The sequence below is a fragment of the Nonlabens spongiae genome (assembly GCF_002117125.1).
GTDB classification, from domain to species: Bacteria; Bacteroidota; Bacteroidia; order Flavobacteriales; family Flavobacteriaceae; genus Nonlabens; species Nonlabens spongiae.
On sequence record NZ_CP019344.1, the window covers coordinates 865,072 to 922,742 of the forward strand.

55 protein-coding genes (2 of these 55 only partly in view) are annotated in these 57,671 nt (G+C 39.9%); 34 read left to right on the plus strand and 21 right to left on the minus strand.

The window, feature by feature from the left end:
• The 3 genes in view from BST97_RS03945 to BST97_RS03955 are tightly spaced (at most 58 nt apart) and all read left to right on the plus strand, a layout consistent with a single transcriptional unit that may run on beyond the window.
• Positions 1 to 251, plus strand: the 3' portion of a protein-coding gene (locus BST97_RS03945; RefSeq protein WP_085766012.1) for a hypothetical protein. The gene continues 175 nt to the left of window position 1, outside the view; 251 of the gene's 426 nt are visible here — the last part of the coding sequence; its start codon lies off the left edge, out of view; the stop codon is at positions 249 to 251.
• 16 nt (positions 252 to 267) lie between these two features.
• Positions 268 to 501: a hypothetical protein gene (locus tag BST97_RS03950; protein WP_085768150.1), complete on the plus strand. Its 234-nt coding sequence runs from the start codon at positions 268 to 270 to the stop codon at positions 499 to 501.
• A 58-nt stretch (positions 502 to 559) separates the two neighbouring features.
• Positions 560 to 949 (plus strand): hypothetical protein, encoded by a 390-nt coding sequence (locus tag BST97_RS03955; RefSeq protein WP_085766013.1) that lies wholly within the window; start codon positions 560 to 562, stop codon positions 947 to 949.
• A 671-nt stretch (positions 950 to 1,620) separates the two neighbouring features.
• Here the strand turns inward: BST97_RS03955 and katG are convergent.
• Together katG and BST97_RS03965 are read right to left on the minus strand one after the other, a co-directional pair.
• A complete protein-coding gene (katG, locus tag BST97_RS03960) occupies positions 1,621 to 3,864 on the minus strand; it encodes a catalase/peroxidase HPI (protein WP_407668580.1) in 2,244 nt (747 codons plus the stop codon).
• A gap of 93 nt (positions 3,865 to 3,957) precedes the next feature.
• A complete protein-coding gene (locus BST97_RS03965; protein ID WP_085766014.1) occupies positions 3,958 to 4,686 on the minus strand; it encodes a peptidylprolyl isomerase in 729 nt (242 codons plus the stop codon).
• Between BST97_RS03965 and BST97_RS03970 the strand changes: the two genes are divergently transcribed.
• Both BST97_RS03970 and BST97_RS03975 read left to right on the plus strand, forming a co-directional pair.
• Positions 4,677 to 5,321 carry an NUDIX hydrolase gene (locus tag BST97_RS03970; protein ID WP_245833656.1) on the plus strand — a complete coding sequence of 215 codons (645 nt, stop codon included), beginning with the start codon at positions 4,677 to 4,679 and terminating at the stop codon, positions 5,319 to 5,321. The genes BST97_RS03965 and BST97_RS03970 overlap by 10 nt on opposite strands.
• Before the next feature lie 63 nt (positions 5,322 to 5,384).
• Positions 5,385 to 6,188, plus strand: a complete 804-nt coding sequence (locus BST97_RS03975) for a lysophospholipid acyltransferase family protein (protein WP_085766015.1) — start codon at positions 5,385 to 5,387, stop codon at positions 6,186 to 6,188.
• Between the two features lie 119 nt (positions 6,189 to 6,307).
• Here the strand turns inward: BST97_RS03975 and BST97_RS03980 are convergent, their stop codons facing one another.
• Positions 6,308 to 6,955 (minus strand): alpha/beta hydrolase, encoded by a 648-nt coding sequence (locus BST97_RS03980; protein WP_245833657.1) that lies wholly within the window; start codon positions 6,953 to 6,955, stop codon positions 6,308 to 6,310.
• A gap of 165 nt (positions 6,956 to 7,120) precedes the next feature.
• Between BST97_RS03980 and BST97_RS03985 the strand changes: the two genes are divergently transcribed.
• Complete coding sequence (locus BST97_RS03985) at positions 7,121 to 7,432, plus strand: GNAT family N-acetyltransferase (RefSeq protein WP_085766016.1); 312 nt, start codon at positions 7,121 to 7,123, stop codon at positions 7,430 to 7,432.
• Here BST97_RS03985 and kdsB read toward each other — a convergent pair.
• Positions 7,429 to 8,169, minus strand: a complete 741-nt coding sequence (gene kdsB / locus BST97_RS03990) for a 3-deoxy-manno-octulosonate cytidylyltransferase (RefSeq protein ID WP_085766017.1) — start codon at positions 8,167 to 8,169, stop codon at positions 7,429 to 7,431. The two genes, BST97_RS03985 and kdsB, sit on opposite strands and share 4 nt — an antisense overlap.
• 191 nt (positions 8,170 to 8,360) lie before the next feature.
• Between kdsB and BST97_RS03995 the strand changes: the two genes are divergently transcribed.
• Positions 8,361 to 9,194 (plus strand): alpha/beta fold hydrolase, encoded by an 834-nt coding sequence (locus BST97_RS03995; protein ID WP_085766018.1) that lies wholly within the window; start codon positions 8,361 to 8,363, stop codon positions 9,192 to 9,194.
• Between the two features lie 86 nt (positions 9,195 to 9,280).
• Here BST97_RS03995 and BST97_RS04000 read toward each other — a convergent pair whose 3' ends face one another.
• Both BST97_RS04000 and BST97_RS04005 read right to left on the minus strand, forming a co-directional pair.
• Entirely contained in the window at positions 9,281 to 10,312 is a 1,032-nt protein-coding gene (locus tag BST97_RS04000) for a serine hydrolase domain-containing protein (protein ID WP_085766019.1), read from the minus strand.
• A 24-nt stretch (positions 10,313 to 10,336) separates the two neighbouring features.
• Entirely contained in the window at positions 10,337 to 12,193 is a 1,857-nt protein-coding gene (locus tag BST97_RS04005; RefSeq protein WP_085768154.1) for a DNA topoisomerase IV subunit B, read from the minus strand.
• A gap of 182 nt (positions 12,194 to 12,375) precedes the next feature.
• Between BST97_RS04005 and BST97_RS04010 the strand changes: the two genes are divergently transcribed.
• Positions 12,376 to 13,089, plus strand: a complete 714-nt coding sequence (locus BST97_RS04010) for a T9SS type A sorting domain-containing protein (RefSeq protein ID WP_169711526.1) — start codon at positions 12,376 to 12,378, stop codon at positions 13,087 to 13,089.
• Between the two features lie 38 nt (positions 13,090 to 13,127).
• On the opposite strand, the gene BST97_RS04015 is transcribed toward BST97_RS04010, so the two are convergent.
• A complete protein-coding gene (locus BST97_RS04015) occupies positions 13,128 to 15,233 on the minus strand; it encodes a M1 family metallopeptidase (RefSeq protein WP_085766021.1) in 2,106 nt (701 codons plus the stop codon).
• Positions 15,234 to 15,330: 97 nt separating this feature from the next.
• Between BST97_RS04015 and BST97_RS04020 the strand changes: the two genes are divergently transcribed.
• Both BST97_RS04020 and BST97_RS04025 read left to right on the plus strand, forming a co-directional pair.
• On the plus strand, positions 15,331 to 15,855 hold the full coding sequence (locus BST97_RS04020; protein ID WP_085766022.1) for a methyltransferase domain-containing protein: 525 nt from the start codon (positions 15,331 to 15,333) through the stop codon (positions 15,853 to 15,855).
• Entirely contained in the window at positions 15,852 to 16,703 is an 852-nt protein-coding gene (locus BST97_RS04025; RefSeq protein ID WP_085766023.1) for a glycosyltransferase, read from the plus strand. Before BST97_RS04020 ends, BST97_RS04025 begins: the two co-directional genes overlap by 4 nt.
• Before the next feature lie 5 nt (positions 16,704 to 16,708).
• On the opposite strand, the gene pafA is transcribed toward BST97_RS04025, so the two are convergent.
• Positions 16,709 to 18,418 (minus strand): alkaline phosphatase PafA, encoded by a 1,710-nt coding sequence (gene pafA / locus BST97_RS04030; protein WP_085766024.1) that lies wholly within the window; start codon positions 18,416 to 18,418, stop codon positions 16,709 to 16,711.
• 95 nt (positions 18,419 to 18,513) lie between these two features.
• Between pafA and BST97_RS04035 the strand changes: the two genes are divergently transcribed.
• Positions 18,514 to 19,251 (plus strand): MlaE family ABC transporter permease, encoded by a 738-nt coding sequence (locus tag BST97_RS04035; RefSeq protein WP_085766025.1) that lies wholly within the window; start codon positions 18,514 to 18,516, stop codon positions 19,249 to 19,251.
• Positions 19,251 to 20,015, plus strand: a complete 765-nt coding sequence (locus tag BST97_RS04040; protein ID WP_085766026.1) for an ABC transporter ATP-binding protein — start codon at positions 19,251 to 19,253, stop codon at positions 20,013 to 20,015. The genes BST97_RS04035 and BST97_RS04040 overlap by 1 nt, the downstream gene beginning before the upstream one ends.
• 8 nt (positions 20,016 to 20,023) lie before the next feature.
• On the opposite strand, the gene BST97_RS04045 is transcribed toward BST97_RS04040, so the two are convergent.
• The 6 genes from BST97_RS04045 to BST97_RS04070 are packed head-to-tail and all read right to left on the minus strand — an operon-like array spanning position 20,024 to position 27,917.
• On the minus strand, positions 20,024 to 21,523 hold the full coding sequence (locus BST97_RS04045) for a DUF389 domain-containing protein (RefSeq protein WP_085766027.1): 1,500 nt from the start codon (positions 21,521 to 21,523) through the stop codon (positions 20,024 to 20,026).
• The gene (locus tag BST97_RS04050) at positions 21,523 to 22,599 is read right to left on the minus strand and encodes a mannose-1-phosphate guanylyltransferase (protein WP_085766028.1); all 1,077 of its coding nucleotides are present in this window, start codon (positions 22,597 to 22,599) and stop codon (positions 21,523 to 21,525) included. Before BST97_RS04050 ends, BST97_RS04045 begins: the two co-directional genes overlap by 1 nt.
• Positions 22,596 to 23,195 (minus strand): SprT-like domain-containing protein, encoded by a 600-nt coding sequence (locus BST97_RS04055; protein WP_085766029.1) that lies wholly within the window; start codon positions 23,193 to 23,195, stop codon positions 22,596 to 22,598. The genes BST97_RS04050 and BST97_RS04055 overlap by 4 nt, the downstream gene beginning before the upstream one ends.
• Before the next feature lie 6 nt (positions 23,196 to 23,201).
• Positions 23,202 to 25,280: a protein-disulfide reductase DsbD family protein gene (locus BST97_RS04060; RefSeq protein WP_085766030.1), complete on the minus strand. Its 2,079-nt coding sequence runs from the start codon at positions 25,278 to 25,280 to the stop codon at positions 23,202 to 23,204.
• A complete protein-coding gene (gene tilS / locus BST97_RS04065; RefSeq protein ID WP_085766031.1) occupies positions 25,280 to 26,605 on the minus strand; it encodes a tRNA lysidine(34) synthetase TilS in 1,326 nt (441 codons plus the stop codon). The genes BST97_RS04060 and tilS overlap by 1 nt, the downstream gene beginning before the upstream one ends.
• Complete coding sequence (locus BST97_RS04070) at positions 26,598 to 27,917, minus strand: anthranilate synthase component I family protein (RefSeq protein WP_085766032.1); 1,320 nt, start codon at positions 27,915 to 27,917, stop codon at positions 26,598 to 26,600. Before BST97_RS04070 ends, tilS begins: the two co-directional genes overlap by 8 nt.
• Before the next feature lie 118 nt (positions 27,918 to 28,035).
• Here BST97_RS04070 and BST97_RS04075 point away from each other — a divergent pair, with 118 nt between their 5' ends.
• The 5 genes from BST97_RS04075 (at position 28,036) to rmuC (ending at position 32,616) form a co-directional block, all read left to right on the plus strand.
• Positions 28,036 to 28,569, plus strand: coding sequence for a DinB family protein (locus BST97_RS04075; protein ID WP_085766033.1), 534 nt, complete (start codon positions 28,036 to 28,038; stop codon positions 28,567 to 28,569).
• A 20-nt stretch (positions 28,570 to 28,589) separates the two neighbouring features.
• Positions 28,590 to 28,856 carry a hypothetical protein gene (locus tag BST97_RS04080; protein ID WP_211277468.1) on the plus strand — a complete coding sequence of 89 codons (267 nt, stop codon included), beginning with the start codon at positions 28,590 to 28,592 and terminating at the stop codon, positions 28,854 to 28,856.
• Positions 28,856 to 29,257 (plus strand): type II toxin-antitoxin system VapC family toxin, encoded by a 402-nt coding sequence (locus BST97_RS04085; RefSeq protein WP_085766034.1) that lies wholly within the window; start codon positions 28,856 to 28,858, stop codon positions 29,255 to 29,257. The genes BST97_RS04080 and BST97_RS04085 overlap by 1 nt, the downstream gene beginning before the upstream one ends.
• A gap of 16 nt (positions 29,258 to 29,273) precedes the next feature.
• Positions 29,274 to 30,944, plus strand: coding sequence for an RluA family pseudouridine synthase (locus BST97_RS04090; protein WP_085766035.1), 1,671 nt, complete (start codon positions 29,274 to 29,276; stop codon positions 30,942 to 30,944).
• A gap of 217 nt (positions 30,945 to 31,161) precedes the next feature.
• Positions 31,162 to 32,616: a DNA recombination protein RmuC gene (rmuC, locus tag BST97_RS04095; protein WP_085766036.1), complete on the plus strand. Its 1,455-nt coding sequence runs from the start codon at positions 31,162 to 31,164 to the stop codon at positions 32,614 to 32,616.
• Positions 32,617 to 32,703: 87 nt separating this feature from the next.
• Here rmuC and BST97_RS04100 read toward each other — a convergent pair whose 3' ends face one another.
• Positions 32,704 to 33,129 (minus strand): hypothetical protein, encoded by a 426-nt coding sequence (locus tag BST97_RS04100; RefSeq protein ID WP_157111421.1) that lies wholly within the window; start codon positions 33,127 to 33,129, stop codon positions 32,704 to 32,706.
• A 124-nt stretch (positions 33,130 to 33,253) separates the two neighbouring features.
• On the opposite strand from BST97_RS04100, the gene purE reads away from it, so the two are divergent.
• The 5 genes from purE to BST97_RS04120 all read left to right on the plus strand — a co-directional run bounded on the left by purE (position 33,254) and on the right by BST97_RS04120 (position 36,941).
• Complete coding sequence (purE, locus tag BST97_RS04105; RefSeq protein WP_085768156.1) at positions 33,254 to 33,745, plus strand: 5-(carboxyamino)imidazole ribonucleotide mutase; 492 nt, start codon at positions 33,254 to 33,256, stop codon at positions 33,743 to 33,745.
• On the plus strand, positions 33,738 to 33,977 hold the full coding sequence (locus tag BST97_RS15735) for a hypothetical protein (protein ID WP_157111423.1): 240 nt from the start codon (positions 33,738 to 33,740) through the stop codon (positions 33,975 to 33,977). Before purE ends, BST97_RS15735 begins: the two co-directional genes overlap by 8 nt.
• A 78-nt stretch (positions 33,978 to 34,055) precedes the next feature.
• The gene (locus BST97_RS04110; protein WP_085766038.1) at positions 34,056 to 36,110 is read left to right on the plus strand and encodes a M3 family metallopeptidase; all 2,055 of its coding nucleotides are present in this window, start codon (positions 34,056 to 34,058) and stop codon (positions 36,108 to 36,110) included.
• Between the two features lie 12 nt (positions 36,111 to 36,122).
• Positions 36,123 to 36,689, plus strand: a complete 567-nt coding sequence (locus BST97_RS04115; protein WP_085766039.1) for a sigma-70 family RNA polymerase sigma factor — start codon at positions 36,123 to 36,125, stop codon at positions 36,687 to 36,689.
• Positions 36,690 to 36,695: 6 nt separating this feature from the next.
• Positions 36,696 to 36,941, plus strand: a complete 246-nt coding sequence (locus BST97_RS04120) for a hypothetical protein (RefSeq protein WP_085766040.1) — start codon at positions 36,696 to 36,698, stop codon at positions 36,939 to 36,941.
• A gap of 322 nt (positions 36,942 to 37,263) precedes the next feature.
• Here the strand turns inward: BST97_RS04120 and BST97_RS04125 are convergent, their stop codons facing one another.
• Entirely contained in the window at positions 37,264 to 37,602 is a 339-nt protein-coding gene (locus BST97_RS04125; RefSeq protein ID WP_085766041.1) for a single-stranded DNA-binding protein, read from the minus strand.
• A gap of 256 nt (positions 37,603 to 37,858) precedes the next feature.
• Between BST97_RS04125 and BST97_RS04130 the strand changes: the two genes are divergently transcribed.
• Complete coding sequence (locus tag BST97_RS04130; protein ID WP_085766042.1) at positions 37,859 to 38,707, plus strand: hypothetical protein; 849 nt, start codon at positions 37,859 to 37,861, stop codon at positions 38,705 to 38,707.
• Between the two features lie 162 nt (positions 38,708 to 38,869).
• Here BST97_RS04130 and BST97_RS04135 read toward each other — a convergent pair whose 3' ends face one another.
• Positions 38,870 to 39,841 (minus strand): IS110 family RNA-guided transposase, encoded by a 972-nt coding sequence (locus tag BST97_RS04135; protein WP_085765559.1) that lies wholly within the window; start codon positions 39,839 to 39,841, stop codon positions 38,870 to 38,872.
• Between the two features lie 357 nt (positions 39,842 to 40,198).
• Here BST97_RS04135 and BST97_RS04140 point away from each other — a divergent pair, with 357 nt between their 5' ends.
• The 9 genes from BST97_RS04140 to BST97_RS04180 all read left to right on the plus strand — a co-directional run bounded on the left by BST97_RS04140 (position 40,199) and on the right by BST97_RS04180 (position 52,501).
• Complete coding sequence (locus BST97_RS04140) at positions 40,199 to 40,807, plus strand: hypothetical protein (protein WP_085766043.1); 609 nt, start codon at positions 40,199 to 40,201, stop codon at positions 40,805 to 40,807.
• A gap of 12 nt (positions 40,808 to 40,819) precedes the next feature.
• Positions 40,820 to 41,341 (plus strand): 3'-5' exoribonuclease domain-containing protein, encoded by a 522-nt coding sequence (locus BST97_RS04145; protein ID WP_085766044.1) that lies wholly within the window; start codon positions 40,820 to 40,822, stop codon positions 41,339 to 41,341.
• A gap of 154 nt (positions 41,342 to 41,495) precedes the next feature.
• Positions 41,496 to 41,960 (plus strand): hypothetical protein, encoded by a 465-nt coding sequence (locus tag BST97_RS04150; protein WP_157111425.1) that lies wholly within the window; start codon positions 41,496 to 41,498, stop codon positions 41,958 to 41,960.
• A 129-nt stretch (positions 41,961 to 42,089) separates the two neighbouring features.
• Positions 42,090 to 44,471, plus strand: coding sequence for a DUF2339 domain-containing protein (locus BST97_RS04155; protein WP_085766046.1), 2,382 nt, complete (start codon positions 42,090 to 42,092; stop codon positions 44,469 to 44,471).
• Positions 44,455 to 45,690 carry a DUF3999 family protein gene (locus BST97_RS04160; protein WP_085766047.1) on the plus strand — a complete coding sequence of 412 codons (1,236 nt, stop codon included), beginning with the start codon at positions 44,455 to 44,457 and terminating at the stop codon, positions 45,688 to 45,690. Before BST97_RS04155 ends, BST97_RS04160 begins: the two co-directional genes overlap by 17 nt.
• Before the next feature lie 233 nt (positions 45,691 to 45,923).
• Positions 45,924 to 47,384, plus strand: a complete 1,461-nt coding sequence (locus BST97_RS04165; protein ID WP_085766048.1) for a DUF3375 domain-containing protein — start codon at positions 45,924 to 45,926, stop codon at positions 47,382 to 47,384.
• Positions 47,381 to 47,959, plus strand: a complete 579-nt coding sequence (locus BST97_RS04170; RefSeq protein WP_085766049.1) for a DUF4194 domain-containing protein — start codon at positions 47,381 to 47,383, stop codon at positions 47,957 to 47,959. Before BST97_RS04165 ends, BST97_RS04170 begins: the two co-directional genes overlap by 4 nt.
• Positions 47,960 to 47,996: 37 nt before the next feature.
• Positions 47,997 to 51,356 (plus strand): ATP-binding protein, encoded by a 3,360-nt coding sequence (locus tag BST97_RS04175; protein WP_245833658.1) that lies wholly within the window; start codon positions 47,997 to 47,999, stop codon positions 51,354 to 51,356.
• Positions 51,353 to 52,501, plus strand: coding sequence for a Wadjet anti-phage system protein JetD domain-containing protein (locus BST97_RS04180; RefSeq protein ID WP_085766051.1), 1,149 nt, complete (start codon positions 51,353 to 51,355; stop codon positions 52,499 to 52,501). The genes BST97_RS04175 and BST97_RS04180 overlap by 4 nt, the downstream gene beginning before the upstream one ends.
• Before the next feature lie 62 nt (positions 52,502 to 52,563).
• On the opposite strand, the gene tnpA is transcribed toward BST97_RS04180, so the two are convergent.
• The 4 genes from tnpA to dapF all read right to left on the minus strand — a co-directional run bounded on the left by tnpA (position 52,564) and on the right by dapF (position 55,528).
• Positions 52,564 to 53,001, minus strand: coding sequence for an IS200/IS605 family transposase (tnpA, locus tag BST97_RS04185; protein ID WP_085766052.1), 438 nt, complete (start codon positions 52,999 to 53,001; stop codon positions 52,564 to 52,566).
• 199 nt (positions 53,002 to 53,200) lie between these two features.
• Complete coding sequence (gene mltG, locus BST97_RS04190) at positions 53,201 to 54,235, minus strand: endolytic transglycosylase MltG (RefSeq protein ID WP_085766053.1); 1,035 nt, start codon at positions 54,233 to 54,235, stop codon at positions 53,201 to 53,203.
• Positions 54,222 to 54,758, minus strand: a complete 537-nt coding sequence (locus BST97_RS04195) for a GNAT family N-acetyltransferase (RefSeq protein ID WP_407668581.1) — start codon at positions 54,756 to 54,758, stop codon at positions 54,222 to 54,224. Before BST97_RS04195 ends, mltG begins: the two co-directional genes overlap by 14 nt.
• Entirely contained in the window at positions 54,746 to 55,528 is a 783-nt protein-coding gene (dapF, locus tag BST97_RS04200; protein ID WP_085766055.1) for a diaminopimelate epimerase, read from the minus strand. The genes BST97_RS04195 and dapF overlap by 13 nt, the downstream gene beginning before the upstream one ends.
• Positions 55,529 to 55,642: 114 nt before the next feature.
• Here dapF and BST97_RS04205 point away from each other — a divergent pair, with 114 nt between their 5' ends.
• The gene (locus BST97_RS04205; RefSeq protein WP_085768157.1) at positions 55,643 to 57,049 is read left to right on the plus strand and encodes a trypsin-like peptidase domain-containing protein; all 1,407 of its coding nucleotides are present in this window, start codon (positions 55,643 to 55,645) and stop codon (positions 57,047 to 57,049) included.
• A gap of 382 nt (positions 57,050 to 57,431) precedes the next feature.
• Positions 57,432 to 57,671: the beginning of a lactonase family protein gene (locus tag BST97_RS04210; RefSeq protein WP_245833659.1), read on the plus strand. The gene runs 801 nt beyond the window's last position; 240 of the gene's 1,041 nt are visible here — the first part of the coding sequence; its start codon is at positions 57,432 to 57,434; the stop codon falls past the right edge of the window.

Genomic DNA, 57,671 nt, shown 5'->3' on the forward strand with positions numbered 1-57,671 from the left:
AGCGTTTGACTCAAAGATTTGAGATGATACAAGTAGATAACGAAGTGATTCTAGCCCAGCTTAACAAGTTCAAAGCTTCAAGAGATGCCATTGATGAATGTGACAATATGCAATGTGATATGACTTTCATACAAGAGCACGAGACCTGCCGAAGGATGTATCTCTTTCATATAGATAAGTATAGAAAATTAAAGGATACATTTTTTGCTGCACTTAGAAGCAAAATGGAAGAACTAGCAAAGTATGCTTAAATTCAAAGCATATTCAATGGAAGACCTTAAAACTTTGAAATTTGAAGCACAAAAATGTTTAAATGCCAGTTTGAGTCATATGTCTACAAATGACCGCGTCGCAGCATCGCGGGAGGCAAATAGATTTGTTCTGGCTTTAAATAAAATTTACAAAAAATCAAATTTTCAGGCTATTATGGATTTACTGAAGGAACTCACAATTAAAAAACGAAAAATTGAAGTTAGAATGAAAGGTAGAATGAGTGCTTAGCCACACCACACACCTCAATTAAAGACTTTGTATTTAGCTAAAATAAATCTGACGCAAATTGAATTCCGTTCACTCACAAAAAGTCGATGATTATCGTCGTCTGGCCATTAAAAAAGACCTCATTGAACTAGGTGTATGGACAGATAGTGTAGAAAATATTAATACTGAAATAGAACAATTAAAAAGTATAGCCAACCACTTATTACAGGATACTGTCATTTCTCAAAATCTACTCGGTTTCAGAAGGAAAAACACATTGATGATGGGGATGCTATGCAAGTATGAACAAGAGCTAAAAAAAGAATACGAATTCGGTAAGCAGGAATATGACATAAGCAGAGCTAAGGAACACGAAAAACGAAGAGTTCGCTACATTCATCTTATTAATGAATTTAATGAATTAAAGTATATAATTTATAATCAACTCTCTAAGTTTAGAAGGAGTTAAAATAGAACAGATGACAATAATTTTGACACCTATAGATAAATCATCAACTAGTGATACCGCGGTTGATTATCCCCTTAAGTCATTTTAAACATGAATCGTACTTTAAGAATATTTAGCATAACTATCATTAAACGTAAATCAGATTTTGGAGAAAACTTGACTTCAGGCAATGAAAAATTATAGAGCTTGGGCCATTAGATAATTCATTAATAACATTGCGCTCTTACAGCATATCATAAAAAGGCTAAATCTACAGAGTTCTCAATATATTTGATCTAGAGAGGATTAGATTAATATCATCTTTCAAAAAGTTCGAACTTTGCCCTGTCGAGGTCACGACATTCAAGAAACCACGTTGCACTAGGGCGTGATTCTTTATTTACCGGAAAGACTGAGCGGTATCTCAAAGCTTTGAAATAAAATGAAGAACTAGGGCGATAGCCGGTAGCTTCTTATTTGCAACATTGAGCTTAATCAGGATCGCTAATCTGTAAGGTCACTTGAATTAAAACCCTTTATGAAAATATAGGGTTTTGTGTTATTAGCAAGAAACTTACTCATGATAACCAATCTTGTCAAAGTCGCTTTTATATATCTCCAACAAATAGAAAAACCCACAACATTATTGAATGTCGTGGGTTTTTCCTTCAAATTGAGAAGTCTAAAACTTCTTACCTATCAAATCGATCTGCGTTCATCACTTTATTCCAAGCAGCAATAAAGTCTTTGACAAACAGTTTTTCATTTCCTGCTGCTGCGTAAACTTCTGAAACCGCACGCAATTCAGTATTTGAGCCAAAAATAAGATCCACTCTTGATCCTGTATATTTCTTTTCTCCTGTCTTACGATCTGAACCAGAAAATAGTAATTCACTACTGCTAAGTGGTTCCCATTTAATATTGAGATCAGTCACTACGTCAAAGAAGTCTGTAGTCAGCTGACCTGGTCGATCTGTAAAAATACCATGATCGCTGCCATCCCAGTTGGTATTAAGCGCTCTCATACCTCCTATCAAAGCCGTCAATTCCGGAATCGTAAGATTGAGGAGTTGTGCTTGATCTACGAGTAAATCTTCCCCAGCAGCTTTTTGATCATCTGGTCTGTAGTTGCGGAAACCATCTGCCTTGAACTTAAGGTGTTGAAAGGCCTCGTTATCAGTCTCCTCTTCTAGCGCATCTACTCTACCCTGATCAAAAGGAACTTCTACATCATGACCTGCTCGAGAAGCGGCTTGTTCTACGGCTGCGTTTCCTGCAAGTACGATCATGTCTGCCATACTCAAGCCGGCATCGCCGCTTTGTTTATCGTTAAAATCTGATCTTAGCTTTTCTAAAACATTGAGAACCTCGGTGAGTTCTTTGGGATTGTTGACTTCCCAATTGCGCTGTGGATCAAAACGGATTCTTGCACCATTTGCCCCTCCACGCTTATCACTATATCTAAATGTTGCAGCACTTCCCCATGCAACTCTTATCAAAGCTTCTGGGGCGATATCGCTATTGAGTATTTGCTTTTTTAGGTCATTAATGCTGTTTTCTGAAACCGCCGTGAATGTAGGTTCAGGCAGTGGATCTTGCCATAACTCATTACCCTCTGGTATATCTGGTCCTAGATATCTCGATTTAGGTCCCATGTCGCGGTGGGTGAGTTTGTACCACGCTTTCGCGAAAGCGAGCTCAAACTCCTCAGGATTATCTCTAAAGTGTTCACAGATCTTACGATACTCTGGATCTTCCTTAAGCGCAATGTCACCCGTAGTCATCAAGAGATCTTGCTTTTTACTTGGATCATGAGCCATGGGAGCTTTATCTGGATTTGATGAATCCTTAGGTCTCCACTGTGGCGCTCCTGCTGGACTTGTAGTCACTTCCCAATCGTAATCAAGTAGTACTCTAAAATAATCATGATCCCACTGAACAGGATTAGGTGTCCATGCTCCTTCTAATCCACTCGTGGTAGAGTGATCGCCTATACCAGTTTTGTAATTGCTTTTCCATCCTTTGCTCATCTCATGAATGGGGGAAGCCTCTGGTTCTGCCTCTACGTATTGATCTGCACTTGCAGCACCATGACATTTACCTACCGTATGACCACCCGCAACAAGAGCAACTGTTTCATAGTCATTCATCGCCATACGCCCGAAGGAAGTTCGCACGTTATGCGCGCTCCCTATAGGATCTGGCACGCCGTTAGGTCCTTCTGGGTTCACGTAAATCCATCCCATCATCACTGCCGCGAGGGGTTGTTCCAGCTCACCGTCTGCGTAACGCTTGTCGTTTGCACCCCACTCGGTCTCACTTCCCCAGTAAATATCTTGCTCTGGCTCCCAGATATCTTCTCTACCGCCAGCGTAACCATAGGTTTTAAAACCCATACTCTCATAAGCCATGTTACCTGCGAGTATATACAAGTCAGCCCAAGAAATAGCATTCCCATATTTCTTTTTAATAGGCCAAAGTAAAAGTCTTGCCTTGTCGAGGTTAGCATTATCTGGCCAGCTGTTGAGCGGCGCAAAACGTTGTGAGCCTGTACCACTTCCACCACGACCATCAGCGATGCGGTAGGTTCCTGCACTGTGCCACGCAAGTCTGATCATGAGTCCACCATAGTTACCGTAGTCTGCTGGCCACCAGTCCTGCGAGTCTCTCATAAGATCAAGTAGATCTTTTTTTACTTCTTCCAGATTAAGACTATTGAAGGCTTTTTTATAATTAAAACCATCAGGCATGGGGTTATGAGATGGATCGTGCTGTCTTAGGACATTAAGCTTTAGTCCATTAGGCCACCAGTCTGCGTTTGTGGTACCATGACCGGCTGTATTTTTTACAGTGCCATTCATAAAAGGACATTTAGTCCCCTCGCCTACGATGTGTTTTGTGAAGGTTTCTGCCTTCTTGTTCATATCTGGATTCATAATCAATAATCTATTTGCATTAAAATTATCAATTACCTAATCTGATATCCTAGTGGTTTGTATTAATTTATGAAATAATCCTAAAGGCTAAAACTATTCTAAGACTTCCATAGTTATAAAAACTGCCTCATTAGGCCAGTCTGTGCTATCTCTTTCCAGCTGCGAAATCCTATCTGCCACGTCCATTCCAGCGATGACCTCGCCAAAAATAGTATGCGCTCCATCCAGATGTGGGGAGGGAGATAGTGTCACAAAAAAATCAAACGGATTGTGCCAATCTTCATCGTTATCCTCATATTGTTTTGCAAGACTTAAAGTACCACGCACGTGCTTTCTTTCTGGATTGTATCTAGGAGGTAGTTTATAATTTCCAGAGCTGGCTCGTTTCATAGAAGCCAGGGGTTCATCACTATTACCTGCTTGAACAACAAACTCAGGAACCACACGGTAAATTTCAGTCAGATCAAAGTAATCGTTCTTGACCAAGAAAATAAAACTGGCTCTGTATAAAGGAGTATCTTCATAAAGTTTAAAGTCGATGTTCCCATATTTGGTTTTAAGCCTAACCTTGGTCTCTGGATGATTATTTCCATAACGAGCAAAGAACAGAGGAACGCTGTCTTGAGGGATGTAAGGAAGTAACGTGTCGCCGTACTGGGACAATTGTACCCGGTAGGTTTTTTCCAAAAGCAATTCTTCCTTAGTTTTAGGCGCAACTTTTTCCTCTTGAGTGTCCTGTTCTGTCACTGCAGACTGATCACCAGACTCTTTACAAGAAATTAGGAATAGAATGGCTAATAAAAAGATTGCCCTTGACAACATTTGAAGATTTTTTAAAATTGGTGCCTAAATTAAGGGATTCTACCCTACCTGGCCTATCTGCTCAGCTGGAAATGGCAGCCGTGGAGCGACTTGAAGAATTACAAGAAGCCTCCCTAAAAAATCGGCAACCTAAACAAGCTTCAGTTATGTTTCTGGTTTATGAGCGTGATAAAAAAAGCTACTTTGTGCTGATCGAGAGGGTAAAATCTACTGGTAAACATAGTGGCCAGATTGCATTTCCCGGCGGCCGCAGTGAAAAGACAGATCCAGATCATGCATTTACGGCCTTGAGGGAAACCTACGAGGAAGTGGGTGTTCCTATCGAGCAGCAAGAGGTCGTGATGGCTGGAACACCACTCTATATTCCTCCTAGCAACTATATGGTTCATTCCTATCTCGCTTTCGCGAAAGCGAGACCTACATTTACACCACAAAAAAGTGAGGTCAACCGAATTATCGAGGTACCGCTCTCACACCTTATAGATGATAGCATCATAAGCGCAGTCACTTTATCTACGAGCTACATGAGCGATGTAAAAGTGCCATGCTTTGAATTCAATGAAATGATCGTATGGGGCGCTACCGCCATGATGCTGAATGAGTATAAACACATGCTCAAAAACCTGAACCCCTAGCGGCGCTGTCAGAAAATATGGCAAGGTATGCCTATATTCGCACGTAGAAACTGGTAGAAATTTATGGGATTGTTTAAGACAAATCCTTTTGGACATATTTTATTTTTAAAACGCTGGCTTATAAGAATTGCCGGCGTTCTTTCACATAGACGGTATCGTGGTTTCAACGAGATGGAGATTGAAGGTAGCGATGTGATAAGAAAACTGCCTGATACGGGTGTGCTTTTTGTGAGTAATCACCAGACCTATTTTGCTGATGTAGTTTCTATGTTTCATGTATTCAATGCGGCGTTGAAAGGTCGTGATGACAGTATCAAAAATGTAGGCTACCTCTGGAAACCCAAACTCAACGTTTACTATGTTGCCGCTAAGGAAACGATGCAAAGCGGTTTATTGCCTAAAATTATGGCTTACGCTGGAGCAATTACAGTGGAACGTACCTGGAGGGCAAAAGGTCAGGAGGTTAATCGAGCTGTGAACCCTGACGATACAAAAAATATAGGGATCGCTCTCGATGATGGCTGGGTGATCACCTTTCCTCAAGGAACTACTAAGCCTTTCAAGCCTATACGCAAGGGTACCGCTCACATTATCAAACAGTATAAACCCATCGTAGTGCCTATTGTCATCGATGGTTTTAGGAGAAGTTTTGACAAGAAGGGTTTGCGTATCAAAAAGCGTAACATTCTACAATCCATGGTTATCAAAGATCCACTGGAAATCGACTATGAAAACGAGACGGTGGAAGAAATCGTGAAAAAGATTGAGTTTGCTATTGAGCAGCATCCCTCCTTCTTAAAAGTTATTCCGGTGGAGGAAATTGAGGCCCACGAGAAACTCAATGAGCGTAGAACTTGGGAATATTGAATATTGAATACTGAATATTGAATATTGAATATTGAATATTGAATTTAGAAAACTGTCAACTCACTAGTTTGAAGCGCGTTTTGCTGAGCAATGCTTTACATTCAATGCAGTAAAACTAACTATGACAGTAAACCTGGCAAGTTTTCATTAAACCATCGGTAACGGTGTATGATCATCACGTGTGTTCCCCCTGGAACGGTTATACAATTCTTGATGTACTTAATGGGAAATACAGGGTCTTTGTCACCATGTATATGAATTAGATTCTTAATAGGCTCAATCTGTTGCCAAGAGATTATCTTATCTAGAGCCCAATCTAAATAGTACTGATTTTTGACGCTGAGATAGTTGTGGTAAAGTTCTAATTTGCGTTTTGAGATCCCTAGATTATATTTAAGTAATAATTCAGACTTCTCAACGAGGCTAGTAGGTAATAATTTATGCAAACCAGTACTCCGGGCCAGTTTCATGCGTCTAGGGAATTCTAAGCTACTTTTAATACTACTGATGATGACCACCCGATCCACTTTCATCATTTTGGCCATTTCCTGAACAATTACACCCCCAAAAGAAGTTCCTATCAAAATAGGATTTTCATCTTGGATCATTTTGCAAAATCGCCGGCAATAATTTTCCAGCGTTTCATCAACATCTGGAATGATCCACTCAAGAAAATGACACTCAAAACAATCCTGTGGCAACTTTATATGCTCATAAATCATGGGCGACGCCGCCATTCCAGGTATAAAATAAACAGATTTTTTCACCAAACTTGTTGTCGATCAGTTAATTAAAATTCCAAAATGTAATATTCTCTGACAAAATGGTATCTTTGTGCTACTAGATGATTCTAGTAATACTGTGTAAAGGTCTTTAAGTTTCATCAACTTGTAAAATATTACCAGAAAAATGCACGGTTCTAAGAGCAAAATATGGAAGATAATACGCAAATGGAGATCACTGATAATGATTTCCTGCGTCAGTATGAGGGACGCAAGGGAGATTTGTTAGCACGCATTGAGTATGCAGAGCAGGATAGAAAAATTTTTCTGACTAAATTGATCATACCAGAAGAGGTGGAAGATGATGTCGATTTTAGAAATGAGTTCATCAAAGCAGTTTTTGACAGTATCAGAGAAAACAAAGATGTAAAGGTAGTCCCTACACATCCTAAAATTGCAGGTTTCGTAAGACGCTACCGCAACATCTATAAAGACATGCTACCAGTAGGTATTGCTATCTAGGCCTCAGATCTTTTCCACAGTTCGCGTGCTTGATCCAGGTCACTGGGAGTGTCTATTCCTATACTCTTGTGATCAGTCACGACCATCCTGATCTTTTTGCCTCTCTCCAGATAGCGTATACACTCGATCTTTTCAGTAAGCTCTAGAGGTGTGGGCTCAGATTTATAGAATTCTATGAGTGCATCCTTCCTATAGGCGTAAATACCTATGTGCTTATAGACCGGGTTCTTAATTTCTAGATCTCTCTTATATGGAATGGGACTGCGTGAAAAATAGATCGCGTCGCTGTTCAGATCTGTGATGACCTTTACATTATTGGGATCTGCAATATCAATCTCTTGATCCAGTACGTGCATAAGCGATGCAAGGGAGATTTGCTGGTTATCATCAGTTTCAAATACTTGAATCAAAGCCTTGAGATCAGCGAGATTTGTAAATGGTTCATCGCCCTGCACATTTACCACAATATCAGCATTCATATTCATTGCTGCCTCTGCAATACGGTTACTGCCACAATCGTGTGGGGTCTGACTGAAGAAAACTGCGCCTCCTGCGAGCTTGATCTCAGCTTCTATTTCTTTGCTGTCGGTAGCCACAATAACCTTGCTGAACAATCCCGTCGCAACCGCAGCCTCATAGGTTCTCACGATTACAGCTTTACCACAGAGATCCTTGAGTAGCTTATTTGGAAATCGACTTGCTTCAAGTCTTGCGGGAATTATCGCGATAATATTCATACTTGTGATGTTTATAATTGTTACGCTTTCGCGAAAGCGAGATTACAAAAATGCGGTCTGCAGATCATAATATTGTTATGTTGGGACTTTATTTGTCAAAACTATGAAAGATTGCACGTTCAGACGATTTCACAAAAAGTTATTAATCCTCAAGTTTAGCTCATGTATTTTTAGGGAAAACAAAACTTAAAATGCCATATCTAGAAAAAACAACAGCACAAGAAAACGAAACTGTTTCTATCTACTACGAAGACCATGGGCATGGTCAGCCCATAATCCTGATTCACGGGTGGCCGCTGAGCAGTGAAATGTGGGAATATCAGGTTCCAGCACTGGTTGATGCCGGTTTTAGAGTAATAAAATATGACCGCAGAGGTTTCGGGAGGTCTTCACGACCTTATGAGGGTTACAATTACCACAGCATGTCTGAGGATCTAAATGATTTGATACAGAAACTGGATCTTGAAGATGTCATCCTTGCTGGATTCTCTATGGGAGGTGGAGAACTAGGTCAGTATGTAGGTACCTATGGATGTAACAAAATCAGTAAACTAATCTTCATAAGCTCTATAGCTCCCTACATGCTCAAAACAGAAGACAATCCCGACGGTGCGCCAGAGGAAGTTTTTGAAGACATGAAAAAGAATGTCAAAAAAGACCGTGCAGGGTTTTTGAAAGGTTTTGGAGAAGGGTTTGTGAATTATGAAGAATTGAAAGACCGAGTTTCAGAAGGTCAGCTGGATTACAATTTTAATATTGCTGTGGGCGCAAGTCCCAAGGGAACACTGGACTGTATAGACGCTTTTGGAAAAACCGATTTAAGGGCAGCGCTGAAAAAAATTAATGTTCCTACGCTATTTATACATGGTGACGCAGACAATATTGTACCATCAAAGCCCACATCAGAACAAGGACATGAACTAGTCAAAGATTCAAAACTTGAAATTATAGAAGGTGCACCGCATGGTTTGTATGTAACGCATACAGAGGAGTTGAATAAAATTTTACTTGATTTTATCAAGTAACTGGCGATTAAGAAAAAGTATCAACCCGTCTCAACGAAGTTTTGAGGCGGGTTTTTTATTGCGTCCTGCGCTCGCAGGAAGATCGTTTAGTCTTGATTCTTAACGATTTTGACAATTCTATTGTTGATAATCTCTGAAAGATTCCAATTCATCAAATCAGGATCAGTCGTACTGTAAAAAGCGACAACGACCGTATTTATATTGTCATAGTATTCTGCAAAACTCTGATATCCTGGGACCCAACCGGCGTGTTTTAGTTCATAAAGGGAAGAATATATTTCTCGCTCTCCTTCCTCAAAGACAGAACCGTCATTGAGCGCCCTGAGAAACTTCCCTACATCTTCTGCGGTGGCGTGCATGCCATGATCACTATATTTCAAATCATGTGGATAGCCCTCGTGATAACCGCTCATTACCTTATCGATGTCTACAGCATCGAGTGACGGATATGTATGGTCCAACTCAAGAGGATCAAGTATTTTTTCTTGAATGAATTGAAAGTTAGGATAACCCAGCTCCTCATCCATTATTTTGTTAATCAGCAAGTAATTGGTATTACAGTATTCATAATCGGTTCCTGGTTTAAAATTTGCAGGTTTTCCAGCAATTAGAGCCAGGCTTTCTTCAACGCTTTCAGTAGGTAATGCCCAAAAGTTTGGAGTATCGGTGAAATTAGGAATGCCGCTTTTATGTTGCACCAGCATTCTTAGAGTGATTTGATCAGAATACTCAATTTTATCTTTCAAATCCGGTAAATACTCTGCTACATTTTTATCTAAAGAAAGCCTTCCAGCACTCACTAATTTAGTTGCGGCCACGGCATCATAAAGTTTGCTGATACTTGCAATTTTAAACAAGGCTTGTGGATTTGCTGGTTCTTTTGATTCTCGATCATGCCATCCCGATGCAAAATATTGCGGAAGTTTACCAGCTTGATCTACATAAACAATTATACCGTCAAAACCGTGGTCAACAGCCTCATCAAGTTGTCCTTGAATTGTATCAGGTAAAGGTAGAATCCAAGCTTTTACCAAAAGCCAGGGAACGAAAAACAATGAGGTTATCGAACCCCCAATTAGGACTATTCTAAAAATATTCTTGCCTGTTCTCTTGTTCATTATAGAACTAATCCTTGGAGCAAATTATTCCTCGACCACATCCAGCTCTACCTTCAAGTTTTCAATAATGAACTCTTGACGGTCAGGGGTGTTTTTACCCATATAGAATTTCAACAGATCATCGATGCTCATGCCCTCTTCTAGCATGATAGGATCCAGCCGCATATCTTCCCCTATGAAGTGCTTGAACTCGTCAGGACTGATTTCTCCAAGTCCTTTAAAACGTGTGATTTCAGGATTTTTTCCAAGTTGGGCAAGTGCTCGCTCTCGTTCTTCTGGAGTGTAGCAGTAGCGCGTTTCTTTTTTATTACGAACCCTGAATAAGGGAGTTTGAAGAATGTATAAATGACCTTTTTTGATCAATTCTGGGAAAAATTGTAAAAAGAATGTTATTAGCAATAGTCGTATGTGCATCCCATCTACATCTGCATCTGTTGCGATAACGATCTTATTATAACGTAGATCTTCCATGCTGTCTTCAATATTCAAAGCCGCCTGTAATAGGTTGAACTCTTCGTTCTCATAGACAATTTTTTTTGTCATGTTATAAGAGTTCAGTGGTTTACCTCTCAGAGAGAAAACCGCTTGAGTGTTGACGTTTCTAGACTTTGTAATCGATCCACTTGCAGAGTCTCCCTCAGTGATAAAAAGTGTACTATCTAAGTTGTTGTCTTTTTTAGTATCCCCCAAATGTACCCGGCAATCGCGCAATTTTTTATTGTGGAGGCTGGCTTTTTTCGCTCGATCACGAGCTAATTTCCTAATACCGCTCAATTCCTTGCGTTCCCGTTCTGCTTGGATTATTTTTTTCTGTAGGGATTCGGCAACTGGTGCGTTTTTGTGCAGATAGTTATCGAGCTTGGTTTTGATGAAATCGTTAATGAACGTGCGTACGGTAGGCAGCTCCCCTCCCATTTCAGTAGATCCGAGCTTGGTTTTGGTCTGGGATTCAAAAACCGGTTCCATTACTTTGATAGCGATGGCACCCACAATCGATTTTCTGATATCGCTGGCCTCGTAGTTTTTACCGTAGAATTCTCTGATGGTTTTCACAACAGCTTCTCTAAAAGCTGCCTGATGAGTTCCACCTTGAGTGGTATTTTGACCATTTGCAAAAGAGTGATATTCTTCAGAATACTGTGTACGACTGTGTGTAAGAGCAACTTCTATATCATCGGCCTTTAAATGTATGATGGGGTACAGACGATCAGATTCGGCTATGTTTTCACTTAAAAGATCTTTCAAGCCATCTTCTGAATGGTATTTCTCTCCATTAAAAATAATTGTAAGTCCTGGATTGAGATAACAGTAGTACTTTAACATACGTACTACGTACTCGTTACGGAATTTGAAGTTCTTGAAAATATCTGCATCGGGAATGAAAGTGATCTTGGTTCCCTTGCGTCTAGAAGTCTCTTCCAGAAACTCTTTACCTGTCAATTCACCTCTCTCAAATTCTGCACTGGCACTCTGACCGTCACGAGAAGATTCTACTCTAAAGTAATTTGATAAAGCATTTACTGCTTTAGTACCTACACCATTAAGCCCTACCGATTTTTTGAACGCCTTTGTGTCGTACTTACCACCCGTATTCATTTTGGACACCACGTCTACCACTTTACCCAGCGGTATTCCACGGCCGTAATCACGCACGATAACTCGCTCTCCTTGAATGGAAACTTCAATCGTTTTACCGGCACCCATTACAAATTCGTCAATAGAGTTATCAATTACCTCTTTGAGAAGAATGTAGATGCCATCATCAGCACTGGAGCCGTCGCCTAGCTTACCAATGTACATACCAGGACGCATTCTGATGTGTTCTTTCCAGTCGAGTGAGCGTATATTATCTTCAGTATATTGAGTGGTTCCGTCCTTCATGCTATAATCTTCAATAAATGGAAAATTAAGACATTCTCTCTGTGTTTCATGCCCCTTTTCACCCAATTAATCAACAGTCAAACTAATCATATTGTGAATAAGAACAATAGTGAAGCAGATAAGCTGTTCATTTTTCTATGTCAATACTTTTAATTAATTTAAACACTTCTAATAAACCAATTATGAAGAAGTATTTAATTTCAGTAATTTTAGTTAGTTTTTGTTTTAGTATAAAAGGGCAAATAAACGGTATTACATCTCATATTTGGAACCTACATGAAGTAAACGATAATGGAACTATTTATCAATATGCCGATCCATCTTCGGGATCTACATATTTTGGAGGACTTGAAAATATGTCCGGAACTACCATGAGTATAAATTATTGCACCGGTTTTAGTGTTCCTGTCTCACAATCAGGAAATCACTCCTTTACTATGTCTTCGAACTTTACTATGTATGGCTCAAATTGTAATTCTCAGGCTGAACAAGTCAAAAACGACGTATTCATCAACGCTTTTGTAAATGCTACAAGATTAAATGGAGTTGCCACCTTCAATTACAGGTTTGATAGAATTTTTCATGAATTGATCATAACTACTCCCGACAATATTGAAATCACATTTTTCCAAAGCACATTAAGCAATGGTGATGGATTAATGCAAAACTTTGAAACCTTCTATAATCAATCGACTGAGGAATTGGTCATAAATTCTGACCATAACTCAAATAATTTCGAACTCAGCATTTTTGATATTAGCGGTAAAAGAATTCTCTACAGGATATTCTCACCTCTACCCCATACAACTATTGATTTAAGAAATGTTAATAAAGGATTGTATATCGCTGTCATTGATAGCTCTATTGGTAAAACATCATTCAAATTTGTAAAGTAGGAAGTATAATTTACTCACTTAATCTTGGAAAAATCCAACTAGTTTGATTTCCTCAAAATCGCTTCAAAACGTTCTGCCTGGTCAGAATCCATTTTAAGAAGAATCTGATTGATCACAGATTTGCTCTCGGGCTTCTTGTAGAGAGATCTCAATAAGTCTCGAGAATTCTCATAAAATCTCCATACATGATGCGTGCTGGCTTCCATAAGATCCCTGTAGTTTTGCTCAGACATCGCATTCATATTGATCAAGTAATCAAACGCCGCAGTGCGAGTTTGTGTGTCGTATTCAGGGCTGGTGAATTTTTGTAGTTCTGTCAAAAATTCAAGTGCCTCAGATTTTTTAAAGTTATTAGTATTCAAAGCCATAGCAAACCACGCCATGCGCAAACTGGGACTGTAACTTTCCCAGAGCTCATCGGCATGAACTAAGACTTTCTTACGATCACTTGCATACTGCCACAAAAGATAGAGTGCATTTTCACGAGTGATGTAGGAATCAGCATTTAAAAATCCTTCGATCATTTCACGATTTCCTGCATTTACTTCTTGCTGACTCATTGAGATTAATTGATTGATTTTATGATTTTTAAGTTTCGATGCCTCAACTAAAAGTTGATATTTACGATCGTCTTCATGCACGGCCAGTTGAGCTACCATTTCCTTGACCAGCTCTTCTTGAACTGGAGTTTGTAGCACTTCTTTGTAAGTCGCTTGAGCATCTTCAAAAGTATCCAGTCGTCTCGCCGCCAGCTGAAAATAAGCTTCCATAAAAAGATCCTTTCTGAGCAATCTCAGGCTTTCTTCCACTGGAAATTGAGGGGTCTCCAACCATAATTTTCTGAAAGATGTCAGATCTTTTTGACTGACCTCTTCGACGATTTTGATAAAATCATCAGTTGATGCGTTTGAGTAGGCATAAGTCTGGAGGTAAAGTTGTACGCTTTCGCGAAAGCGAGATGCTCCAATCATATCTTTCAACGCATGCAATGCCCACGCTCCATGTTGATAAAACGTAAGTGAACTTGCGACGGGATCAGTCAAAGCTTTTTTAGAAGGTTTATTACTCAGTTCGATAAGCGCCTCAGCATATTGATAGAGCTCCATGGAAAAATATGCGTCACCGTAAACCTCACGTTCTGCCATCAAGGCATAATAGGTCGCAAAACCTTCCTGAAGCCAGTGATCATTTCCAGATTTCGCTGTAACTAAATTTCCAAACCACTGATGCGCTAACTCATGCGCATTGACATTTAGGTAATCTCGATCATTGACGCCTATTTCATCAACCAGGAATTGATCGTTAAAAAAAGTGGTTGAGGTGTTTTCCATTCCAGAATAGAGAAAATCCTTCACAGGAACTTGACGGTAGACTTGCCATGGGTACTCTACTCCTATTTCTTCAACCAGATAATCAAAAATTTCTCGCGTATCGTGGTAGGTCGCAAAGGCTTTATCACGCTCCTCTGGGTAATAGAAATATTGCAGAGTAACTCCATTTTCTGTCTGTTCTGTATAAAATTCATACTCTCCTACCGCAACCGCAACTAAATAACTAGACATAGGCTGAAGCATCCCGTAGCTGAAAGTGTCAAATTCTTCACCCCTCTCAAAACGCCGTTTTGCACCGTTTGCAATAGCAATAAGATCTTTAGGAACGCTAATTTGCATGTTCCAGATCATCTTGTCACTTGTGTCATCAATACTCGGTAACCAATTGCTGGTATATTTTCCTTGACCTTGAGTCCAAGCCTGTTCCCACTTTCCATCCTGATCAGCGTCTATGAAATAGAGTGCTTTTTTAGGCTTAATAGTAAAATCTATAGACAATTGATTGTTACTACTGTTGTCAAGCTGGGCATAGAGAATTAATTGCTCACCATTGTAGCGAAGGGAATCTGCCTTTGAACCGTTAAATCGTACCTCGTAATCAATTAAGTTCTTAGCATCCACAAAAACGGAATCTACCTTTGACTTTATGGCGATCTCAAAATCCATGGTCCCAGAGACTTCTTCAACATCTTGCTTAAAAACTACCTGAGCGCTGGCCGTTTGAAAATCCACGTGACTTAACTGTGATGGAGAGTTTTGTGCCCAAAGTATCGTAGACATACATAGGCACGTTAAGACTATAAGCTTTTTCATGTCGGTCAATTTACAAATAGCGAACCAATTTATATGATTTGACTCTGTAAATAAGAAACGCTTAGAAAGGTTATTTTCGTGCCTTAAAACTGTTTCATTGTACGAGAATAATTTCCCGAAAAAGCGTTTCCAGATTACGCTGGATTTTGTCAAGAAGCATCTTAAAGATAATGAGACCATTCTAGACCTAGGTGTTCCCAATCCATTTTCTAAAATCTTGGTTCAAAATGGTTACGATGTAGAAAATACAAGTGGTGAAGATCTGGATGATGATTTCAGTAAGGTTGAAGTATTTAAAGGCGATGCGGTGACGGCTTTTGAGATTTTTGAGCATATGGTAGCACCTTACAATGTTCTCAAGGCGATTCCTTGCGAGAAGCTTTTTGTGAGCGTGCCTTTGAAACTTTGGTTTGCCCCTGCCTACAGAAACAAAAATGATATCAGGGATCAACATTATCATGAATTTGAGCCATGGCAGCTGGATTACGTTTTAGAAAAGGCTGGTTGGGAAATCCAGGATTCCGTCAAGTTTACCAATCCTGTCAAAAAAATTGGTATACGGCCCTTGCTGAGAAAATTTACAGACCGCTATTATCTCGTTTACTGTACAAGGAAGAAGTGAAAATTGCGATTATCATACCGGCCTATAATGAGGAGCAATTCATAGGTAAAACCTTGGACAGCCTGCTAGCACAGACTTTGCTTCCTGAAAAAATCGTGGTCGTAGACGATAATTCCACAGACCGCACTGCCAAAATTGTAGAATCCTACGATTCTGAAATAATCATGCTTGTAAAAAATCAATCCGAAAACAAAAGCATGCCCGGTGCAAAAATCGTACGAGCGTTTAATAAAGGTTTAGAGCACATTGATTTAGCACTTTTTGATATCATCTGTAAGTTTGATGCTGATTTGATCTTTCCAGAAAATTATTTGGATGTTATAGGGTCTCGCTTTCGCGAAAGCGAGAAAACTGGAATGGCAGCTGGATTCTGTAGCATTCAAAAGAATGATTCTTGGGAAGTTGAAGGGTTTACTAATGAAGATCACATACGTGGTGCCTTGAAAGCTTATCGAATCAAGTGTTTTCAACAGATGGGTGGATTACGCACTTCCATAGGCTGGGACACTGCAGACGAAATGATTGCTAGATATAACGGCTGGGATGTCGTAACCGTTAAAGAGCTACTGGTAAAGCATTTAAAGCCCACTGGTAGCAAGTATGATAGTTATGCCATGAATAAGCAAGGTGAAGCTTTCTATAAGTTGGGCTATGATATGGGTATATTGCTCATCACCGCGTTTAAAATGGCGGCTAATAAAAAAAAGCTTGGCGTATTTTCAGCAATACTAAAAGGTTATTTGGACAGCCGCTCCAATGATGTAAGTCATATTGTCACAAAGGCTCAAGCTACCTTCGTGAGAAGATACCGCTGGCGACAAGTTTGCAAAAAATTGAAATTCAGCTGAAGTCGCTACTTTTTGAGCACTTCAGGAATAGGATTCCCAGTGGCTGCATTAGGAAAAGCTATACCTAGTAAACTTGAAATCGTAGGGGCAATATCTATTATTTCAGTGCGCTCAAAAGTTGAACCTTGATTAATCCCCTTACCGAAAAACAACAACGGGACGTGAGTATCATAGCTCTGTGGACTACCGTGTGTTGAGCCTGTACGGCTATATCTTATGACAGCAGGTTCTAAATGATAAATAACGTCTCCACTACGTTTGTGGTGAAAACCGTTTTGTGTTAGTCTACCTACTCCATTTTGAAAGCTACTACTCATTAAACCATGTCTTGTATAAACTTTATCAATTAGATCTAGATCGATCATATAGTTTGCTAGAGCGTCTTCTACATCTGATAATCTGAGGTTCAATCGAGCTAATTCACCTTTGGAAAGGAAAATTTGATTGTTTGAGATATTTTCTATTAAATCGTTCTTGCCAAATGAGGTTTCAAGAAAGGATTCCAGTTTGGCCTCAAATTCATCCTGTTCAAAATAGCCTGCGTTGATTCCTTGATCCTGTAAATATGCTGGGTTGTTAACAGCACCATGGTCTGCAGTAAGAAAAACGGTATAATTACCAGCGCCGACTTTATCATCAAGGTTTTTTAAGAGCCTCTGAATATCAAGATCCAGACGTAAATAAGTATCTTCTATCTCTACAGAATTTACTCCGTATTGATGACCGATATAGTCTGTACTGGAATAACTTATCGCTAGAAAATCAGTATCAGCATTTTGTCCCATATTTTCTGCATCAATGGCCAAGATCGCTAGATCTGTCAAAATGCTGTTACCATAAGGAGTAGATTTTAATAAATCAAAATTTCTATTGGATTCTGCCAATTCTTTTAAATTGTAAGGAAATACGGCTTGATCTTTTCCACGAGGTGGTCGCTCGTAGTCATTTTGATCTGGACCGCTAGCCGTGTAAGAACCTATGGGATATAAAGTGTTCCACTCTTTCATGTAATCCTCGACGACATTTGATTCGTTGAATTCTTGCACCCACTCTGGTAAGGTATTTTGATAGAAATCACTTGTGATAAAATGACCTTCATCCCCTCCCGTGAACCAGTAAGCACCATCTGCGGCATGTCCAGCTGGAAGAATTGCACCTCGATCTTTTAAAGAGATTCCGATTACTTTTGCTCTTCCTTGAGTGTGCAACTCAAGTTCATCAGTTACTGTTGTCGACAATAATCTACGAGGTGACATCTTTCCATCATCAGAAAGCGTTCCTATAGGTTGCACTAGTTCATCTTCTGCATTGTAGATGTACTTCTTGATGTATTTGTCGTACCAATTGTTTCCTATAATTCCATGATTCATAGGAGATGTGCCGGTATAGATAGAAGCATGTCCCGGAGCGGTATAGGTAGGAATATAGTTGTAATGATTGTTCTTAGCATTGAAACCTTCACGCATCAATCGATTAAAGCCATTTCTCTGAAACCTAGATTTGAAGCGGGTCAAATAATCATAACGCATTTGATCTACAACAATCCCCACAACCAGTTTAGGTGCTGAAGAGTTCATCATTGCGTTTTTTTGCTCTTGTCCCTCTACCCCATTCTTGAGATTTACAAACTTTGAGTTCTGTGAGAGAACTACACTGACAGATAACAAATTGATAATCAATATGAAAAATAACGTGAGACTGGAAGAACTTTTCATGCTTAGAATTTTCGCGAAAATAGAGATATACCTTAATTTTAAGTTTAAGATACCATTAAATACCACCTTGCAATTTTTATCTACTTTTACGCCACATGCGATTCATAAGACATATTGGCCTTTACGTGATCATGCTTTTTGGCGTGTTTAGGCGACCTACCAAACCCATTGTTCTCAAAGAACTCATTCTCAAAGAGATCGATGATCTAATTATCGGCTCATTGTGGATTACAGGTTTCATTTCCCTATTTATGGGAGCCGTAGTTGCATTACAGACCTCTTTGAATCTTGATAATCCGCTTATTCCAAAGTCTCTGATAGGTTTTGCTACAAGGCAATCGATTATCCTGGAATTTGCACCCACTTTCATATCAGTCATTATGGCGGGTAAAGTTGGGTCTTACATCACTTCAAGTATAGGTACCATGAGGGTTACCGAGCAAATTGACGCTCTGGAGGTAATGGGTATCAATCCTTTAAATTATTTGATTTTTCCAAAAATCATCGCACTTCTCTTCTACCCCTTTCTGATCGCGATTATCATGTTCGTTGGTATTCTGGGTGGTTATTTAGCAGCTGTATATGGAAACTTAGTCAGCTCTGAGGAATTCATAATGGGAGTTCAAGATACATTCATACCTTATCATGTGGCTTATGCCTTTATAAAAACCATGGTTTTTGGGATTATTCTAGCCACTATACCTAGCTACCATGGTTACTACATGAAAGGTGGAGCACTAGAAGTAGGAAAAGCAAGTACAACCAGTTTTGTCTGGACTTGCGTTGCCATTATCGTTGCTAATTATTTACTGACCCAAATTCTCTTAAGCTAATGATTGAAGTTAAAGATTTAAAGAAAAGCTTTGGAGACACAGAAGTCCTGAAAGGGATCAACGCCAGCTTTGATAAAGGAAAAACAAATATGATCATTGGCGCCAGTGGATCTGGTAAATCTGTTTTTCTCAAGAATATGTTAGGGCTTTTTGTTCCAGACTCAGGAAACATCTACTATGACGGTGTTCCTATCAATGAAATGGAAGATGAAGAGAAAAGCGACTTGAGAAAAAACATGGGAATGCTTTTTCAGCACAGTGCTTTATTTGACTCGATGACCGTCGAGGAAAATGTTATGTTTCCCCTACGCATGTTCAGTAAAATGCGTAAAAAAGAGCGTTTAAAACGTGCTCACGAGATGCTGGAAAGAGTCAATCTCGAAGGCTTGAACAAAAGTATGCCCAGTGAAATCTCGGGTGGTCAGCAAAAAAGGGTTGCCCTAGCAAGAGCCGTGGTGAATTATCCGCAGTATTTGTTTTGTGATGAACCCAATTCTGGACTTGATCCTAGAACTGCAACCGTGATCGATAATCTTATTCAAGAAATTACTAGAGAGCGAGACATAACTACCGTTATCATTTCGCACGACATGAACTCGGTTATGGAAATAGGTGAAACAATTGTTTTTCTCAAAGACGGATTAATCGCTTGGGAAGGAACTAATAAGGAAATCTTTAAAACCGATAATCAAGCGGTAACCGAATTTGTTTATAGCTCAGAGCTCTTCAAGAAAGTAAGAATCGCTCAAAACGAAGGGCTTTAAAACAACCTTTATTTCATTGCCCCTACTTTCTTGACTTCTTCTTTGATAGGTTCTATTGTATCCGTTTTTGCCTTGCGGATTTTTCGTTCTCCTTCTACGATGTCTATTTGATCAGTTTTCATCCTAAAGGTTAGCCAGTTTTTCATTTTATTTCTCAACTCGGCGCGTCTTTCTTGACTCACCGTTGAGTCCTTAAATGCTACTGTAAATTTCTGAATAGTATCGTACTTAGAGGTACTCAAATCTCGATAAACCTCTGGAGCGTAGGATATACCTGCTAATTCTGGAAAGATGAAAGATACTTCCTCGCTTATTACTTCGAGCTTCTGGGACTGTTTGCTCATTCTGCGCAATTCATCTTCCAGGGCTTGAATGCGTGTGTCTTTATCTTGAATTAACTTGATATCATTGATACGTTCTTCTTGAAGTTTTTCAAGATCATCATTATTGTCAGCAAGTATGGTTTTGCTGCCTTGATAGAACTCGATGGTACATTGCTCAAATTGTTCTTTATCAATGAACTTATTAGTCCAGTCGTCAAGAATAGGTTGAGGAACCTCTGCTCCCATGAGAATTACATCCAGCTGTTTCTTTTCATTATTCCATTCTGGAGTAGATCGCATGCCAGGATACTTCACGATTTCTTCAACAAATGCATAAGCTTCAATCTGATACTTTTGCTTTTGATAAAGCTTTATAAAGAAGAAAATCGATGGTGCTAATACGAGAACTCCTATTAATCCCGCTATTCTAGATACTCGTTTTCTTTTGGCAGCATTAGCATACTTCACCATCGGGAATCTTAAGAACTTACATACCACAAAGGTTGAAAGAGCAATAAATACCGCGTTGATACTAAATAAATAAATCGCTCCACCAAAAACTGATAGTTGAGCCGTTGCAATTCCATAACCAGCGGTACAAAGCGGCGGCATTAAGGCTGTTGCTATGGCTACACCGGCAATGGCATTTGAAATGGTTCCCTTTTTAGCTTTGGCAACAATCAGTGCAAGTCCACCAAATATGGCCACAAGAACATCTAAAATATTCGGTTCTGTTCTGGCTGAGAGCTCTGTATTTAATTCTTTAAGCGGAGTGATCAAGAAATACAAAGATGCTGTCGCTAGTGATAATCCCACCATGATCAGCAAGTTCATACCTGATCTTCTGAGCATGCGATCATCATTTATTGCGGTACCCAGACCCATACCTACAATAGGTCCCATAAGCGGAGAAATAAGCATCGCTCCTATCACTACTGCTGTACTATTTGCATTCAGTCCTATGGATGCCACCATGATGGAGAAAATCAAGATCCACGCATTGTGCCCTTGGAATGAAATATCCTTGCGCACGGATTCTACGGTCTCGCTACGATCAGAATCTTTGCGTATATCAAGCAATTCAGAGAGGAAGGCTTTTATGTTTTCCCAAATCCCTTCAATTTTTTCCTTGTTGGATTCCAGCTTATCCTCTGGCTGCATATTTTGTGTAGGTTGTGTTGACATCAGCCTAAATTTTTACCAAATTTTTCCATTGCTCGATCGCGCAACTGTTTAATATTCTGTTCTTTATCTTGAGAAGCGATCATGAGCAAGTCACCGTCTTCCACTACGATGACATCTTCCATCCCCAAGAGAAATACTTTATCTATAGTTTTGGTACGCACCATGTTACCGCTAGAATCCATTTCCACCAGCTCGTTGTTGAGCGCTACACTTTCCTTTTCAGTAGAAAGCTCACTGTGCAGGGATCCCCAGGTACCCAAGTCGCTCCAGGGAAATTCTGCTGCGATCACGTAGACGGCATCGCTTTGTTCCATAATGGCATAGTCCACAGAAATATTCTCAGCTTTTTCGTAGTTTTCTTCAAGCCACTCTTGTTCCTGATTTGAGTTGTAAACGGGCTGGCCATTGCTGAATAGCATGTGTAATTTAGGTTGCGCTTTCGCGAAAGCGGAAACAACACCATCCACACTCCAAACAAATATGCCCGCATTCCACAAAAAGTTGCCCGCAGCAAGAAATTGCATCGCTGTTTCCAAATCTGGTTTTTCTCTGAATTGAGATACCTTGTGAACGGTTTGCTCGTCCTTCACATATTCAATGTATCCGTAACCTGTATTAGGACTTGTAGGCGTGATTCCCAGGGTCATCAGGGCATTTTGATTCTTGGTACAAAAATCAAAGGCGTCCAAAACATTTTTCTGAAACTGCTCTTCTTTCTGGATGTAGTGATCGCTGGGAGCCACGATCATGACTGCGTTTTTATCCCTCTTCTGGATTTTTAACGCTGCCAGCAAAATACACGGAGCAGTATTTCTCATGGCTGGTTCTGCCACAATATTTTCTGCTAGAATTTCAGGCAATTGTTCTTTTACAAGGTCGGTATAATCCTCGTTAGTAAGAATAAGTATGTTCTGAGATGGAATGATTTTTTCCAGGCGATTATAAGTCATTTGCAATAGCGAACTACCTATCCCCAGCATATCGTGAAACTGTTTTGGGAAGCTTTTCTTACTCACCGGCCAAAACCGAGATCCTACTCCACCCGCCATGATAACGGCATACCTATTTTCTTTCATATCGTCTTAATGAGTTCTACCTGAGCATTGGGCTGAAAGACAAACAGCCTTCCCGTATCCAGCTCAAGACATTCATATCTTTTTCTTAGTTTCTTGCCTTTTTGATATTTTCTGCCGTTAGGCGCTTGAAAAATCGCTCCATGCTCAATTTCAAATATATAGTATTTATCGCTCTGTGGATCGTAGGATTTGAGCCTTACCGATAGTAATGCATCTGTATCGCTACTTGCTTTTGGATTTTTGAAATGTCGAGCAAGTATGGGTAAAAGGTCTTTGGGAAATATTTCTGGGCGTAAAAGTGGCAACATCAACTGCTGGAACGTGTACTTCCATTCCTGACCGTGCGGTTTTATGTGTCTACCGTATTTTTTGAAAGCCAATAAATGAGCAATTTCATGTAAGAGCGTGATCAAAAATCGATAAGGATTCAGGTTTGAATTTACCGTAATCTGGTGGCTGCCGTCTGGATTACGGCGGTAATCACCATGCCGGGTTTTACGTTCCTGAACGATTTTGAGTTGCACGTGGTACAACTTCAATAACTCGGTGATGGGCTCAACCGCAACTTTGGGCAGGTATTTTTCTAACGCGTTGATGACCTACTATTTTTTATAAGCGTCAAGTCCACTTTGTAGCCAGGCAGCATACTCGTCCGGATCAGGTGTGTAGCCTACCGGTTTGACAAGATCTTTACCATCGCCATTTAATATCGCGTAATACGGTTGAGCATTTACGTTGTATTTGGTGATCTGTAAATCACTCCATTTGTTCCCGACGGTTCTGATCTTCTTATCCGTTTTTGGTGAAACATATTGCTCATTTTTAGGGAGCGTTTTTCGCTCGTCCACGTAGAGTGAGATCAATACAAAGTCATTTTTCAACAAATTGATCACTTGAGGCTCTCCCCACACGCGTTCTTCCATCTTGCGACAGTTGACGCATGCCCAGCCGGTAAAATCGAGGAGTACGGGTTTGTTTTCCGCTTTCGCGAAAGCGAGACCTTCTTCATAATCATGAAAGGCTACTATATCGTGCACCGCAAGGTGAGCTCCCTCTGGCAACTCTTCTCTGAGCTCGGTTTTAGAATATCCCACTCCATAAATCGACTCAGCATAAGTCATGGGTGGCGGGAATCCAGAAATAATCTTGAGTGGCGCTCCCCACATACCCGGGATTAAATAAACTGTACAGAAAAGAGCACAAAGCGCTACAAGCAACCGTCCTACTGAAATATTCTGCTCCAGACCATCGTGAGGCAGTTTGATCTTACCAAATAAATAAAGAGCCATCGCCGCAAATACCGCGATCCAAATTGCTATAAACACTTCTCTTGTCAAGTAGCCTAGTTGTAATACCAGATCAGCATTAGACAAAAACTTAAACGCAAATGCCAGTTCCAAGAAACCTAAAAAGACTTTAACGGTATTCAACCAGCCACCCGATTTAGGCAGTTTTTCCATCCAGCTTGGAAAAATGGCAAAGAGCGCAAACGGAATTCCCAGCCCTATACCAAATCCCATCATGCCAAAAGTCAATGCCGTTGCTCCACCGTCAGTGGAAAGTACACTTCCTAAAACACCGCCGATCACCGGTCCCGTACAGGAAAATGAAACCAAAACCAGCGTGAGCGCCATAAAAAAGATACCGATGAGACCGCCTACGTTTGATGCTTTATCCACCTTATTTATCAAAGAGTTAGGCATCGTGATTTCAAATGCTCCGAAAAAACTAATGGCAAATATCACAAAAATGATAAAGAAGATCAGGTTGAGAACTGGGTTGGTACTGAACTCATTAAAAATGTCTGGTGAGACGCTCTGAAATAAGTGGAACGGCAAACTACAAGCCACGTAAATCAGAACGATGAACAGACCATACATCACTCCATTAAACTTACCTTTTGCAACATTTTTGTTCTGTTTGGTAAAGAAGGATACGGTCATGGGTATCATCGGGAAAACGCAGGGTGTTGCTAGGGTTAAAATACCAGCTAACAAACAAGCTAGGAAAATTCCCCAATTGCTTTTTTCATCTTCAGTTTCTGAACCCGCATTTTCAGATTCTATTGTATCAGCTTCTTTAGAATTCTCTTCTTCAATGGTGCTATTTTCACCTTCTCCCTTAGCAGGTATGGTCGAGGCCTCGGGAGCTTGAGCGATCAGCGGTGATTTATCTTCATCATAATATTGATCAATAATGTCAAAAGCGTCATCTGGAATGCTTGCATCAGTATCAATTTTAAAAAGTAGGTTTTCGGGTCTTGGTGCCAGACATTGCATGTCATCACACACCTGAAAATAAGCTTCTACAACAATGTAATCTAAATTAGGATTTAGGATCTTCACTTGCTGTTCAAACTGAGCAAAGTCAGCAAACTGATATACATCAAATCCCCATACATCTGTAAATTCTGAATAGGTGCCTGTTTCTTTATTGATTCCTACCAGCTCGTAATTGCCCTCAGCATCAAAAAATGCAAACTCAGTTGCAGAAGGTCCCATATCCTCAGCACTGGTCTGTGAATAAACGTGCCACCCTGGATCAATCGTAACATTAGTAATTAGATTGTACTCGTCCTCACCTATTTTTTCAACTGCCGTGGACCACTTTGTAGGTTGGTTAATCTGAGCAAAGGATAAAAGGGAAAAAAGAAATAAAAATAGTATGGATAATTGCTTCATTACTGTAACCTAAACTTTAAGATTTGGGTAGTACGGGAGGTAACTTTAAATCGGTCACTGCTTTTTAATCCTGCTAACCACAACAACTCCTCACCACTCCTCAATACTAAGAAATTTTGCTTATCTATTAAGGGAATTTTGTGGTTAATTAGAATGTCACTGACTTTCTGATAACCTCTCATCCCCAGCGGATTGATTTTATCTCCATTTTGCCAAGTGCGCAGTTGAAAAGGAAAGCTCATTAGATCAGCATCCAGTAACAAAACGTTTGGAGCGCTTTCTTCAGCAATCGTTTTTTTCCAATCCGTTGTTTTGAGCAGGATTACCTCTAAAAGTCGACCGCTGGTAAGTTCATGAGTCCCTAATTTATTGATCGTTAGATCTACTGGATTGTCTTTAGATTTTTCAGAGAGGATCAAATGTTCTCGATCTCTCAGCAAATTGTGAGAGCTGCTGTCTAGGCTCTTACCCGATTCAGAATTGAGTAGCTTGATCGCCTCTATTGCAGATATTCCAGTCTCTCTCAATAAATAATGTAGAAAAGTTTGAGTTTCTGGATATTTTTTGAGTTCCGAAATATTGAGGTATTGACGACCATTTTTTAAAGTGATTACGCTTTCGCGAAAGCGAGACAATTCGAGCTCTACCAGATTATTTGCAGCATCGAGATACTCTAGCGATTCCTGAAAATTATCCATAAGCTGCGGCATATGTTTTTTCAATTCTGGAATCACATCATGCCTCAGTGCATTACGCTGGTAGTCCTTGCTGGCGTTGCTGCTGTCCTCACGCCAATTAATGTTTTGAGATTTGGCAAAAATCAAAATCTGCTCTCTGGTAAATGGAAGTAACGGTCTGAAAATGTGATTATTTTTTTTTGGAATCCCAGTTAGACCTTGAAGCCCAGATCCCCTGCCCAAATTAATCAAAAACGTCTCCAGTTGATCATCCAGATGGTGTGCCGTAGCTACAAAATCAACAGTTTTGTTTTGAACCAACTCCTTGAAAAACGCATACCTCAATTCACGAGCTGCCATTTGTGTAGACATCTTACGATCGTGAGCGTACTGTTTTGTCTCCACCGATTTTGAATGGAATTCAACATTCCAACTCCTTGCTAGATCACTGACAAATTTCTCATCATCATCAGATTCTGTACCTCTCAAATTGAAGTTGACATGAATAAATGTAAGATCAGCTCCAGCTGTTTTCAGCAAGTGAGCGAGAACCACGCTATCCAGCCCACCACTTATCGCCAGACCTATTTTTGCATTCATCTGCTCTGAGAAATGATCCTTGATATGTTTTTTAAAAACCTCAATCATCGTTCAAAGTGATTCCTTGTTTCTTGAGCGTTTCTAGGAGTGCATGAGCTTTTAGGAAACATTCTTCATATTCTTTTTCAGGAACAGCTTCAATGGTAATCGCACTTCCCACGGCAAAGGAGAGTTTACGCAATTGGGCGTTATATAAAATGGTTCTGATCACCACATTGAAATCAAAATTCCCATCGGGATCAAAATAACCGATGGCGCCGCTGTAAAGTCCACGTTTAAAATTTTCATTCTCATCGATGATTTTCATCGCGCTAACCTTGGGAGCTCCAGTCATGCTTCCCATGGGAAAAGTCGCTTTTATCGCGTCGATACCGCTTTTATCCTTTTGAAGATCTGCCGTGATACTACTGATCATGTGGTGTACCTGTTTGAAGGTGTATATTCCGTATAGCTCATCGACTTGGACACTTCCTTTTTGAGCTACACGAGAGAGGTCGTTGCGCACCAAATCAACAATCATTACATTTTCAGAGCGCTCTTTCTTATTCTCAAATAATTCTTTTTTGAAAATCTCATCCTGCTCGGGATCTTCATGGCGTCTGGCGGTACCTTTTATAGGTTGGGAAAGCAATTGATTCCCCTGGTTTTTCAAGTAACGCTCTGGACTCGCTGAGACTGCCTTAAAATCTCCGCATCGAACCAAGGCAGAAAATGGTGGTTTGCTGATATTATTCAGATGATGATATGCCTGAATCTCGTCAAATTCAACATCATCAGCGAGAAAGCTCATGCAATAATTGGCTTCATAAATATCTCCTCGCTTAATGTGTTTTAAGAATTTTTGAGTGCTTTTCAGGTATTGATTTTTCGAGTTTTGTGCGGTCAATCTGACGGTTTGCTCTGGACTTTTTTGATTTGTCTTGCCCTGGTGACTTTTCAGGTCATTTATAAGTTGATCAATTACGGCTTGATCTTCATAAGTATGAATGGTAAGCTTGCCTTTACTCCATTGAAAAACCCGCTCTGGGACAACAAACATTAAATCGGGAAACTCAAGTGGATCTGTATTTTTGCTCTCGAGATTTTCTAATTCATTTTTAAGATCATAACCCAGCCAGCCGAAGATCCAGTCGTTCTCGCTTTCGCGAAAGCGAGATAATTCACTTAACGCGTCACCAGCATCGCATCTCACGATATTTCTAGCTCCTGTTGCCACCAGAATACTTGCAGTTCCGTTTTTATCTTGATGATCATTGCTGTCCAGATAAAAAAGAAAAGGTTCAGAATCCAGCAATCCCAGCAGCTTATCAGCTGAAATTGAATTATCGATATCGTATGTGAAAACTGACCTTTTACTCATGCTCGGACAAAGATAAAAGTCAATGCAGCAACTCCTATCGATCTATTGAAAAACTATTCAATGAAGTCTGCTACAGAAAGATTAATTTTAGAGCGCTGTCATTTATTTTGCTCAATCCATGAAACGCATATTAATCACCTGCATGTTCCTGCTAGCAATGCAATCTACTTTTTCCCAGACCAAAGATTATGTAGATCAATTTATCGAGCGGCTGGAGCGATCTAAAGATTATCTGCTCCTAGTTGCAGACATGATGCCCGAAGAGGACTATCACTATCGCACTACAGCTGATTCAAATAGCTTTGCCGAACATTTGATGCACATAGGCTGGGCAATGGACTGGCACAGTCAGACACTCATGGGGGAACGACCCGCACGAGATTGGGAAACCGATACGCTGTTAAAAGTGGATAACAAAACCAAGGAGGAGATGATCAGCACGATGTCTGATGCCTTTGATAACACGATCAGATTTCTCAAGGAATTTGATGAGTCCAGATTAGGTGAGCGATTGGATTATTTTGGTGCAGATCGCACCAAACTACAGATTATGATGCTCCTAGCAGATCATATTACCCACCACCGTGGGCAAATGCTGGTCCTATTGAGGTTGAAAGGTATCAAACCTCCTAGATATGTGCTTTATCAGTAATTATGAATGCTAATTCAAAAATGATTAAATTGCTAAAAAAAGTGATGGGTGGACTGGCATTATCAAATAAATTAATTGAAAAGTACTTCTCGTATTTAAGATTGTTAGACGATCAGTCTAAAAAGAAATTGATTAAAAAGTTGACTGGCTCAATGAAATCTTCAGCTAGTTCCAAAAAGGATATCTCAGAGTTTTTTGGAGCATGGATAGACGACAGAACTTCTCAGCAAATTAATGAAGAAATTAGAGTTTCCAGAGTTGATAAGCAGGACGGAATTACTTTTTAATGGATTATCTACTTGATACGAATATCTGTATTCACCTATTCCGTGGTGAATATGATCTTGATCAAAAATTTTTGGAAATCGGTTTACTGAATTGTGCTATATCTGAAATTACCTTAGCTGAATTAATGTTTGGGGCAGAAAACAGTAAAAATCCTTCAAAAAACAAGAATATCATTCAGGAATTTACTGATGAAGTAAAGATAATTCCTATTTACAATGCTATTCCTATTTATGCATCTGAAAAAGTACGTTTGCGTTCAATTGGAAAAATGATCAGCGATTTTGATCTATTAATTGGCGCGACTGCTGTTGTATACGATTTTATAATGGTCACTGAGAATCTAAAGGAATTCAATCGTATTAAAGGAATCACACTTGAGAATTGGGTCAATAGAAACTAAAGTGCCTTTTTATTCTATGCTCCTCCACTCGTTCTCCACGGATGTTTCTCAAATACCGCTGCCTGAAAAATTCACTTTTCCTTTTTATTATGAGCCGCACGAGCTTGCGCGCAGAGCCGCAAACGAACTGCAGCAGTATCTCGATTCTTTAGAGAATTGGTTTTTTGATTTGAAATTGGGTCCGGAAGACTATGCGCATCCGCTGGGGAAAATGTTTGGTGTTTTGGTGGTCAGAGCGCAAAATGGTGAGTTAGGTTATTTATGTGCCTTTTCTGGAGTGCGAACTGGAAAACAAGAAGATAATTTTTTTGTACCTCTTGTTTTTGATCCATTTCATGAAAACAGTCTTTACGCCCAGAAGCTGAAAGATTTAGAGCATCTAACTTCTACCATTGAAAACATGGAAGTAGACTCAAAATTGGTAAAACTCAAAAGAAAAACTGAAACAAGGGAAGCTCTCAATCTCGAGAAACTAAAAAACGAGAAAAAGCGACAGGCAGAAAAGAAAAAACAGCGGAAAACCTTGAGAAATAAACAAGAACCGCTTCTATCTGAATTTGCTTTCAAAAAACTGAAGGAAGAGCACCATCAAGCAAGCCTTGCTTCAAAATTTTTATTGAAAGAATATCAAATATACCTAAAGGCTCAAACCCACAATGACCGATTAAAAATCGAGAACTGGGAAAATGAAATCTCTAAATTGAAAAATAAGAGAAAAGAACTCTCTAAACATCTTCAAGAATGGATTTTTTCCAATTATAGATTTCTCAATGCTCGAGGAGAAACTACAAACGCGCTCGAACTCTTCAAAAACCGTCCACCTTACATTCCACCATCGGGAACTGGTGATTGTGCTGCTCCCAAACTTTTACAATATGCTTACCAGAATCAGCTGGAACCGATTGCAATGGCTGAGTTTTGGTACGGCGAGCCACTACCCTCTCAAGTGCGCAAACATGGTCAGTTTTATCCTGCCTGTCGTTCAAAGTGTGAACCGGTGTTGGGCTTTATGCTTCAGGGTTTGGAGGTTGAGGAGAATCCGCTGTTGCAAAGTCAGAGCGTGGATTTAAATTTGGAAATCATTTACGAGGATGATCATGTGTTTGCAGTGAACAAGCCTGCAGAACTGTTATCGGTCAGAGGAAAGGAAATTAGTGACTCCGTTCAAGAACGGCTGGAAAGGCGATTTCCGGATGCAACTGGTCCTTTGCTTGTGCATCGTTTGGACATGAGTACCAGCGGTATCTTACTGTGTGCAAAGGATATAGAAACCTATAAGAAACTACAAAAACAATTCACAAACCGCAGCATCAGTAAGCGGTACGTCGCTTTGCTCGATGGAATTGTCAAAGAAAAAGAAGGTTTTATAGATTTGCCATTACGCTTGGATTTGGACAACCGTCCGTTTCAATTAGTTGATCATCAAAAAGGTAAAAGCGCCAGGACACGTTATGAGGTGCTTAAAATTCAAAATGGGAAAACATGCATTGCTTTTTATCCCATTACCGGCCGTACGCATCAGTTGAGGGTGCACGCTGCACACAAAGATGGACTGAATTGCCCTATCATAGGTGACGACCTCTACGGCAAGCGCGCAGATCGATTGCACCTGCATGCAGAACAACTGGTTTTTGAGCATCCGGTCACAAAAGAAGAGATTCACCTCAAAGTAGAAGCTCCTTTCTAAAAGCAATTTCTATTGTCAGTTCGAGTGATTTCGAGGAACGAGAAATCGTATCGAGAACCTTGGAAATCGTGAACTAAAGTACTTCTCGAAACCCATTTAGTTTCGCTTCTTCTCTCAGCTAAATTCACTCGAAGTGACAAGCGGTTGATAACAGTACTAGAGAATTCTTGTAAAATTGAAAGAAGAACTCCAAATTTGAAAACTCTAATCGATCTTCATGCAAGAACTCAACGTTTTAATCTACCTAATCATAGGCGGTATCATTGCAACCGTTATCACTTGGTTTTTTGCCAAAAACAAATTTTCAAGCAAGTACAGCATGCTCCAGCGAGAAAATGAGCAGTTTCAGCAACGAGTAAGTGAGCTCAGTAACGCCCAGAACGAGCGCGATCAGCTGAGGATCGAGCGGGAACAGTTGCAGGCTCAGGTTTCCTCAAGGTCTGAGAACATTGAGGATTTCAAGAAACGTCTCGAGAATCGCGAGCTGGAATTGAGAGAGCTGGCGGTAGAGAAAGAGCGTTTGAATGTGTTACTGGCTGAACAACGTACCGCTTTCGCGAAAGCGGAAGAAAAACACACTGAAGCACAAGCCGAGATCGAGAAACTCAACGAAAAATTCACCAAGGAGTTTGAAAACCTCGCCAACAAGATTTTAGACGAGAAAAGCACCAAATTCACCGACCAAAACCGCAAGAATATCGAGCAGATCTTGAATCCGCTGCAGGAGAAGATCAAAAGTTTTGAGAAGCGGGTTGAGGATACGCACAAGGATACCATCGACCGGCAGAGTGCGCTGCGCCAGCAAATTATAGGACTTAAAGAGCTGAACGAGCAAATGAGCAAAGAGACCAGCAACCTGACCAAGGCGCTGAAAGGTGATGTAAAAATGCGTGGTAACTGGGGCGAGCTGGTGCTGGAACGAGTTTTGGAAAAATCAGGTTTGAGTAAGGATCAAGAGTATTCTGTCCAGCAGAGTTTCAAGACTGAAGACGGCAAAACAGTATTCCCAGATGTGATCGTGAACCTTCCTGGTGGGAAGAAAATGATTATTGACTCAAAAGTCTCGCTCAATGCTTACGAGCGATATGTAAATGAGGAGGATGAGGAACTGCAAAGCCGTTTTTTAAGAGAACACGTCAATGCTCTCAAACTGCACGTCAAACAGCTTTCTGATAAAAACTATCACGATCTGTATGACATCGACACGCCAGATTTTGTGTTGCTTTTTGTTCCCATTGAGCCGGCGTTTGCAATTGCATTAAATCAGGACAGTGGGCTCTACAGCGAGGCTTTTGACAGAAATATCGTGATTGTGACGCCCACAACGCTTCTTGCCACCTTAAGAACCATAGATAGCATGTGGCAAACTGAAAAACAACAACGCAATGCTATTGATATCGCAAATGCTGCAGGAGCATTGTACGATAAATTCGTGGGACTTTCTGATGATTTGATAAAGGTGGGGTCTCAGTTGGATACCGTGAAAAAAACCTACTCTGCCAGTATGAACAAACTTACAGATGGTTCTGGAAATTTGATAGGTCGTGTGGAGCGTTTGAAAAAGCTTGGCGCAAAAGCCAATAAGTCTATTAATGAGAAATTGGTAAAACGCGCGATGGAGAATGATCCCGATAGTATGGAGTTAGATGGGGATCAAGGGAAATTGTTGTAAAACGCTTTGTCGAGAAATAATCAGAATTGAGTATACAAACGATCAAATATTTCCTTCGAGCTTTTAGATGCTATGACAAGTAGTTTTTCACTTAAACCACCCTTTCCTATTTGCAAAACGACTATAGAAAAACAAAAACACGGCGACAGCAACCACCACCGTGGGAATGATCACCGATACCATCATCGACGTTTTACGTATACTGAAAAAGAATAACCAATAAAACTCGATAAAAATTAAGGCGACCATCGCCACAAAAAAGAAGCTCACGCATATTTTACGTCTCATAAAGAGTAAAAAAGCACCCAGCATTTCAGAAAATAGAGCGATCATAAAAATGATAAGATACCAAAAGGGAAGGTTCTGGATCTTCTCAAATTCTGCTGCTGTCGAGTTTTGTTCAAGATAATCGAGCTGGAAAGAACTGAAATAAATCTCAAATAGATTCCAAGCTATGGCTAGGCACGCAATGATCCAGAAACTAACAGGTGGTTTTTGAGTTGTAATTTCCATAAGCATATGTCGAGTTAGCCATCTAAAGATATGAAAAAGAATAATTTCAGAATCTTGAGATTTATGGCAGATATGCTACTGCCTACTTCCAGTATTTTAATAAACCGCTTAACTTTGAATCATGATGAAAAAAGTAGCCATAATCATGGGATCCACGAGTGATTTACCCGTGATGCAAGACGCCATAGATATTCTGAGAGAATTTAAGATTCCTCTCGAAGTAGATGTAGTGAGCGCTCACCGTACGCCAGAAAAAATGGTAGAATTTGGGAGCAAGGCGCATAAGAATGGTATAGGCGTAATCATCGCAGGTGCTGGAGGTGCTGCTCACTTGCCAGGAATGGTTGCAAGCCTGTCGCCACTTCCCGTAATAGGAGTTCCTGTAAAATCAAGTAACTCGATCGATGGCTGGGACAGTGTTCTATCCATTTTACAAATGCCTGGCGGTGTTCCCGTAGCTACCGTAGCACTTAATGGTGCAAAGAATGCCGGTATCCTTGCAGCCCAAATATTAGGAGCACAAAATGACGAAGTTATCAATAGGATCATTGCTTATAAAGAAGGTCTCAAACAGAAAGTGATCAAAGCTGCAGAGGAGATGAAGAAAAATGTCTAGATCGGTCAAGGCCTTTTCCCTATGCATTATAATCGTTACCAGTGCTTGGTTTGTTTATGAACTGACTCTGAGGCAAGGCATTAAATGGCATTTTCTAACCGCTGGTGCCGTCAACTTTCTTGCGGCCATCATCGTCAATCGGCAATTTACTTACCGAAGTTATAACTACTTAGGGATTTTTCACGTGATGCTGGCTATTCTATTATTTGGATACGGTTACTTCTTTCTCTAGTTTGTTTAACCTATTAATCAAAAAGTTTAACAATACGCTATAAGGGGTGCATGCATCTCGATTTTAATTTTACAGTCTATGAATTTGAATAATAACCCGTTGCTACAAGAGTTCAGTACCGTACTGGACACAGCACCGTTTTCTAAAATAAGAGAGATCCATTTTGAACCTGCGATTTTAAAAGGAATCGAAATTGCCAGGGAAGAAATTGACCAGATTACCAACAATGCCGAGACTCCCAACTTTGAAAATACCATTGTTGCTTTGGATAGTAGTGGTGAGACTTTGGGAAGAATAACAAGCATTTTTTTCAACCTCAATAACGCAGAAACTAACGATAATATTCAGGAAATCGCTAGAAAGGTAAGTCCCAAGCTTTCTGCTTTTGGGAATGATATTGTTTTAAATGAACAACTGTTCAAGCGAGTAAAAGAAGTTTATGAACAGAAAGATTCCTTAGAATTAACTGCTGAGCAAAAAACTTTGCTCGATAAGCAATACAAGCGTTTTTCTCGTAACGGAGCAAATTTGAGCGAGTACGAAAAAGAAAAGCTGCGAAAAATTGACGAAGAACTGAGTCAGCTTACTTTACAGTTTGGTGAAAACGTCCTCGCGGCTACTAATGCTTTTGAAATGCACATTGCAGATAAAGATTTGCTCGCTGGACTACCAGACAGTGCTCTGGAGGCTGCCGCTGATGCCGCTCGATCAAAAAACAAAGACGGTTATCTTTTTACGCTGGACTATCCTAGCTACATTCCTTTTATGACTTATGCAGATAATCGAGAGCTGCGTAAAAAAATGTCGCTTGCCTTTAGTTCTAAAGCTTATAAGGACGAGTTTGACAATCAAGAAAACGTGTTGCGTATTGCCAACTTGAGACATGAACGCGCTCAATTGTTGGGCTATGATAGTCACGCGCATTTTATCTTGGAAGAACGCATGGCAAAATCACCGCAAATGGTGACTGATTTTTTAAGTGATATTTTAGAGAAAGCCAAGCCTGCTGCAGAGAAAGAGTTTGCTGAGCTTACCGCTTTCGCGAAAAACCACGCCGATAAAAACAACGTAACTCTAAATAGGTTGGAAAAGTGGGACGCAGCATATTACGCTGAAAAGCTGAAGCAAGAGAAGTTTGATCTGGATGATGAGAAACTCAAGCCCTATTTTAAGCTAGAAAACGTAATCGACGGCGTTTTTGAGATTGCAAAGCGCCTATACGGTCTGACTTTCGAAAAGACTGAAGAGATCGAAAAGTACCATCCCGATGTGATCACTTACATCGTCAAGAATGAAGACGGATCGCTCAACTCGGTGTTTTACGGCGACTTTTTCCCGAGAAAAGGAAAACGCAACGGTGCCTGGATGACAAGTTTTAAGGGTCAGTGGCATGAGGAAGGTAAAAACATTAGACCTCACGTTTCTAATGTGTGTAATTTTACAAAACCCACCTCTACCCGACCATCACTACTTACTTTCAATGAAGTGACTACTCTGTTTCACGAGTTTGGTCATGCGTTGCACGGTATGCTGGCCGACACTCAATATCGCGGACTTTCAGGAACTTCGGTTTCCTGGGATTTTGTGGAGTTACCCAGTCAAGTTCTGGAAAACTGGTGTTATGAAAAAGAGGCGCTGGAACTTTTTGCACATCATTATGAGACTGGCGAATTAATACCGCAAGAATATATTGAGAAGATCAAAGCCGCGGCTAACTTTAATGAAGGTTTGCAAACCTTGCGACAGCTGTCTTTTGGAATGCTGGATATGAGTTGGCACGGTCAAGACCCTAGTGAGATTCAAGATGTCAAAGCTTATGAAAGAAAAACCTTTGACAAAACAGATTTGTATCCAGATATAGATGGTACCTGCATGAGTACCTCCTTTGGCCACATATTTCAGGGTGGGTACAGTGCCGGTTATTACAGTTATAAGTGGGCAGAAGTATTGGATGCAGATGCTTTTGAATTATTTAAAGAGAAAGGAATATTCAATCGGGAAACCGCAGATAAGTTCAGGGAAAATGTACTGAGCAAAGGTGGAACTGAGGATCCTATGTTGTTATATACTCGCTTTCGCGGAAGCGAACCTAAAATAGACGCCCTGCTGAAAAGAGCGGGACTCGTCGCTTAAAAAGAGAAGAAGGTGCCAGATGTAAAATTAGTTCCAGAAAAATGGGTCGATCGCTATAGCGACTACTTATTTAATTATACAATAACTCGGGTAAATGACGCCATCAAGGCTCAGGATCTCGTTTCTGAGACTTTTTTAGCTGGTTTGAAAAGCGCCCACAGGTTTAAGGGTAACTCAACAGAACGTACCTGGCTCATCTCTATTCTCAAGCGTAAAATCATAGATCACTATCGTAAAATCAATTCCAACAAAGGAAAAGCTGAAGTACGCATGAGCTACATGAATACTTCTAAGGATGAAAATGGTGACTGGATGGAAGAGCGCGTACAGGATTTGCGCAATCCCAATGTGGAAGATGATATCGAGCAAAAAGAACTGGGAGAAGCCATTAATGAATGTATTGCCAATCTTCCCGAGCGTTATGCCACTATATTTGTCCAGAAAACCATAGATAATATGGAAACAGAAACGATCTGTAAGGAGCATGATATCACTGCGTCAAATTTATGGGTAATCATCCATAGAGCGCGTGTGCAGCTTATGGAATGCCTCAATTCTAAATGGTTTAAGAACGAGTAGTTTTACATGGGACGATTTTTCATCAATTGCGATGACGCAAGCATACTAAGCACACGAGCGCATTATAACGATCTGAATTCAAAGGAGCGCTTTAGACATAATCTTCACAAGTCTCACTGTTTAAAATGCCGTGATTTTCACAAGAAAAATGCCCGTTTCCAGCGTGGCATCAACAAACTGAAGTGGGTTAAGCTCACGATAGAAGAAAAAGACCGTATACGTCAGCGCTTATTGCAGGCGATGAAGAAGTAGTTTTTTTCACTTATGCACTAGCCTCCCTCAATCCCTCCAAAGGAGAGAAGTTTGATTCAGTAATATTTTTTGTAAATAGAAAGTCCGAATAATAGAAGATACTCTGTCAGTTCGAGTTCGGGAAAACCGAGAATCAGAGGTTTTCACGAGTATCGAGAACGGTTTTCATGAAACTATACACCCACCCTATCCCTCCATTTCGACTCCCCTTCGACAAACTCAGGGTGACAGCTCAATGCACCGCCTCGTGGGGTGAAACCTATCTAAATAAAAATCCACTCTCTTTCTAGAAAATGGGTCATTATCCAAATAAAAATCTTGATTAATCATTACCGCCTAGCATAAGGACCTCGTTGCAAACGACCTCAGTAGTGTAGCGCTTGTTGCCGTCTTTATCATCCCAGGCGCGGGTGACCAGCTTGCCTTCTACGCCTACTTTATTTCCTTTTTTCACGTAACTGGCGATGATGTTTGCGGTGCCGTTAAAGGCCACCACGCGGTGCCATTGTGTGTCCGTTACCTGCTCGCCTTGTTTGTTCTTGTAGCGATCTGTCGTAGCAAGTGAGAATTTAGCTAATTTCTTGCCGTCTTGAAGGTTGATGATTTCTGGGTCTTGTCCCAGGTTGCCGATCAGTTGTACTTTGTTGTTCATGGTGCTCATAATAAATTAGTTTGTATGGATTAAAAAAATATTCTTGCCATCAGATTTGATTTGTTTGTGTATGACGGTGCAAATGTGTAACAGTTTCAAAGTCGCAAACGCATTTTAAAGGATTGCTTACGTTTATAGTCGTTTGTAAATGATTGTATTCTATTTATTCCTTTGTTTACGGGATCTCGCAGGCAAATCAGAGTTACGTCATAAAATAGTATTTTTATGCCGATATACGCTAGTTGTAAAACATTTAAAACAAACAATGAGAATACAATTTATCATACTGATTTTAATTACAAATTTTGCTTTCGGAAAAGAAAAAGTTACGATTGACCAAAATCTTGTGAAATATGAAATCAAAGATGAATTCAATCGATTTGACGACATTGGAAATCCAAAAAATGACTTTGAAAGTTTAAAAATTGAATTAAAATCAAATTCAATTTTAGAAATCAAAAACAGCTATAGTTCTGGTTTTACTGGAAATGACATCTCTTTCAAGATTAACAAGAATCTGGAAATAGTAGAAACAACATATAATTATTGGACTGATGTCATAGATTTAGATAACATAAGAACTTATAATGTTAAAAATGTAAAACTGACCTTAAACCAAAACCCATTCAAAAAATTAAACGGATTACGTGGAAATTACATTATAGAAATTCAACATTTTTATAACGATTCTTTGACAAAAACAGATACCTTTAAAGGCAAATTCAAGTCTTTTAAAGGAGCTGACAAAACTTCCGCAGATTACTTATGGGCTCTTGAGCAAAACAAAATATTTTATGGAATAACCAATGAGAACGGAGTTTATTTGCGACCAGATAAAATGCCTTTGTTAAAATCTGACTATAAAATTCTGACTGAAAAAATAAAAAATATCGCAGGATATAAACCAAAGAAAATAAAGGCTTATGTAGTAATTAACGAAAATGGAAAAATAGAAAAAGAACCTTTTAGATTTTTCGGGAATTTTGGGCAATGGAATGATGAAACTCAAAGTCAAGTCAAGAAATTGCTGATTGAATTATCCGAATGGTATCCTGCTTGTGTGAATGAAAAAGAAGTTAGATCACAAATTCCGATAGTAATTGGAACTGAATAAAAAACGTTTTACAACAAAGAACTGAGTTTAAAACCAAGCAAATTACTCGTTAATTTTAGGCACGATCCGGCTACGTGGCATTGTTGAAATGGGACAAACCCTATCAGGTTTGCCTCCAGTCCAACAAGCCATCAACACCACCAGTATTTTTTAACTTCATTTCTACTCCTTGACCAGACGGGAAACGTAGCCATCGTCATAGGGCAGGCCGGATTTTGCAATGGCAAATGCCTGTTTCAATAGTTTGTTGGATACGGCGATAAGTGCCAACTTCTTGCTCTTGCCCTTGGCCGTGATACGTTCGTAGAGCTCCCTACATGCCTTGTTGTGTCTACTTGCAGAGAAAGCGCACAAAAACAAGTGGTTACGAAGCTTTCGGTTGCCCACCTTGCTTATTCTGCTCCTACCCCTTATGCTGCTGCCAGACCGCCTTATCGTGGGTGTGATGCCGGCATAGTTACGCAGCTGTGAGGCGTTGTCAAACTTGGTAAAGCCCTCTGTGAGTACGATCAACAGCGCAGATGTCCTATCGCCCAGACCAGGTATGCTCTTAAGATTGGTAAGCTGTACCTGTTGATCCTGCTTGACCAGCGACAATAGGCGCTCGTTGAGCGAGACCAGTTCCCTGTCCAGCATCTTCAAGGTTCTTTTTAAGGAACCAAACACCGCTTTTGAAGGCGTGCCCAGTACCTTCTCTCCGTGGATCTTGTTTTTGACCTGAGTGCGCTGTTTGAGGTAGATGTCCATCAGGGCCAGCAATTGTAGACATTCCGCCTGTACGGCTCCCTTGCCATCGTAGAGCGGAACCTCATTGACCATTGCATAGTCCCTGATGCCCATTGCATCGCTCTTGTCGGTCTTTACCTTGGTAAGCTTCATCTGCAGAAAACGCTTTACCGACAATGGATTGACTACCGAGACGGCGATGTCAGAGTCGTGCAGGAACTGAGCCAGCAGATAGTGGTAATAGCCCGTCGCCTCCATGACAACAAGGCTCTCAGCGTCCAATGTCTTGAGGTACTTCCTGAAACCATTCAGGCTGTTGTCAAACTGGTAGTGGTTGCCCAGATCGTCAATTACATCAAAGAAATCCTTACTGATATCCACACCGTGGATTTTACTATATTTATCCATAGATATTTAATTGGGAAAGAACGATCCACCTAGGCTTCAACAACTTAAAAACGAGATCCAAAGGTCTCACAGAACTGAACGAACTAAAAGTGGAAAAGAGAGGTGATCATCAATGTTGACGGAATCTAAAGTTCCTCTGGCTATATTGACCTTAATCCTCTCTTTTGTTCTTTCTGGTTTATCTAATAAAATTAACTGAAATCAAACTTAAGATGGCTATAAGTAATTGCTGGGTCTCGCCTACTTCTGAAAATCCTCGCGGATTTTCAGTTTGCGGTGCTTACAAAGTTAAGTGCTAACCCATGCAACTACGCATAGCCGAGACGTAACAACTAAACAACCTTCACAAAAAACTAGATGAATCTTCAACCACTAAGAATAGAAGCCGGCTGGCTCATGACATACAATCAGCTTTATGAAGTGGATCCAATTAAGGGTTTTGAAGGTTATTTTGAAGGTTCCAGTCTCTTGATGCTCGTAAATGTTAGCAGGCTCAAAATCATTGATGTAGAATGGAGACCAGAAAGAGACCTGAATGGAAAATACAAACTAGTCGTTCTCAATTTTGTAGAAAATTTCAATCCTAAAACCAATGAATTTGACCACGATCCGGATTGGGAAAATCCATACTTGACTTTTTCAACTGCATCGAGAATAGAGCTTGTCCTAAAGCTAGAAGAATTAATGCGAACACTTCCTGCATATGAAGATCAAAGAATAACGATCAAAAGAGGAGTGATATCAGAGCCTTCTGAAAGCTATCGTTTAGAATTAATAAAGGGCGGAGTTACAAACGAGTTGGTTAAAAGTATTTTAGAAAACGGAAACGCCAGAATCCAAAACGTACTGCTGGACCATAAGGATATCACCCGAGAAATAATCATGAAATTTTACAAAAATGGAATCACTAAAAAAGTAAAAAACAAAGCAAAGCAACATCTGAACAGTAACCGATTTAAAGAGTAAAACTGAAACCTTATGGCTTATATAATGGTAGATATTGAGAGTGATGGTCCCATACCGGGTGACTATTCCATGATTTCATTTGGAGCGGTGATCGTAAATGATCATCTGGACAAGACGTTTTACGGAACACTCAAGCCTATTTCAGAACAGTGGATTCCAGAGGCGCTGGCGGTTTCTGGCTTTAGTCGTGAAGAAACGATGAAGTTTGACGAGCCTAAAGTCGTCATAAAAAACTTTTCCCAATGGATTTCTCAAAATTGCAGGGACAGACCCATTTTCATAAGCGACAATAATGGATTTGACTGGATGTTCATTTGCTGGTACTTTCATCACTTCACGGGTAAAAACCCATTTGGATTCAGTTCTCAGAACCTGGGAAGTTTATACAAAGGGCTGGTTCAGGACACGTTTAAAAATTTCAAACACTTGAGGAAGACGAAACACACCCACCATCCTGTAGACGACGCAAGAGGTAATGCCGAAGCACTACTCACCATGAAAAAAGAAATGGGACTCAAAATTAAATTGAGTTAAGTGGATAGCACGCTTTCGCGAAAGCTTAAAAACCATCAATCTTAACCGCAGGAACCACTTTTTAACAAGCGACATGAAAATCAAAACTTTAATGGTGATACTGCAACTGCTTGTGTGCAATTGCATAAACCAAAATCAGCAACAGACCCTTGAAATGAGTAAACCTAATAACGGTATTCTTTGCGATGAATCGGGCTGTGAAGGTGTGTATCAAGGTCCAGAATTTGCCGAAGGTAGGGACGTTGCACACCAATTCTCAAATCGCATGAGTGCTGCCGTGGGCGATAAATTGAAAGAACTGTATCGCTCAGAACAATATAAAAAAGTGGACTTTGCGGCGATTGAAATGTCTACCGATGGCATGGGAAGCGGGACGGTCACTTACCAACTCAAGATTCCGTTTTCTGACGTGGGTGCGCCTTGTGACGCCTTTACCTCATTTGACCACGTGGGCGGTTGGAACCACAGACCTGCATTGAATCGCAGAAAAACGGAACTCCAAAACGTGACCCTGCCAGGGCATAGTTTATTTATCAGCGATTTGAAAAACACTCCTGAAGGTTTGCAGGAATACTGGATCCAGTGGAAAAACAAAGAAACGCAGTCCGGCTGTGAGTGAATTATCTATAAACTCGAGTCCACTACCTTATCTTATTTTCATATTAATCTGATAAACTTAAATGTCCTATTTTTAGTCCCCAAGTAGATGATTTTGGGTAATCATCTCCCGTGACCTTAGAATCGCTTTATGACCGACGACCAATCAAAAATCAACGACCTTTATAACAAACTAAACGCTCTTCTCAGCAAGCAGAACGATTTCTACAAAGAAATCAACGCGTTGAGAAGAGAAATTGACCAGCTCCGCACTCAAGATCAAGCTCAGGATTTTGAAACTACCGAAATTCAAAAAGATTCATCAGTCACTGATTCCAGTCACGAAATTTTAAATAAAGAGATTTCTTCGCAGCCTAGCTTTCGCGGAAGCGGAAAACTCAAAGAAAAGGTTCTTACAAGAAAGGCTCAACGCGTTAGGGAAAAACGCCCTAAGAGAAAGTCGGATCTTGAGAAGTTTGTGGGTGAAAACCTGATCAATAAGATAGGTATCGTGATCACGGTGATAGGTGTGGCGATAGGTGCAAAATACTCGATCGAGCACGACCTGATCAGCCCGCTTACCAGGATTGTTTTGGGCTATGTGGCTGGTTTGGGGCTTTTGGGATTTGGGATCAAACTGAAGAAAAACTACGAGAATTACAGCGCGGTTCTCGTGAGTGGCGCCATGGCGATTTTATATTTTATCACCTATGCGGCCTATGATCTTTATGCGCTCCTGCCCCAGCTCATGGCGTTTGTTCTCATGGTGGTTTTCACGGCGTTTACCGTGCTCGCGGCGATCCATTACAATCGGCAGGTGATTGCCCACATAGGGCTGGTGGGTGCTTATGCCGTCCCTTTTCTGCTGAGTGATGGCTCTGGTCGCGCAGCCATATTGTTTTCTTATGTGACGATGATCAACGTGGGGATTCTGGTCATTGCCTTTAAAAGATATTGGAAACTGCTGTATTATACCTCTTTTGGGCTGTCATGGCTTATTTACTTGGCTTGGTTGGCCAATTCTTACCGACTAGAAGAGCATTTTTGGCTCGCCATGATTTTCGCGAGTCTGTTCTTCTTGACTTTTTATCTTACATTTTTGGCGTACAAGCTGTTGCGCAAGGAGGTTTTCAAATATCAAGACATCATCTTGATCTTATTGAACTCCTTCATTTTTTACGGAATCGGTTATGGGATTCTCAGCGATCACGAGACCGGTAAGCATTTACTCGGATTCTTCACGCTATGCAACGCCCTGATCCATTTTGTGGTAGGTATAATCATCTACCGTAAAAAGCTAGCCGACCGGAATCTGTTTTACCTTATTTCTGGACTGGTGCTGGTTTTTATCACCATCGCCGTTCCCGTACAGCTCGACGGCAACTGGGTGACTTTGTTGTGGGCGGGTGAGGCTGCGTTGCTATTTTGGATCGGTAGGACTAAGAAGGTGCCTGTCTACGAGAAATTATCGTATCCGCTCATGGTTCTCGCGTTTTTGAGCCTAGCTCACGACTGGTTGAATGCTTATCACAGTTTTTATCCGACAGATACTGAAAACAGAATCACCCCCCTGCAAAACATCCATTTCCTGACGGGTATTTTGTTTGTTGCCGCTTTTGCTTTTATCAATAAACTGGATCGTGACAAAAGTTATGGCTCTGCAATTGCGCAATACAGAGGCATTTCAAAACTTGCTTCATTTGTGCTGCCGGGCATTTTGCTGTTTGCGCTGTACAACACCTTCCGCCTTGAAATTGCTAATTATTGGAATCAGTTGTATGCCGACTCTTATCTAGCCGCTACTCCTGAGGGCGAGATATGGTCTCAGTTTCATTGGAATTTTGATTTACGTGAATATAGAAAAATCTGGATCATTAATTATTCTTTATTATTCGTGAGTTTGCTCGCTTTCGCGAATGTGAAAAAGCTAAAAAGCTCGCTGCTAGGAACCATCAGTCTCGGCTTGATTACCCTTGCCTTGACTGTGTTTTTGATTCAGGGATTGTATGTCTTAAGCGAGTTGCGAGAAAGCTACCTTGAGCAGAAGTTAGCGGAGGTTTATAATAGAGGAATTTATAACATCTTCATCAGGTACATCTCATTCCTATTTGTGGCGATGACGTTGGTAGCTTGCCATAAATTACTTCAATCCAGATTCGTTTTGCGTGATTTCAGGATCGCTTTTGAGCTTCTGTTTCATGTCGCCATTTTGTGGATCGCCAGTAGCGAACTCATCCATTGGATCGACTTTGCGGAAAGCACGCAATCCTACAAACTGGGTCTGAGTATTCTTTGGGGTGTTTATTCCCTTCTCCTCATCGCGCTGGGAATTTGGAAAAAGAAAAAGTATTTGAGAATCGGTGCGATCAGTTTATTTGGTTTGACGCTGGTCAAACTCTTTTTCTACGACATCTCGCATCTGGATACCATTGACAAAACGATCGTATTTGTTTCTCTGGGCGTTTTACTGCTCATCATTTCCTTTTTATACCACAAATTCAAGAACGACATTACCGATGAAGCAGCAGACTAGTCTTCTTTACCTCTTAATTTTCAGCATTTTCAGTTCGTGGTCGTACGGTCAGATGCATGATTACGATTACAAACGAGAGCTCAGCGGTATTTCTGAAACATGGCATAAGATTGTATTGTCTGATGAGGTTTTCGGCAAAGCTTCAAAGGATCTACTTGATCTTAGAATATATGGAGTCAAGGATGATGGTAAAATCATCGAGGTGCCTTATTTGTTGCTCACTACACGAGATCAGAACATCAGCAAAAAAGTTACCTTTGAGACCTTGAACGTTTCAGAAAATGAAAACGGCTATTATTTCACGTTCAAAATACCCACCAGCAAGCCCGTTAACCACATCGATCTGGATTTTGCTCAGGAAAATTTTGATTGGCGAGTCACGCTGGAAGGCAGCCAAGACCAGCAAGAATGGTTCAAGATCGTAGAAGATCAAAGGATCTTATCCATTAGAAATACTCAAACCGATTTTCAATTTACCGAGTTGGATTTCGCTTCCGCGAAATATCAGTATTTCAGGCTTCTCGCAAAAAGTGAGCAACAGCCTGATCTAAAAAATGCGAGCATCACCCAAAATGAAGATGTCAAAGGTAAAAAACGAAATTACCAGCTGAAAAGATACCGAGTCAAAGAAAATATACGCACCCAGCAAACTGAGATTGACGTAGAACTCAAAATGCCGGTGCGTGTAAGTGAGATAAAGCTCAAGGTTTCAGATGACTTTGATTATTATCGTTCCATGGCCATCAAATACCTCACCGACAGCGTCAAAACCGAAAAAGGCTGGCATTATAATTACCGCATATTCACCAGAGACAATTTGAATTCGCTAGAAGAGAATACATTCACCTTTCCCGATGTCACCGCCCAGCGATTAAAAATCATCATTGATAACCAAGATAATCAACCCCTAAACATTGAAGAAATACAGGTTCAAGGTCCTTTTAAGGAAATGATCGCCCGTTTCACCGAAGAAGCCACCTATTTCCTCACCTACGGAAATCAGGATGCCTCATCACCGTATTACGACATACAGCGTTTTGACAACAAGATTCCTGAAGACCTTTCTATTTTAGAATTGGGCAACGAACAAACCATCTCAAAACAAAAATCCAAAACCGCTTCCCCACTCTTTGAAAATCAATCCTGGCTCTGGATCGTGATGGCTTTAATTATTGGAGTTCTCGGCTGGTTTTCTTTTAGGATGATGAAGAAGGGGTGATAGAAAGGTTATCTGAATGTTCAGCTTTTTTATAATCAAACATTAGAAAATCATTTTATCGAATCAATGACCTGTCATTTTTAAATTGTATGATATAAATAAGTATTTTTATCATCATCCCATATTTATTTTTGAAACGAAACTAAAACGAAAACTGCACTCGACTTTTTTTTATGTTTTTAATCCCGTTTGAATTATAAACCAGCCTGCTTGTAATATTTGTAGGATAATATATGAATGGAAACTCAAAAATATTAGAATCATTAAACAACTCACCGAGTGTTGAACTTTTGCGATTGCGAAACCGAGAAATGATTATTGAATTTCTTACAAATACCTTTTTAAGTGGACAAAGCACAATTTCGTCAGATAATATTCAAATACAATTAGCTGATTTCTTAGAGTACAAACAAGTTGAAAATGATGAGGATAGTGAAATCAACGTTTTTGACACTTATGAAGAAAAGGCAAAAAAATATATACGTCATTGGACAAACAAAGGCTTCTTAGCTAATTATCCTGATGAACAAGGAGAGGTTTTTTATGAACTTTCAGCACATTCAAGAAAAACGATAGACTGGTTGGAAAGTTTAAAAAAAGAGGAATTTGTTGGGACTGAATCAAAATTCAACAACATTTTAAATCAATTGAAAGAATTGGTTGAATTTACCAATGAAGATGCTGAAAAACGTATTCAGTTATTGGAACAAAAGAAATTAGAAATTGAACAGCAAATTCAGAGAATAAAAATTGGAGAAGATGTAAAGGTGTTCGAAGAGTTTGAAATTGTTCCTCGCTTTAATCAAATCAATCAATCAGCCAAAGAATTATTATCTGATTTTAAAGAGGTTGAAGATAATTTCAAAGAAATCACAAAGGGGATTTATCAAAAACACGCTGAGGGTAGTTTAACCAAAAGCGATATCTTGGAATTTACCTTTGATGCTTTGGATGAACTGAAAAGTAGTCAGCAAGGAAAAAGCTTTTATGCATTTTGGTCATTCATTCTAAATCCTGACTTGCAAAACCAATGGGAAATTCTAACCAAGGAATTGTATAGAACTTTAGAAGAAAAATCAATTTCTGTAAATGACCCGTTTTTAAAAGGAATGAAAAGACATCTTCACAATTCAGGTCAAAAGGTCTATAAAGCCAACGATAAAATGGCTGAAAAATTAAGCCGTATTATTCGTGAAAGTGAAAGTTCAAAACCGGAAGCCACTAAAACCATCATTCAAGAAATAAAGAAACAGCTTGTATCAATAAGCAAAACAAAAAGAAAACTTGAAACTTCGTTTGAACTAGAAATGGAAATCGAAATCAACATTCCGTTTGAACGAAAATTAACAACAGAACAAAGCGAAGAATTTACATATACAAGTAAACCAGAAATTGCGAATGAAAGTATTATTTCGTCCGAGCATTTAGGTAAGTTGTTTTCACGATCAAACATTGACAAAGCTTTGTTGCGAAAAAGAGTTTATGATGTTTTGAATGAAAAATCACAAACCTCTCTTTTAGATATAGTTGAAATTTACGGAGGACTTGAAAAAGGGCTGTCCGAATTGTTTGGATACATAGGCATTGTAAAAGACTTTAAACACTATATCAGCCCTGATAATATCCAAAGTATTGTTTTTGATTCTGAAAACAACAAACAAATACGAATCCCTGAAATTATTTTCACCAAATGAGCACTTTAGAGCAAAATACAACTCCATATAGCAAAGCAATTGTAAAGTTGCTGAAGGGCGTTGTCGAACGTTCTTCAAGCGTGTGGGACGATATAATCAATTATCAAGTTGAAATCCAAGAATACATCAGTAAAATAGGATTAGAACTCATTGTAAAAAAAGACGATGGGTTTGCGTTTGTAAAACAATTTGAAGACAACGAAGGAAAAACACTTGGCTTAGTTCAAAGACGACAAATTGGATTTGAAACATCGATTGTACTTGTAGTTTTAAGACAAAGTTTAGAAGAATTTGATAGTAATCCGACACAACTGGCTGTGGAAAAATTTATTACCGATGCCGAAATTAAAGACGAATTAGAACTCTTCTTGCAAGAAGGCTACAACAAATTGAAATTTCAAAAAGATTTGGACAACCTCATAAAAAAAGTAGTTGAATTAGGCTACTTAAAAGAAGTCAGCAAAAAAGACAACGAAACAAAATATCAGATACACCGAATAATCAAGGAAAAAATCACCCCTGATATATTACAAGAATTTAAAACAAAGCTACAAGCGTATGTTCAGTCTGTTTAGCACAAGTTCGGATAAAGCAGGTTTCAGACTTCAATATATGGAAGTTTTTAATTGGGGAACCTTTGATGAAAAAGTTTTTAGAATAAATCCCCAAGGGAATAATTCTCTTTTAACCGGTGCAAACGCTTCTGGAAAAAGCACATTTATAGATGCTCTGTTAACCTTGATAGTTCCAGCTAAAAGAGACCGTTTTTATAATCAGTCTTCAGGTGTTGAGAAAAAAGGCGATCGCACAGAAGAAACTTATGTTTTAGGGCATTACGGAAACATTCAAGAAGAAGGAAAAACTTCTACTTCCACACAAAAGTTGCGTGACACAAGCGCTTATTCTGTAATTCTTGCTCACTTTAAAAATACGGATGAAAAGAAAATCACATTATTTCAAGTCCGTTGGTTTTCGAACAACGAACTCAGAAGACAATTCGGTATTGCTCATATTCCTCTTGAAATAGAAAAAGATTTCAGTCAGTTTGATGGCAAGGGAAATTGGAAAAAGCGATTGGATAAGATCTACAATTCGAATACGTCCAAACGGAAAATTGAATTTATGGATGGCCCAACTGCTTATGCAAAACGAATGTCACATCTTTTCGGAATGCGTTCTACAAAAGCTTTGAGTTTATTCAACCAAGTTGTTGGGGTGAAAATCTTGGAAGATTTAGATGAGTTTGTCAGAACCAATATGTTGGAAGAATACACAGAGAATGGCAAAAATCCAGAAGAAGCGTTTATTGAATTAAAAGAGAGCTTTCTGACTTTAATGGATGCGAAAACCAACATTGAAAAAGCCAAAGAGCAAATCAAACAGCTTAAACCTATCAATGAGCTTGCTAACAAACTGATTGAAATTCAGGAAAACTTGAACCAATTAGGGCAATCAAAAGAAACGGCTGTTTATTGGTTTGCCCATAAAAGTTTTAAGTTGGGTGAAAAAGAATTCGAAAAATGCAAAGCAGAACTGCAAAAATTGAATGATGAATTAATCGAATTAAGGGAGAAAGAAACTGATTTCAAAAACCAGGAGACCGATTTGACAGTTCAAATAAAATCTGACGAAGTTGGTAATCAAATCGAAAAACTAAAAGCAGAAATTTCAAGGTTAGAAAAAAGCAAAACTTTAAGAAGTGGCAAGCTTGAAGATTACAACGGCATCGCTCAAAAAATTAAGTTACCTACTAGTCCAGGTGAAGAAGCCTTTGTTGAAAACCGAGAAAAAGCAAAACGGTTAAAGCAAAGCACACAACAAAATATTGATTTTGAAAATAAAAGTTTACGTTCATTAGAAAACAATGAAGATAAACTAAAACAGGATACAGAAGATATAGTAAATACTATTCGAACTCTTCAAAAAAATAAAAATAACATTGCTGGACGAGTAGCGGATATCAGAGAAGAACTTATTTCAAGTATTGGAGCTACTAAAGAAGAAATTCCTTTTATTGGTGAATTGATTAAAGTAAAGGAAGATGAATTGGCTTGGGAATCTTCTATTGAAAAAGTACTTCACAATTTTGCTTTGCGTCTAATTGTTCCGCCAAAATACTACTCAAAAGTAAATCAGTATGTGAACAACAATGATTTGAGAGGTAGAATTCGTTACGACAAGTACGAACAGCAGGATTATCTCAAAAGTATGCGACATAAGGAGATTAACGAAAATTCCTTAGTCAATAAAATTGAAATAAAACCCAAAACGCAGTATGATGCATGGATTGAGAATTATTTGGAAGCTCAATTCAATTTTACTTGTGTGGATAATCTTTCAGAATTTGAACGCCATTCAAAAATGGCAATTACGCAAAACGGCTTAATAAAATTCAGGAAAGGAAAACACGAAAAAGACGACCGACCACATATTTCGAGAAAAGAGAATTATGTTTTGGGTTGGGATAATAAAGAGAAAATCGCGGCTTTAAAGAAAGAATTGAGCAATCTGCAAAACCAACAAACCGAAAACAAAAGGGCGATTGCAAGTAAAATTTCTGAAATAACAAATTTAGGAACATTCAAAGATGAGTGCCACAATCTGTTTTCCAAGTTTGATAAGTATGATGATATAGATTGGCAATCTTACGCGCGTGACATTCAAGAAAAGACGGAACAGAAAGAAGCGTTAGAAAAAACAAATGACCGAGTTAAGAAATTGCAAGAGCAGTTGGAAGATGTGCAGGTTAAGTTGAAGCAACTTTCGGAAGTTGATATAGCGAACAAGAGCAGGGATATTTTTAAAACGGAAGAAAAACAAAAAGATGTTGAAAAATCAATAAAGGACAATAAAGCCATTTTTGAGCCTTTGGGAAATATTGATACATCAGCGTTTGAAAGTCAAAATCCCAATTTGTTGAATATTGATTATGCGGATTTTGAAGCAAGACGCAAAAATTTCCAGGACGAAAATTCAAGAAAAACAGCTGAGCTAAATAAACAAAAGCAACAAAACGAACGGGAAGTCAGTGTAAAAATAAATGCCTTTAAACAGCCGACTGAAATTATTACTAGCAAATACAAAGACTGGCGTTCTGATGTAAATGCTTTGCCCGAATCAACTCACTTAGAATTTATCAGCGAGTATCAAAAGTTTTTGGAAAGATTAGAAAAGGATAATCTTCCAAAATTTGAAAAGAAATTTAATGATTATTTACAGGAAACCATCACCAATAAAGTTGGTGATTTTAGAATGTTCTTTGAAAACTGGTCGGATACCATCAAGGAAAACATTAGGCATCTGAACGATTCGCTAAAAGCTATTGATTTTAAAAAAAGTCCAAAGACTTTTATACAACTTGTAGCACCGAATAAAATCAATGATGAAGTAAAAGAATTTAGAAGACTATTGGAAGAAGCCGTTCCTAATGTCTATCAAATGGAGAAAACAATTGAAGGAAGAGAATATCACTTTAACAATCACATTCATCCCTTTATAGAAAAGTTAGATAAAGAAGATTGGAGAAAAAAAGTAATGGATGTTCGTTCGTGGTTCAACTACAAAGCCGAAGAATTTTACAAAGAAACTAATCAGAAATTCAAAACTTATGAGGCTATGGGACAGCTTTCTGGTGGAGAGAAAGCCCAACTTACTTATACAATTCTAGGCTCTGCAATTGCTTATCAATTTGGTCTGACTAAGGAAGGATTACAAAGTAATTCATTCCGATTTATTGCTATTGACGAAGCCTTTAAAGCACAAGATGAAGATAAAGCAAGATATTTAGTAACTCTATGTAAGCAACTTCATTTGCAATTATTGGTGGTTACACCAAGTGATAATATTCACATCGTTGAAAACGATATTTCATTCGTTCACTTTGTAGAACGTAAGGAAGAGAGACATTCTTGGTTATACGATATGCCTATTGAACAATTTCAAGAACAAAAAGCGAATTACATATTGCAATGATTACGCCTCAGGAAATAAAGAAAAAAGCAGAAAGAAAATATGTTTCCTTCCTTCAACAATTAGTTGACAACAAGCCCTTTGAAAAATTGGTTATTCGCGGTGATAAGTCGTACACCAAAACTTCATTTCCTGAATTTGAAAAAGAAATCCAGCTAATTATCAGCCAATCAAAGGAAAAAATAGGCTTTGGATACTCATTGGAATTTCAAAATGTAAAAACTAAATCATTAGGATTTCAAACATTACCTACCTCAATATTCTTTGAAACCGAAAATGACTTTTTGAAGTTTTTAGGTAGAAAAAATGAAGTTGAGTTATTCTGTAAAAGCACAAAGTTTACCCTTGAAACATTCCCAGATTTAAAAGTTTGGTTAATTAAAAATCCAAAGAAGGTAATCGCCAATCAAGCCGATTGGGAAAGTATTTTGAAAGTATGTCAATACTTCAAACAAAATCCCAAACCAAATTTGTACATAAGAGAGCTGCCTATAAAGGTTCACACAAAATTTTTGGAAAGAAATCAAGCTGTAATTAGGGAATTACTTGATATTCTTATTTCAGAGCATATCAAAACAGAGGAAAAATTATTTGAGAAAAGATTTAACTTGAAATTTGCCGAACCACAAATTCGGTTTAAGGTACTCGACAAAAAGATAAGTCATAAATTCTTCTCAGGACTTGATGACATAGCTATTCCAGTTAGTCAATTTGAAATAATGGATTTGCCAATAAGAAAAGTATTGGTTGTGGAAAACAAAACAACCCTTTACACAATACTAACTCTTCCGAAAATGAGTGATACAATTGCAATATTTGGTAGTGGATACAGTATTATTAATTTAAAAAATGTGGAATGGTTCAACGTAATAGATTTACACTATTGGGGAGATATAGATGTTCAAGGCTTTGAAATTTTATCCCAATTCAGGGGCTACTTTCCTCATTCAAAAAGTGTTTTGATGGATAAGCAAACCTTTGATAAGCATTTTGAATATGATAATGGTACACCAACAAATATCTCAGCAAAACTTAACTTGACAAGTGATGAACAAGAACTCTACAATATACTGAAAGAGAACAACTGGCGACTCGAACAAGAAAAAATACCGTTTGAATATGTGAATAATAATCTAGACCTTGATTAACTTAACCACCCTGCACTCAAGTGCAGGGGTTTTTGACACAGGACTGAAAGTCCTTGCTCTGATTACTCCAATATGAAGTTGGAATTATCGTCGTCATTCTCCTTGCGATGATGTTCCAAATAGTTGCTGACCATTTCATCCGTGATGTTGCCACTGCTCCATGCTCCGTAGCCGGTAGCCCAAAAGTGGTTCCCCCAGTAACGCTTTTTCAATGTTGGAAACTCCTGTTGCAGCTTCTGTGATGACCGACCCTTAAGGTTTTTGACCAAAATACTGATTGCTAATTTTGGCGGGTACTCAACATACATATGGACGTGATCTGAGCTGACCACACCCTTCAGTATCGCTACACTTTCAGATTCACAGATCTGTATCAAGAGATCACGACAGCGAATCTTGATGTCGCCCTCCAAAACCTTATACCTATACTTCGTTGACCATACAATATGACAAGTGAGGCGAGTTACCGTATGCGAGCCTTTTCTCTGTGCTGATCCCATAATGACCAATGTATAGATTTTTTCGCATAACTAAAGTACTGCAATGAAATTGCAGGGTTTTATACCCTGTCTTGAGACCAATAAAATCCAGAACCAACACGAAAAAAAATTTCATATATTGTCTTTAAGCTTGAGTATCTTTAGGATATTGCATTTTATACCCGAATAGCAAGTAAAATTCACAAGCTCTTCAAACCCCCTAATGCCTCGCAATCCACCTCCTATAAGCAGCAGCGTTGCGGTTGTGCTGTGCAAGAGTTTTGGCAAATTTATGGTAGCCAAAATTCTCCGTATCGGCTACAAAATAGAGGTAGTCGTGATCCTCAGCGTTAAGCACGCCCTCGATCGCGCTCAAGTCTGGCGTGACGATAGGTCCCGGCGGTAAACCCGCATATTTGTAGGTGTTGTAGGGCGAGTCGATCGCAAGGTGTTTGTAGAGCACGCGTTTGATCACTTGGGCGAAGTCGTTTTCCACTTCTTTCTTTGAGTAGATCACGGTAGGATCTGCATCCAGTTTCATGCCGCGTTGCAGGCGGTTCAGGTACACACCCGCGACGCGTGGTCGTTCATCGGTTTTGGCGGTTTCTTTTTGCACAATAGAGGCCAGCGTGTAGACTTCTTGTGGCGTAAGATCCAGTTTTTCGGCTTTTGCCAAACGATCTGCATTCCAGTACGACTGGTGGTACGCCAGCATTTTATCCCTAAAAGCCGCCGCGCTGGTATTCCAGTACACCTCATACTGATTGGGTAAATACATGGTCAGCGCCGTTTGCTCGGTGAATCCAGCTTCTTCAAGAAACGCCTCATCCAGCATCGCGTTGAGCAAACTCAGGCTATCGGCCTCGATCTGGGTCGCGATGCGGCCCGCAAGGTTCTCGATGCGCTCCTGGTTATTAAAACGCACATTGACCGGCACATTTCTACTGCGCACGGTATTGATAATCTCGTGGTTGTTCATTCCCTTGCGCAAAATGTACCGCCCAGGTTTCACATTATTCACATAGCCTTTACGCACGGCCGTCTGGTGCAGCGCATCCCGATCTTCCACCCCATCAGCAATAATGCGGAACGCCGTATTATAATCGGCATCTGTAGGGATGAAAACTTCGTAGGTTTCCGTCGTGAAATTGGTATTGGCGCCAAAAAACGTATCGTACACCCGGTAGGCAAAAACGCCCATGCCTACTAGCCCCAGCATGAGCACAGCCACTATGATCTTCTTATAATTTTTCATTGATCAATTGGTAGAGGTATTCATCTTTATAACCATCTTGTGTGGTGATCCAGTCTTTTTTTATCCCGCTTTCGCGAAAGCGTAATTTTTCAAACAGCTTTCTACTCGCATAATTATCCTGCGCGATACCTGCATACAACTGGTGTAGCCTGAGGTGGTCAAAGGCATAGTCCACCATAAGTTCCAGCGCGGCAGTAGCCAAGCCCTTTGCCCGGTCGCTCTCTTGATTGATGACCACTCCTACCCCAGCCCGCTTGTGGTACGGGTCAAAATCGTAGAGGTCGATCACGCCCTTGATCTGGTTCTGTGCGTTGCAAATGCCCAGTCGCAGCTGTTTGACTTCATAGATGTCACGGTGGGCATTTTCCAGGTACTCGCGTATGGTAAGCTTAGAATAAGGAGTGAGCGTGTGCCCAAATTCCCACAACGCCGGATTGTTCTCCAGCTCGTAAATAAACTCGAGATCGTCAGTATCTACGGCGCGTAGCGAGCACATATCGTTTTTGAGCTTTACCAAGACCACGTTCCTTTAAAGACCTGAACGGCGGGACCGGTAAGCCAAATATGGTTGTAACCCACACCGTCTTTTTCAAAAGAAACCTGCAGCGCACCACCTTGGGTTTCAAGGATTACTTGGTTTTTGTCTGTTTGCTGCGAGTGGAACATGGCGAGTGCGACCGCGGTTACTCCCGTTCCGCAGCTCAAAGTTTCATCTTCCACGCCGCGCTCGTAGGTGCGTACTTTGAATTTATTATCGCCCAGCGGCTGTACAAAGTTCACATTGGCGCCTTCAGATCCGTAGGTGTTATTGCGTATGTAGCGGCCTTCTTCTTTGATATTTACGTGATCTACGTTATCCGTCAATTCTACGTGATGAGGAGATCCTGTATCCGTAAAAATATGAGTATCAAGCACGCTCAGGTTCTTCACATCGCTCATTTTGAGACTTACGATGGTGTCATCAAGAAACTTTGCCACGTGCGCACCGTCTATGGCTTCAAAAGTTGTTTGGTTTTCTACCAATCCCAGAAACTTGGCAAAACTAGAAATACAGCGGCCGCCATTGCCACACATACTGCTTTCATTACCGTCTGCATTGTAGTAGACCATTTTGAAATCAAGAGAGCCGTGATTCTCTAAAAGTATGAGCCCGTCTGCCCCTATTCCAAACCTGCGGTCACAGAGATGCTTGATGGACTTGGCATCTTTTTTGGAAAAAATATTTTGACGGTTATCGATGATGACGAAGTCATTTCCAGTTCCTTGGTATTTATAAAACGTGAAGCTTTCCATGGTCGCAAAGGTAATTATTGACTGTGGGAAATCAGTAGGTTAAAAATTGTTAATCCGTTTAGAAAAGGACAATGGAATTAATAAATTTAAGTTGAAAAAGAAATAAAAATGCACATGAAATCATTCTTCAAAACACTGGGTGCTGCGGTCTTGGGCGGCGCCATTGCCGTAGGAGGATATTCCTATATCACAGAAAACCAAGAGAATAGCTATCTACTTAAAGAAGACAATGCTCAACCTGAATTGGCCGTAAGCCAAGTAAGCTACGAGATGCCCGAGAGTATGGAAAACGTAGATTTTAGGGATGCGGCGTCGAAAACTGTTAACAGCGTGGTCCACGTCATTAACAAAACCGTGACCCGAGCACCACAATCCTTTGCCGATGTGATGCGCGGTCGAGTTCCCTATCGCGAAGCCATAGGAACCGGTAGCGGAGTCATCATTACTGAAGATGGTTACATCGTGACCAATAATCACGTGATTGAGAACGCCAGAGAAATTCAAGTGACTTTGAACAATCGCAGAACTTATTCCGCAGAGCTAGTAGGTACAGAACCATCTAGCGATATCGCACTTTTGAAAATCGATACGGAGAATCCGCTACCTTATGTGGTTTTTGCTGATAGTGATCAGGTGCAGATCGGTGAATGGGCGCTGGCTGTGGGGAATCCATTTAACCTGACCAGTACGGTAACCGCTGGAATCATCAGTGCTAAAGGTCGTGACCTGGACGAGCGTGATGATGTGATGCAAAGTTTTATCCAAACGGATGCCGCCGTAAATCCTGGTAACTCTGGAGGTGCCTTGGTGAACATGAACGGTGAATTGATAGGTATCAACACCGCTATCGCTTCAAGAACTGGATCTTACGTAGGATATTCATTTGCGGTGCCGTCCAACAATGCAAGAAAGATCATCGAAGACTTGATGGAATATGGAATGGTTCAACGCGGTATGCTGGGCATAAGCGGTCGTGACCTTAACGGTAGTCTTGCTGAGCAACTGGGCGTAGATCGCAGTGAAGGAATATACGTGGCAGATGTAGTACCAGGCAGCGGAGCCGAAAAAGGGAAATTGAGAAGCGGCGACATTATCACTAACATAGGCGGCATAAGAATCAGAACTTTTGCCGATTTGACTGGTTATGTAGCAACTAAAAATCCTGGGGATATCGTTGATGTGACCTATTTCAGAGATGGCGACCGCAGACAAACCCGAGTGGAAATCACCAAGAACTCCACTATTCAAATTCCGGAGTTGAATCTGGAGGTGCGCGATCTAGATGCCGAAGAAAAACGATTGTTTAAAGTTAACGAAGGGGTGAAAATCACCCGAGCATTAGGCGAATTTTCAAAATATAGTGCCGCGATGCAGGATTATGTGATTGTGAAGGTTAATGATGAAAAGATCAACAGCACTTCAGATCTCAAGCGAGCGATTGAAAATCGTGATCCTCGTGAGGGCATCATGCTGGTCATGAAAAATTCTGAAGGAGAGTTTGAGCGGATTTTAGTGCGATAATATTCTGTCATTCTGGACCAACGCAGCGCAGATTCAGAATCTGCTAAAAATGACTATAGAATCAGTAGCCTTCTCAAAAGCTTAAAACAGATTCTGTCCCGATAGACCGCAAGAATCTCCTACCCTCGGCTTCATAGTGACATGGTTGTAATTTATAATGAAACCCTGAACCTTTCGGCTCAGGGTTTATATTTTGGTGATTTTAAATAGCTAAATCAACTGTTATAAGCGATTTAGTTTATTGTAGAACAAATCGTAGATTTCGCATAAACATTCATACATGTTGCGCCTTTCCCATTTCGTCATAAACAGACTATTCTCAATCGCGGTTGTTATCATTACTTCAATGATGGTAATAAGCTGCAATCATCAAAATAGAGAAATGCAAAACGATACAGTTTCCAGCGATCAACAACTATTCTACGTGGGTACTTATACCGGTGGAGAAAGTAAGGGCATTTATAAATATGCATTGAACGAAAAGGGTGAACTGGAAAACTTGGGCATCGTTGCTGAAACCATTAATCCCTCTTATCTCGCTCTTTCCAAAGACGGAAAATCTTTAGTAGCAGTCAATGAAAAGGATCTTGGCACGATTACGGCTTTCAAAATCCAAGGCGAT

Bases quoted from the DNA above. Each gene is read 5' to 3' on its own strand.
- BST97_RS03950 (WP_085768150.1), top strand. From the start codon at position 268: ATGGAAGACCTTAAAACTTTGAAATTTGAAGCACAAAAATGTTTAAAT.
- katG (WP_407668580.1), bottom strand. From the start codon at position 3,864: ATGAATCCAGATATGAACAAGAAGGCAGAAACCTTCACAAAACACATC.
- BST97_RS03965 (WP_085766014.1), bottom strand. From the start codon at position 4,686: ATGTTGTCAAGGGCAATCTTTTTATTAGCCATTCTATTCCTAATTTCT.
- BST97_RS03975 (WP_085766015.1), top strand. From the start codon at position 5,385: ATGGGATTGTTTAAGACAAATCCTTTTGGACATATTTTATTTTTAAAA.
- BST97_RS03985 (WP_085766016.1), top strand. From the start codon at position 7,121: ATGGAAGATAATACGCAAATGGAGATCACTGATAATGATTTCCTGCGT.
- kdsB (WP_085766017.1), bottom strand. From the start codon at position 8,169: ATGAATATTATCGCGATAATTCCCGCAAGACTTGAAGCAAGTCGATTT.
- BST97_RS03995 (WP_085766018.1), top strand. From the start codon at position 8,361: ATGCCATATCTAGAAAAAACAACAGCACAAGAAAACGAAACTGTTTCT.
- BST97_RS04000 (WP_085766019.1), bottom strand. From the start codon at position 10,312: ATGAACAAGAGAACAGGCAAGAATATTTTTAGAATAGTCCTAATTGGG.
- BST97_RS04005 (WP_085768154.1), bottom strand. From the start codon at position 12,193: ATGAAGGACGGAACCACTCAATATACTGAAGATAATATACGCTCACTC.
- BST97_RS04010 (WP_169711526.1), top strand. From the start codon at position 12,376: ATGAAGAAGTATTTAATTTCAGTAATTTTAGTTAGTTTTTGTTTTAGT.
- BST97_RS04015 (WP_085766021.1), bottom strand. From the start codon at position 15,233: ATGAAAAAGCTTATAGTCTTAACGTGCCTATGTATGTCTACGATACTT.
- pafA (WP_085766024.1), bottom strand. From the start codon at position 18,418: ATGAAAAGTTCTTCCAGTCTCACGTTATTTTTCATATTGATTATCAAT.
- BST97_RS04035 (WP_085766025.1), top strand. From the start codon at position 18,514: ATGCGATTCATAAGACATATTGGCCTTTACGTGATCATGCTTTTTGGC.
- BST97_RS04040 (WP_085766026.1), top strand. From the start codon at position 19,251: ATGATTGAAGTTAAAGATTTAAAGAAAAGCTTTGGAGACACAGAAGTC.
- BST97_RS04045 (WP_085766027.1), bottom strand. From the start codon at position 21,523: ATGTCAACACAACCTACACAAAATATGCAGCCAGAGGATAAGCTGGAA.
- BST97_RS04050 (WP_085766028.1), bottom strand. From the start codon at position 22,599: ATGAAAGAAAATAGGTATGCCGTTATCATGGCGGGTGGAGTAGGATCT.
- BST97_RS04060 (WP_085766030.1), bottom strand. From the start codon at position 25,280: ATGAAGCAATTATCCATACTATTTTTATTTCTTTTTTCCCTTTTATCC.
- tilS (WP_085766031.1), bottom strand. From the start codon at position 26,605: ATGATTGAGGTTTTTAAAAAACATATCAAGGATCATTTCTCAGAGCAG.
- BST97_RS04070 (WP_085766032.1), bottom strand. From the start codon at position 27,917: ATGAGTAAAAGGTCAGTTTTCACATACGATATCGATAATTCAATTTCA.
- BST97_RS04075 (WP_085766033.1), top strand. From the start codon at position 28,036: ATGAAACGCATATTAATCACCTGCATGTTCCTGCTAGCAATGCAATCT.
- BST97_RS04080 (WP_211277468.1), top strand. From the start codon at position 28,590: ATGATTAAATTGCTAAAAAAAGTGATGGGTGGACTGGCATTATCAAAT.
- BST97_RS04085 (WP_085766034.1), top strand. From the start codon at position 28,856: ATGGATTATCTACTTGATACGAATATCTGTATTCACCTATTCCGTGGT.
- BST97_RS04090 (WP_085766035.1), top strand. From the start codon at position 29,274: ATGCTCCTCCACTCGTTCTCCACGGATGTTTCTCAAATACCGCTGCCT.
- rmuC (WP_085766036.1), top strand. From the start codon at position 31,162: ATGCAAGAACTCAACGTTTTAATCTACCTAATCATAGGCGGTATCATT.
- BST97_RS04100 (WP_157111421.1), bottom strand. From the start codon at position 33,129: ATGGAAATTACAACTCAAAAACCACCTGTTAGTTTCTGGATCATTGCG.
- purE (WP_085768156.1), top strand. From the start codon at position 33,254: ATGAAAAAAGTAGCCATAATCATGGGATCCACGAGTGATTTACCCGTG.
- BST97_RS15735 (WP_157111423.1), top strand. From the start codon at position 33,738: ATGTCTAGATCGGTCAAGGCCTTTTCCCTATGCATTATAATCGTTACC.
- BST97_RS04110 (WP_085766038.1), top strand. From the start codon at position 34,056: ATGAATTTGAATAATAACCCGTTGCTACAAGAGTTCAGTACCGTACTG.
- BST97_RS04120 (WP_085766040.1), top strand. From the start codon at position 36,696: ATGGGACGATTTTTCATCAATTGCGATGACGCAAGCATACTAAGCACA.
- BST97_RS04125 (WP_085766041.1), bottom strand. From the start codon at position 37,602: ATGAGCACCATGAACAACAAAGTACAACTGATCGGCAACCTGGGACAA.
- BST97_RS04130 (WP_085766042.1), top strand. From the start codon at position 37,859: ATGAGAATACAATTTATCATACTGATTTTAATTACAAATTTTGCTTTC.
- BST97_RS04135 (WP_085765559.1), bottom strand. From the start codon at position 39,841: ATGGATAAATATAGTAAAATCCACGGTGTGGATATCAGTAAGGATTTC.
- BST97_RS04140 (WP_085766043.1), top strand. From the start codon at position 40,199: ATGAATCTTCAACCACTAAGAATAGAAGCCGGCTGGCTCATGACATAC.
- BST97_RS04145 (WP_085766044.1), top strand. From the start codon at position 40,820: ATGGCTTATATAATGGTAGATATTGAGAGTGATGGTCCCATACCGGGT.
- BST97_RS04150 (WP_157111425.1), top strand. From the start codon at position 41,496: ATGAGTAAACCTAATAACGGTATTCTTTGCGATGAATCGGGCTGTGAA.
- BST97_RS04155 (WP_085766046.1), top strand. From the start codon at position 42,090: ATGACCGACGACCAATCAAAAATCAACGACCTTTATAACAAACTAAAC.
- BST97_RS04160 (WP_085766047.1), top strand. From the start codon at position 44,455: ATGAAGCAGCAGACTAGTCTTCTTTACCTCTTAATTTTCAGCATTTTC.
- BST97_RS04165 (WP_085766048.1), top strand. From the start codon at position 45,924: ATGAATGGAAACTCAAAAATATTAGAATCATTAAACAACTCACCGAGT.
- BST97_RS04170 (WP_085766049.1), top strand. From the start codon at position 47,381: ATGAGCACTTTAGAGCAAAATACAACTCCATATAGCAAAGCAATTGTA.
- BST97_RS04175 (WP_245833658.1), top strand. From the start codon at position 47,997: ATGGAAGTTTTTAATTGGGGAACCTTTGATGAAAAAGTTTTTAGAATA.
- BST97_RS04180 (WP_085766051.1), top strand. From the start codon at position 51,353: ATGATTACGCCTCAGGAAATAAAGAAAAAAGCAGAAAGAAAATATGTT.
- tnpA (WP_085766052.1), bottom strand. From the start codon at position 53,001: ATGGGATCAGCACAGAGAAAAGGCTCGCATACGGTAACTCGCCTCACT.
- mltG (WP_085766053.1), bottom strand. From the start codon at position 54,235: ATGAAAAATTATAAGAAGATCATAGTGGCTGTGCTCATGCTGGGGCTA.
- dapF (WP_085766055.1), bottom strand. From the start codon at position 55,528: ATGGAAAGCTTCACGTTTTATAAATACCAAGGAACTGGAAATGACTTC.
- BST97_RS04205 (WP_085768157.1), top strand. From the start codon at position 55,643: ATGAAATCATTCTTCAAAACACTGGGTGCTGCGGTCTTGGGCGGCGCC.